A 57,671-nucleotide genomic window follows, 5' to 3' on the forward strand; every position below is an offset into this window, starting at 1 on the left:
ATATCAACCAACCCGATGGAACCAAATACTCGCCTATTTTAAACTGGCATCAGTCTCAAATTATCTGACGACGGACAGTTTCAGACGTTACTGCGCCGCCACAGTTTGATCGTGGATTTCGTGCAATTTTTCCTTGTTGTATTCTGCGGTCTTTTTTTAACATTCCAAGCATCGCTTTGTCGCCACGTTAGAAAGGCTCGTTGTAACGCGGCAACCGCACAAACGGCAAATATGCCCACAAATCCCCCCGCAATCATATCGCTCAGATAATGCGTGCCCTCAATCGGCGTTGAAAGGAGCATCGCTCCATTCATTAGTATCAACGGCCAGCGTAAATATTTGGACTGCCAAGCAATGGCAATAAAAATAACAGCCGCAGCGGTATGGAAACTGGGCGCGCAAACCAGACCCTGCAAAGTGCCTAGATCTACCTGACTCATGATCCTTCCTTGCAAGAGCGGCAGCAATTCTGCCTGATAAAGTGCGCTGGTAGGCATGTATGTGACCGGGCCTTTCCAAAGATAGGCCAGCGGACCGACGGCTGGAAAGGCAAGAAACAGTGCCAGCGTACATCAATAAGGCTCAGTCGTTGGGTAGGCTGGTGCGCTCGCTAGCAGTAGCGCACTTGTTATTGCTGAGAAACTCATATTTTCGCGCTCTTTTCCGTTGGACTATTTTACTTGAAAAGGCTGACTATTCAGCAGTGTCGCTGACCGCATCTCCGGCTGACTCGATGTCCTCACCGACACCGCGCACGGTGTTGCAGGCGGAAAGCACAAGGACGGAAATTGCCATCACGGCTAGGAGGGATTTCCTAAACATGTCAGGTACCTTTGATTGGATTGTTAGAAGGAGGTGTTTTTTGTTGTGGGCCGGAAAAAACCTTCCAGTTCATCAACAAGATCAAGTTCGGTCACGGCAGCTTTTGCCGCCATTTCCTCGTTTTTGACGGAAAGATACTCGTCGAGCGAAGTTAGTGAATCGGCAAAGCGTTTATTTAATCCCGGGTCCGTCACCCTGCCCTTGATCTCATCCCATTGCTGATGGGCGAATTTCGTTGCTTCTTGGGCATCAGACCAGCGCTTTGGATCAGATTTAAGATCAGCCTGAATACGAAATCCGGCGTAATCCAGTAAACTGACCGCAACCGGTATCTTGGCATCAGGGGGAAATGCGCTGACAATCAACTTATAGCCTTCAACAGCAGCCAATGCGATATCGGATGGTTTTCCGGCGTCGATTGCTGTTTTAACATCCTTTAAACGGCCATCGAGGGATTTGATGGCTTCGGGATCAAGTTGACCGGCGATACCGGTTGCGGATTCTTGAGCTTTGGTGAAAAGCAAAGCCAGTTCGTCTGGCTTGGCGATAAATGCTTTTTCGGTCAGGGCTTCGAAATTTTCAGCTGCTGCTGCTAATCCAATGGGCGAGATCGCCGTTTCATTTTGCGGGACGACAACCGTTTGGTCGCCGCCATCCGTTCCTGCTTTGGGTGATTGAGATGAACCGCATCCCGACAAAACAGCGACCGCCAAAAGCGGCAATCCAATTTGGCTAATTCGGAGGGTTTTGAAACGCCAATTGCTCATGATTTGGTTCCCATAATCACCGACTCCATATTGGGGCGGCTGCTATCGAAACTGTTTAGGTGAACCAACATTGCACTGCTATTTCGGCAAGTATACAAAACCCCAATATGTGTGGGTGTTAAAAGACTTCTGCCCATCCAATCCAAAACCGAGTGGCATAAGCAATTGCGCTAGGTGCAGTAAATCAGGTTATTTCTAATTTCAATCCAGAACCGTATCTTCGACCACGGGCAGTTTGACCAGCAAAGCCCACAGGCAAGCCCAAGAAATTCCGAACATCCAACCCGCCAGAACATCGCTCGGCCAATGGACCCCCAGCGCAACACGGGAGACGCCGACTGCCAGCGTCAACATCACAGCTACACAAAGCACAAAAATCCGAGTCTTCAGATTGGGTTCGACACGCATGAAAAGAACGGCAATCGTGAGATATACGATAGCCGAATTGGCTGTATGGCCGCTGGGAAAGCTCGCGCTATGTTCGATCACCATATGGTCAACCAGCGTCGGTCGGCGCCGCTGAAAGAATCCCTTGAGCAGTGTTACCATTAGGCTACCGCTGAGCGTGGCCCCCAGAATCACAAGCGCCATTCGGTGCGCGCCTTTCATATATACAAATGTTACGGACCCGGCGATCATAAGGATAATAACCGTGGTCCCCCCGAGCGTTGTAAAATCGAGCATTGTTTGGCGTAGCCATGTTGGTCCGGCCATTGTTCGCAAATCAGCGGATTGCCTGAATGCCAATAGGATGGTTTGATCAATATTGGCTAACTCGCCTTCAGCGATTTCTGACCAAAGCCATAGAAATAAAAGCGCGGTAAGCGATACACTCCCAAACAGGAGGATCAGCCGGAGCGGTAACTTCCGTTCCGAACGAAACTGGCTGGACAAACGATCAATGAAAGAATTCATGTGACTGCACTTTCCGACATGAGGCTCACTTCTGCATGGCCCGCAGCAAATCGAGCATTTCTTTGTGTTGGCTCAGAAGTTCTAGATGCTGTTCAGTTCGCATGACATCCAGCTTTTCCTGTAATCCCAAAATCTCGATTTCAGAACGCAGATTCACTTCATAATCATGGGTTGCAGCGATCCGGTCTTTTTGTGCCTGCCTGTTCTGGCTCATCATGATGATGGGCGCTTGGATCGCTGCTAGCATCGACAGCACAAGGTTCAGGAAAATAAATGGATAGGGATCAAATGCGGAGTTTGATCTGGCAAGAACAACAGAGTTCATTCCAACCCATGCCAAAAGGAAAATAAAAAAACCGAATATGAACGGCCATGAACCGCCGATACTGGCTACTTTATCCGCCGCACCATCCCAAAAACCTTCTTGTTTTTCAGCAAGTTCACCTGCGTCAACACTAATCGGTTTTCGCTCTGAAATTCCATCAATAACACGCCGCTCTTCTTTCTCTAACGTACGGGAATCGGCGCCCAATATTCGATGCGCTAATGCTAACGTAATCCTTGCTGGTGACATTCCAAATCCTCCGATTTCAAAAAACAAATTTCATCTCATGGGGTAGCGCGGGCTTTCCCTTCGCGGTGAGCCGCTTGCCATATTTCGAGTGCCGCCCCGGCATTTATCAACGCGATAGCAAGTCCAACGATCAGATCCGGCCACGGCGACAACCAAAAAAGCGTAGTGATTCCAGCAGCGATGATTGCGGCATTGGCGAACACATCATTTCGTGCTGATAGAAAAGCTGCCTTGCTCAAACTGCCACGACCATGATGGTGAGCGGACAAACGAACGGCGCAAACCAGATTGACCAGCAAAGCGCCTGCGCCAGTGATCGTGAGCGGAATAGCCGAAGGCGGGACGAAACTGTTGAACTTTAGCCAAGCAGTCCAAAGCGCCGCCAGAGAAGGTACGAGAATGATTGCACCGAGCAGAAATCCCAATCGCGAACGCGCCTTGAGCGACCAGCCGATGGCTAGCAATATAAGCAGGTTAACTGATGCATCTTCCAGAAAGTCGATACTATCCGCAAACAGTGATACCGATCCGATATTGACGGCGACGATGAATTCAACGACGAAGTAAGCGAGATTGGCTATCGCCACGAATTTGACCACCGATCGAAAAGCATCTGAGTCGACATTGGGCGCGTTGGCATTATCAGTTTCGCTCATGCTTTACTCTGCTTACCTGCGCTCCTGTTTCGTTTTTCAAACACAATCAAACAGGCTGGCAGGAAGAGCAGCACCAAAGGTACAGCGGCGATCAGCCCGAATATAATGGCCGTCGCGAGTGGCTGCTGTAAACCAGCCCCCCGGCTTAGACCCAGCGCCAGCGGGCTCAGCGTCAGGATGGCGATCAGGGCGGACATAAGGATCGGCCGCAAGCGTTTCTTACCTGCTTCATGGAGCAATTTCGCTGACACAGTCTGACTCTTGTCGATTTCCGCGAGGAAGAAGATGATCAGTTCGGCAACCATACCGACCACCATTGTTAGTCCAAGGAGGGCCGAAATATTGAGTTCTATACCGGTTATCCATAAGCCCATGATGACCGCCGATGCTGTGAGCAAGATAGTTGCCATCGCCGAAGCGGTCCAACCGGCGCGTTCGAATAAAACCGTTAAAAGCAATGTGCTAAGTAGCATTGCTGCTGCGAACACCATTGCAAGGTCAGCGAAACTTTTTTGTTGCTCGGCATACAATCCACCATAGTCGGTGCGGATTGACGCAGGAAGTTTGAGGCCTGCAACTGTGGTTTTGATTTCGGTCATGGCTGATCCAAGATCACGGCCATCCAGTCGCCCCGTCACGGCAATAAACGGTGCCAAGTCTTCTCGGGTCAACTGGCTCTGCCCTGCATCTATCGAGACTGCCGCGACATTTGCTAAGCGAATTGCGCTTCCATCTGGCGCAACTAGCGGCAGGTTTTCGATTTGATCTATCGTGGTGCGAATATCTTCCGGCGTGCGAACGCGGACGTCAATGAGTTGCGCCCCGATGCGCACCTGCGTTGCCGCTGTGCCGCCTATTGCAGCTTCGAGCTGACTTGCGATATTGTCCGGATCAAGCCCGAATTGGGCCGCTGCACCCGGATCAACTACGATACCAATGGCGTCACCTGCGACGCGTAATCCATCAACAACTTCAACCACGCCCTGCACTTTCCCGATGGCATCGGCGACAGTTTTTGCGGCTTTGCGCAAAGCTTGCGGGTCATCGCTGAACAGCTTTACCTCAATGGGTTGCGGAACCGCAGTTAAATCGCCGATCAAATCTCCCATCAGCTGGATAAACTCTATTTCTAATCCAGGAACCTCGGCTTTAATCTTGTCCCGTATTTCACCCATTACAGCGTCTATGTTTCGACGCGAACCACCTTTTAACCGGACAAAATAGTCGCCCTGATCGGCCTCTGTAAGGCCGCCGCCCAATTGCAATCCCGTGCGCCGAGAATAGCTTTCGACTTCCGGAGTTGAAGTGATGATGTTTTCCACGCGTTTGAGCAGTGCATCAGTATCTTCGAGCGCCGCACCAGACTGCGCCTTATAATCGAGAACAAAGCCACCTTCATCCATTTTTGGCATGAAACCGGAAGGGACATTAAGCCATGCCAGATAGCCGAGGGCGGCCATGATCAAGCCTGTGAGCACAACAAAGCTTCGGGCTCGGGCAAATAGTTTCTGACCAGCACGGTCATAGCCGGTCAACAATTTATCAAGAAGTTTGCCTGCTTTTTCCGCTGATTCCGCATCTTTCTCGCGCAGCCAATAAGCGGAAATCAAGGGAATGACGAAACGGGCGAAGAGAAGCGAAACTACAAGCGCGGCAACCATCGTAATAGCCAATGCCTTGAAAAATTCTCCGGTTACTCCGCTAATGAATGCTAATGGTAGAAATACGACAATAGTCGCGCTGGTCGATCCAAGGAGAGGAATGCCCATTTCCGCGGCCGCTTCCAGTAAGGCCTGCGGAGTTCGCGCGGCATTTTCCTGCATCCTACGCATCATATGTTCGAGCATGACCACCGCATCATCGACTACCAGGCCGACTGCCGCGGCCATCCCGCCAAGCGTCATCATGTTGAAACTCATGCCAAGCGCAAATAATATCAGGCAGGTGGCCGCTAGCACCGCTGGCAGCATCAGGCCGGTAATTACCATCAGCCGACCCGAGCGCAGGAACACGAACAGCACGACGCCCGCCAGCAGCGCGCCCAACAAAATCGCATCGCGGACCGCATTGGCCGCGCCAACCACCAGTTCGGATTGATCATAATAGGTCGAAACCTTCACCGAATTCGGCAGTTGCAACTCTTGAAGCCTTTTATCGACTGCTTGGACAATAGCCACCGTATTGCCTTTAAGAGCCTGTTTGACATTGATCAGAACGGCGCTTTTGCCATCGGCAGTGACACGGGTGAATGCCGGTGCGCTGGACGGTTCTATGGTGGCGATCTGCCCTAGTGTCACGACGCCAGCACCGGCACTTGCAGCCTTGACTGGGACTGCCTCAAGATCACTTATATTGGCAACCCTGTTTTCCAGAAGGGCGAGATATAATCTGTGCCGGTCTTCGATCTTGCCGAGCCCGCGTATATTATTGGCTTTGCCAAGTATCGTTACCACATCATTCAAGCTGATTCCGAGAGATGCCAATTTGCTGGGATCTATATTGACCGCGAATTCTTGCGGAGCGCTGCCAAGTATTTCCACGCCTGCAACGCCTTGGACCGATGTCAGGGCAGGCAATATCTTGAGTTCGGCAATATTTCGCAAGGCCACGGGGTCAAGATTGTCCGAAGTAATCGCATATCCGACGACAGGAAACAGTGTCGGATCAGACCTACGCACATTGAATTTGGAACCGGTTGGAAGATTGGGGAGCAATGTCGCCAGAGCTGCTTGTGTTGCCAAAGTGGCGTCGACCATATCGTCGCCCCAAGCGAAATTGAGCGCAACCTCTGCGCTTCCCCTGCTGGTGGTTGAGCGAATGCGCGTGACACCAGGAACGGCACGCAATGCCACTTCGATTTTACGGGTGATTTCGGCTTCCATCTGCGCGGCATCGCGATCTCCCGCATCGACCGACACGACCACGCGCGGGTAATCGATATTCGGAAACAGAGCGACTGGCAGCCATGTTGCTGCCGTGATACCGCCGATAGTCAGCAATATGACTGCCAGCCAGATTGACCGTGCGTGAGCGCTAATGATTTTGGTCACTTGGTGCGGACTTTCATGCCGTCTTCCAGCGCCGTTACACCGTCAACTGCGACCTGTTGTTTAGCGCTCAAACCTTTGGTGACGCTGACCTTATTGCCCATGCGCGGACCGACAGTTATATCGACCCGTTTGGCAGCGCCCTTTTCGATAACATAGACATAAGGCTGGCCGCCATCATCGAGCAACGCGGCGTAAGGAATGGTAAGTCCGCTTGCATTGCTGCTCAGCAGAATTTTGCCCGTCAGACTTTCACCTGCGCCAATTTCATTCTCGTTGGGGATGAGCACATAAATCGACGCCAGTTTTGTTTGCGGATCGACCACAGGATCGACCGATTGCACAGGCACGGCAAGCGGGTCTCCGCCTCCTGCTGCTGTAATTTCGACATAGCTTCCGGCTGGCACGCGGCGCGCCAGTGATGGATCAATACCGAACCTTGCGCGAACATCGCCGTCCTTTACGATGGTCACCACGGGCGTTGCGGCAGCGACTAACTGGCCAGGGACGGCTCCAATCATCTGGACAAAACCAACGTCGGGCGCGCGCAGTGTCAGCGCGCCGCTGCGGTCTGCGAGGCTTGCCCGAAGAGCATCTGCGGATTGTTTCGCGGCGCGGGCGGCTTCAACCTCAGCGTCGCTGACAAGCCCGTCCGCACGCAATCGCTGCATCCGCGCATATGCCAGATTTGTAGTCCGGGTGCCCGCGCTTGCCGTCGCCAGTTCATATTTCGAAGCCGGACTGGGCACCAGTCGGACTAACACCTGCCCTCTTTTAACATTGCTCCCAACCGGCGCATTTATCGATTGCACAATTGCTTCTATCGGCGAAGACAGAGTGTATTGCCCTACCGATCCATTTTCTGCCGCACCGTAGATGGTGATTGTCTCGTCAATAGAACCGGTTGCTACAGCCGCTGTTTTAACCAGTGCCGTCGGGTCTGGCGCAGCCGTATCGGTCGAACCGGAACATGCTCCAAGCGCTAGCATTCCCGCAAACGCAATTGCTATTGCAGGCTTCTTTCCCCAAAATATCATATTTCCACCCGAACCTATTCCCATCTCTAATTCCATGCTTCTTGCGGCCCGCCCACGAGCATCTCCAAGGCGATCATTTGTTCCGCGATCGCCTGTTCGATCTGGACCAGCAGAAAATGCTTGTCCCGCACCGATTGTTCAGCAGCTTCCGCTGTCGCAATTGCCAGATCGCCGCGCTCAGCTGCGCGCCGTGTAGAGAGTGCGAATTTCTCGATTTCCGGAAGCCCGTCCATAATAGCTGCGCGCTGCTGCCGCGCTATATCTATACCGCCAATAGCAGCGGCAATATCAGATCGGGTCTGGAATAGCCGCGAATCATATTCCGCCAGCAGTGCCTCTCGGGTCGCGCGCTCGATGGCAATACCGCCGCGATTGCGGTTCCAAAGCGGCAAAGTCAGCCCGACGGCCGGACCAAATAATGTTGAGCGCCCGGTATCGCGGGTGCCGGTGAGAGTTAAGTCAAAGGTAGGAAACTGGTCGAGCACCGCCTTGTGAACTGCTGCTTCTTGGGCATCATAACCGGCCAGCAAAGCGCGCAAATCTGTTCTGTATTTACTCGCAAACGCAAACAATTTCGCACTATCGACGGCCCTTTGTGGCAAAACCTGCGGTGCCAAAGCTAAATCATAATCCGGTGGCAACCCCAACAGGCGTCGCAACTCATATTCCGCTGCTGTCAGGCTCGTTTCGGTTGTTTGCCGGTTAGTAAACGCATCAATCGACGATAGCCGGGCAGATTGGACCTGATCGGCAGGAATATCGCCGCGACCAGAGGCCCTTAAATATCGAGAAAGGAGTGACCGCGCTGATGTCTCGCTGGCATTGGCAATTGCCAGAGCCTTGCGCAATTCTAAAACTCTGACAGCCTGCAATCGGGCGTTGCCCGAGATTTGCCATTCTGCCCAAGCAAGATCGAGCCGCACCTGCTGGTTTGACGCCTTTGCCTGTTCTCGCAATACGCTTCTTGTGCGCAGTGAGTTGAGGCTGAACCCCAGCGCGGAAAAAATATTCGCGGCAACTGGCGGTCCGCTCACGGGCTCGTCAATGCCCATGCTAAAGGAAGGATCAGGCAGCAAGCCCGCCGCAAAAACCTGTGCATCGCTCACACCCGCCCGCGCGCGCATGGCTTTCAGGTCGGGGTTGGACAACACCGCAATTATAGCGATTTGATTGGGATTGAGCGGAGCTGGAAGGTCAATCGAAACAGGCGTCAGATAGGGCCGGTCAATCTCCGTAGCTTGTTGCGATAAAACCGCTGCAACCGGTGCCTGCAATACCGCTGCCGAACCCGGATCGGAAATCGGCTTGGGCGTATAATGCGCGCAGGATGCCAGTGTCAGGCTGGCACAGGCTAGTATTAATTGACTTCGAAGAGTTGTTCTTACCATATGCTATGCCATCGCTTTTGAGATGATTTCGACATGGCTTTTGATACCATTTTCGACCGAATACGCTTGCGCTATCCTCGCGAGGTTATTGGGCCGCTGTTGATTCAGGCAGTCGTCGATCATTTCAGCGATTGCTCCAGGGCTAGACTTGTCGGCGACACGACAACATTTTGCCTGCCCGAGAATTTCTTTGGCTGCAAGAAAACAATCGGTCGTAATAACCGGGCAGTTCGCACCCAACGCTTCAAAGACCACAGCTGGCAACCCTTCGTAAATAGAAGTTAGAACAAACACATCTGCCTTATTATACCATGATGCGACATTATCAACGAAACCCATCAGATCCACGCGGTGTTCAACACCAAGTTCCCGGCAAAGTCTTTCGCATTGGTCTCGCTGTGGTCCGTCACCGAGTATCACCAACCGCGCGTCTTTGTCTTTGATCAGAGCAAAGGATTGTATGAGCAGGTCCAGCCGCTTTTGAGGCTCGAACCGGCCCACTCCCAATATAATCTTTGAGGTAGAATCCCTGATTTGTTCTGCCGGTTTCGCAATCATATCATTGGTCACATAGGGATTGATAACGGGCTGAAATTTCAATGCTGCGTCAGGAAAATGCTGAGATAACAAAACTGCTTCTGCATGACTTAATGGCAGAACCGCATCGGCAAATACAAAGGCGCGTCGGTAAAAATATTTGCGAATTGCGGCAAGCGTTCTGCCGTCAGCGCTGCGAATGATCGGATTGGTCGTTTTCAAAACCAATTTGGTATCAACACCGGATATTTTAACAGCTAGCGCGGTAATCCAATTCATATTGTTGCATGTGGAAACCACGCAATCTGGTTGTGCGCGCCTTATTGCTCGAACGAAACCCATCAGGTTCCGCGCAAGGTCGGCCGACCTGTTTGTCTGTCCGTCAGATAGAAATGTTAATTTTACCTCATCGTCAATGATCGGTTTTAACGCTTCAGAGCCTGGCCCCCCGTCACATGCAATGACATAGTGGACCGTGTAGCCAGCCTGAACGAAACCATTGACCAAAAAGCAAGCTACGCGGTCGATGCCGCCGAACCCCAGCGTATGTTGAGTAAAAAGGACAGTTTTCATTACAGGTTCGTTTTCAAACCAAAGCTTATTGTAACTTTCAAACCGGGCTGATTGTCCGATAAAGCTAGTTGCGCGCCATGGACATCTGAAATAGCCTTCACCAAACTGAGTCCTAGCCCATTACCTGATGTTGTGCGGCTCTCTTCCATTCTAGCAAAGCGGCGCAGCATTTCTTGTTGGCGCTCTTCTGGAATCCCGGGACCATTGTCAGAGACCACAAGGTCGATCTCTTCGAGGTTTTCGGTAATTTGCACAAGAATTTGCGAGCCTTCCGGTGCATGGCGCAAGCTATTGTCGAGTAGATTGGTTAGCATTTGACCGAGCAAATGCCGGTTGCCGGTAACTATGCAATCCGGTTCGATTTCGCATTGCATATCAAATCCAGCATCATGCGCAGCTGGCTGGTAGGCTTCGCAAATCTCCGCGACGATCCGGTCAAGACGCTGAGGCTTGAAGGTCGATTTTATGTGACCGCCCTCGATCTCTGAGATGCCGAGAAGCGCAGAAAACATGTCCAGCATTTCGTCCGCCTGCACGATGGCACCTTCAACGGCGCTGCGCTGTTCGGCAGGCTCCAGTTTTTCCGACAGGCTCGTTTCTAAATTTTGCCGCAAGCGGTTGAGCGGACTGCGCAGATCATGGGCAATATCTCCCGACACCTGACGCAGGTTTTCCATCAGGTCGCTGATACGATCAAGCATGGCATTAAGCGTCTGTGACAAACGATCAAACTCGCCGCGCGATCCATCGAGCGATATTCTCTGGTTCAGATCACCGCCGATAATCGCTGATGCCGTCTCGTTTATCCCACTAAGCCTTCGACGCAGCAACCGTGTCAAAACGACGCTTCCGCCGACACCTATTAAAAATATTGCTGCAAAGGCCATCAGAAATTGCTGCGTCAAGACTTCACCAATTTCTTCTATTGCTTCTTGATCGGCAATCACTACCAAACGGCCGCCATTACTAAGAGCGATTGTATAGGCACGCGCCTGATCAGTTCCTTCATCTTCATCGACAAAATTTATAATCGACCACCCGGTCTTGGGTGTTTTGGCTTGCATCTTGCCTGCAACGCGCGTCCCTTCGTTGTCGGTCAGAATATATCCCATCTGTGTAATTCCGCCTTGTTCCTCGTGTCGCACGATCTCATCGGACAAAGCTGTCATTCCGTCGGATTTATACACACTCAAAAGATCATTGGTTTCAGCCATGATACGGCTATCAAGCTGCTGCTGGAGCGCATCCCGGGCAGAGGAATAAACTGCAAAACCGAGAATGGCGGTCGCGATCATAAAGCAAACGGAATACAGCAAAGCCAGTTCGCGCATCGAACGCGGCTTGAAGATGCGCGGAAAATTACTCATCAGCGGCAATCATGTAACCGGCACCGCGAACCGTAATGATCGCGTCTTCTGCATGTCCCTCGTTCAGTTTGGAGCGAAGGCGACTGATATGGGTTTCGACGATGTTGGTTTTGGGGTCAAAGTGAAAGTTCCACACCCGCTCCAATAACATTGTGCGCGTTACCACCTTTCCGGAATTCCGAAGCAATTCTTCGAGCAGTGAAAATTCACGCGGTTGCAATTCAACCGGATTGCCACCTCGCAAAACCAACCGCTTTAGCCTGTCCAACTCTATTCCATTCGCTGACAAAGTGGATTCCGCCGCTTCGGGTTGGTGCCGGCGCACCAAAGCATTAAGTCGTGCGTGCAGTTCGGAGAACGCAAAGGGTTTTACCAGATAATCATCAGCGCCCGAATCAAGTCCGTCCACTCTGTCTTCGAGCCCTGCTCTTGCAGTCAGCATCAATATCGGAACCGTCTCGCCAGCGCCTCTTATTGCGCCAATTATTGCAATGCCGTCCATTCCCGGAAGCATCCGATCCAGAATGATAACGTCAAAATTTCCGTCGGTCGCATGAAAAAGCCCATCAGGGCCATTGTCTGACGCTGTGACAAGATGACCAGCCTGTTCCAGACCTTGAGCGATGTAATCACTCGTATTTTTGTCATCTTCAACTAACAGAATTTTCATGCGTTATTTCCCAATAGACGAGGTTGAACAGACAAAGTGCGCCATTGCAAGGGGGGAGAATTTGCAACAGCGCACAAAGTCAGGACCAGAAACTGATCCACAATGGAAAGACGCCTAGTTCTGGTTGGTTTCGGCTTCTTCCAAATCTTCGTCGTCTGTTTCTTCGCCTTCGTCCTCATCACCATCGTCGATTTTATTTTCGAGGACGGCACCAGTATTGGCGTCTACTTCGACTTCCCGAATGGCATCACCTTGCTGTATCTCAAACTCGTAGACCATTAGGCCATCTTCATTCTCGAGCTCCGACTCGAGCACTTCTCCCGGTGCGGCTACCAAAGCAATGCTGGCGGCCTCTTGTTCGCTAAGGGCAACGCTAGCGGCCTCCGTTTGTCCCGCGATAGCAGGAACAACAAAAGCGGTACCGACTCCTACGCCTGCAATTCCAATAACGGCCGTGGCGGCGATGATTTTTGATTTACGCGTCATACTATTATACTCCTCTAGTGGTGGCCCGGCTGGTGCGACCCGAAGGGTTTCCAACCGGACCTTGAGCTTGCCATTAGCTACAGTCAGATTACCTCCAAATTACCGTAAATATACAGTTTCCCAATGTTTGCTGTTCTTGATTGCGGGATGCAATTTCGCGCCATATCGAATGTGAAATCTTCCCAAACAGAAGGGCAATTTCGTGCAGGCGATCCAATGAATATACCGCTGTTCCTTCAAGCTTTTCTGCTATCGATCGTAGCAGTTCTGGCGACTAGTTTCTTGCATTATGAATCGGTTCACAGGCTTGATTTGCTTGCGCGTAGGCCGGGTAGCCGTCGTCATTATGTAATGCTGACGATCATTTGCGGAATCATTGCAATCCATCTCGCCGACATCTTTTTTTATTCACTTGTTTACCGTTTTGCCATTGGTACATTGGGCCTCGGCACTATTAGCAGCGCCACGATTTCCAGTCCGATGGAAATGTTTTACTTCGCCGCCGAAACCTATTCTTCCTTGGGGCAAGGGGATCTGCTTCCAACCGGTGCAATCCGGATCATATCAAGTATCAGTTCACTCAATGGCCTTTTGCTGCTCGCATGGTCCGGTTCGTTTCTTTACGCGCTAGCTCACCGTCCGCTGCCATCGGACGATTTCATATGACAGCCAACCATCCTATGCTGCTCACATCCATTCACGATGTCAGCCCGCGTTTTGAACGCGAGATAGACGCGCTGTTTGATCGACTTGCTCCCATTACCGGCACCAATCATCTGGCGATGCTGGTTGTTCCGGATTATTGGGGCGTTGCTCCCCTCCAGAAATCTCGATCATTTCAACGGAAGCTACGTGACTGGTCTGGACAGGGTGTGGAGATGTTTCTGCACGGGTGGCATCATCGGGCCGATTGTCTCCCGCACAGGCGTCTCGACTGGGTGCGTGGTAATTTCATGACAGCTGGCGAAGGCGAATTTCTGGCAATGGACCGGCTGAATGCGGTGCAAAAAATGCGCGATGGCCGCAAATTGATAGAGGATATAATAAGCAGTCCGGTTAGCGGTTTCATTGCCCCTGCATGGCTATATGGCGAGGGCGCGCTGGAGGCCATGCGCGACCTTCAATTTTCGATGGCGGAAGATCACTTGCGCGTCTGGAACCCCATTTCAGGCGAAACACTAGCTTCTGGCCCGGTTGTTACATGGGCAAGCCGCAGCGCCGTGCGCACGGCATCTTCGCTGGCTTTCGCGCGAATGGCTCCCGCGATCTTGTCCCACTTTCCGGTCGCCCGTGTCGCGGTCCATCCCGGGGACGTTTCCAAAAGCTCAATATTGACGAGCATCGATCATTGCATGGCCCGCCTGCTTGCGCAGGGCCGGACTCCAAGCCGCTATTCTGACCTTCTTACCGCAACCGAAAGGTTGGCGGCATGAAGATACTGGCATTTCTGCACAGCTTTGAGCCTGGTGGCGTCGAACGGGTAGCATTGCGGCTTGCTGAACATTGGCAGAAGAACGGCCTTGATGCTCCGGTTTTCATGGGCCGCCCTGATGGTGCTGGCCGAATTAAAGAAGCGAAGCGACTGCGTCTGATTTATCCCGTCAAGCCTCCCCTAAGCCCAGCCATGCTCGAGACTTTGTGGATGATTGCCACATTGCCGGGCGTGATCCGGCGCGAGCGACCTGACGTGCTGTTTTGCGCAGGCAATAGCTATTCGGTTGTTGCGGTGGCGATGAAATTGCTGCTCGGCTCCGATTGCCCGCCTATCGTCGCAAAGATCAGCAATGATCTTGAACGGCGCGATTTACCTCGTCCGGCGCGCTGGCTTTATCATCTCTGGCTTCGCATCCAGGCCCCATTCCTGGACCATATTGTGGCCATGGAAGAATCCATGAAGCCGGAAATCGCGAAGCGGTTAGGTGTATCTGATGACCAGATAGCCGTTATCCCGGACCCGGCCATCAGTAAAACCGACATTGAACAGCTTGCAGAATTTCGTAAGAACTTAGCCCATGAGAGGAATGGCCGCGCCTTTGTCGCGATTGGACGGCTGACCATCTGTGGACGCCCCAAAAAACGCAAGCGGTATTTGAGAGGTTTGACACGTAGTCGGATGCTGCCATCTGTCCGGCCTCTTGATGCAGTGATGATGACTGCGGGCCCGTATGGGAGTTCGCGGACCGGAACCACATCACCCTAAGCGTGCTGATGAAGCACGGTGGTTAGCTCTGGTTCTTCCGATCCCGTCTCGCCGACTGTTTTGCCATACCCTCCTTCGACCGCCTACGTCTTCTGACGACCTCTGGTTCGCAAACGGCTATGCCGCTGCGACCGGAGCCTTATAAACCTCTTCTCCTGTCAACAGCGCCCAGACAATGCGGGCGGTTTTGTTGGCGAGTGCGACTGTGACCAGCATACGCGGTTTGCGCGCCAGCATCTGTTCCAGCCACGATCCTTTGGGCGCACCGCGCTTGCTGGCTTGGAGCACAACGGCGCTGCTACCGATGATCAAAAGCCTTCGCAGCGTGCGTTCGCCCATCTTTGATATCGCGCCGAGCTTCTGCTTGCCCCCGGTTGAATGCTGCCTCGGCGTAAGCCCGACCCAGGCGGCAAAGTCGCGGCCCTTGGCAAAGGTTCCCGGCGGCGGTGCAAGCGCGGTAATCGCGGTCGCCGTTATCGGCCCTATTCCAGGGATGGTCATCAATCGGCGCGCAGTCTCATCTTCGCGGGCGCGCCGAGCGATCTCTTTATCGAGTATTGCGATCTGACGGTCCAGCGCCGCTATCTGGTCCAATAATATCATCAATATCGATCTTGCACCCTGAGGAATAGTTTGCGGGTCATCAAGCAGCGCGGATAGCTTCGATAAATGGGCCAGGCCTTTGGGTGCTATCCAGCCATATTCTGTCATATGACCGCGGATCGAGTTACTGATCTGGGTGCGTTGCCGGACCAGCAAATCCCGGCCACGAAATATCACCGCCGCTGCTTGCTGTTCTTCCGTCTTCACAGGCACAAAACGCATGCTAGGCCTCTGGGCTGCCTCACAGATCGCTTCAGCATCTGCAGCATCATTCTTCTGGCGCTTCACAAACGGCTTTACATAGGCAGGTGCGATCAATTGAACGTTATGGCCCAACTTCACCAACTCGCGTGCCCAGTGATGAGCCCCGCCGCACGCCTCCAATACAACGCGGCAGCTTGGTAACTCTGCAAAAAACGGCAGGAGTTTGGTCCTGCTGACCTTCTTACGCAGCAGAGCACGACCCGACGCATCAGCGCCGTGCACCTGAAAAACTGACTTTGCGATATCTAACCCAATTATGCTAATTTGCGACATGAACGCCTCCTTCTAATGGTGTTTGACACCTCCACTATGGCACATCAATGCCGTCAGGGGGCGTCCACCCCATCACCCAAAAAAACCTACCACTTATGCTGCGTGCCTTTGCCCAAGGCTCGATTAGCAGCGATACGCTAACCCTAGTTGGTGACGGCCCGCTACGGAAGTCGCTGGAAGCGCAAGCGCGTGCGCTCGGGCTTTCGGACCGTGTTCACTTTACCGGTCATGTTACGGAGATAGGCCCGTGGCTTGCGAAAGCCGATTTTTACCTCATGTCTTCGCACTATGAAGGCGTTCCGGCGGTCATCGTGGAAGCACTGGCTGCCGGCCTGCCGATCATTACCACAGATTGTAGCAATGCGATTTCGGCCATGCTCGATGGCGGCAGGCTTGGCCGTATCATTACAAACGGCGACGAGCAGGAAATGGCGGGTGCAATCAAATTTGCCGCTCCTGATTTTCATTTGAAGGCGGAACGCATTGTTATGGCCCGGAAATTCACCCTCGAAAATTCTACTCGCCTCTACACCAACCTTTTTTCTGAGCTTGTGGACCGGTCATGTAGCGAACCGGACTTTCAGCAAATTAGGAGCTTGAAACCATGAGTAACGGCGAATCCGCTTACGGGCCATATATTCCTGTCATCCGCAGTGGCCACAGTTCGGGCGAAACTATTCCGCAAAATCTGGTTCAATTAAATACAAAAGGAGCCATCTGGACACAGTGGATTGGCCCTCTCGTTGCGCTCGGATTTCTGGCTGTCGTTTTTTACGAAGTCCGGCATCTCGATTTTGCCCAACTGGTGGCTAAAATACCGACTCTGCCCTCATTCTGGCTGCTTTTCTTTGCTTATTACTTCTCAGGGCCGATCTCTGAATGGTTTATATACCGCCGGCTCTGGAATATTCCGCCGTCAGGTTTTGTTGCATTGGTCCGCAAATTTATAAGCAACGAGATTTTGCTCGGCTATCTCGGAGAGGTCTATTTTTACGCTTGGGCAAGGCGCAGTACACAAATCGACGCATCGCCCTATGGCGCGATCAAGGATGTAACGATCCTTTCTGCGCTTGTCGGCAATGGCTTTACGCTGCTCATCTTGGCGGGGCTTTATCCGCTATTCAACACGCTGGAATTTGGCGGATTTGCCGATACAGCCTTCTATTCGGTTGGATTTGTGTTGCTGACCTCGTTCGTCATCATGTTGCTACGGAACCGGTTGTTTAGTCTGGTAGGCCCAGATTTGCTGTATATTTCATGGGTCCACAGCGCCCGCATAGTCTTTACGACAACGGCCAGCGCACTGATGTGGCATTTATTACTGCCCGAGGTTGATTTCCGATGGTGGCTTCTTTTGGCGGCGGGGCGGTTGCTCATTTCACGGCTCCCTCTTCTACCGAACAAGGACGTCATGTTCGCCGCGTTTGCCATCGCGATTATCGGACATGATAGTGCAATTGGCGGGCTCATCGCGCTCATCACCTCACTTCTGCTCATCACCCATCTGGTGATGGCTACAATTCTCGCAATTCCGGAAATCGCGCGCAACTCGCGCAAGGGGAAAATCATATGAAATATCTATACCTGATGGTGGCTGCTGCCACGCCGTTGCTGCTGGCCGCGCAAAATGTTCCATCTTCGCCAGATTTAGGAAAAGCGGAAGGTCGTTGCCGCGGCGGTGAGAGCGGTCCTGCGATCAAGGTGTCGGTCACGGGATTGAAAGACCGGAAAGGAAAACTGAAACTCGAAGTCTATCCATCAAATGACAATGATTTTCTGGAAGATGATAACAAGCTCATCAATGCCGGAAAGACATTTCGGCGTGTCGAAGTTTCAGTCCCGAACTCCGGGACGCCGCAATTATGTATCCGAGTGCCCTCCGCTGGCAGCTACTCGCTATCCTTACTCCATGACCGCGATTCCAATCGCAAATTTGGACTTTCGGTAGACGGGATTGGTTTCTCATCCAATCCGAAGCTGGGATGGTCTAAACCAAAAGCCGCCGCCACCCGAATAACAGCCGGGTCGGGCGTTACCAGAACCACAATCGTGATGAACTATCGCCGGGGCCTCACAAGTTTCCGTCCCTTGAAAAACTGAGCGAAGGATAAAGCAGATGAAGATTGTCGATGTTTGTGCATTTTATTCACCCCAAGGCGGCGGCGTCAAAACATATATCCGGCAGAAGCTCGCTATTGGACCTAGTCTAGGCCATGAAATCGTCATTATCGTTCCGGGCAGCGCGCATAGCGTGGAAGAATTTGGTCCATCAGCAAAGATCGTTACCATACCGGGCAAAAAATTTCCGCTCGATGGTCGCTATCATTATTTTGATGATGCCGATGAAGTGCATTCCGCTTTAACGCGGGAACGCCCCGATTACATCGAAGCCTCCTCACCCTGGAGTAGCGCTTCCATCGTTGCCGATTGGCCAGGGGCAGCGCCGCGCTCCCTCATCATGCACGCTGACCCGTTATCGGCTTATGCGTATCGCTGGTTCGGAAAAATTTTCGCGCGATCGACGATTGACCGGCAGTTTGATTGGTTCTGGCGGCATCTGCGGCGTTTGGATAGTCAGTACGATCATGTCATTTGCGCTGGCGACAGTCTTGGTGAAAGGTTACGAGCAGGCGGATTAAAACGTATAAGCACCGTGCCGATGGGAATCGAGCATAATGTTTTTTCTGCATCCCTGCGCCAAGACGAATTGCGCAAGGCAATGCTCGCGAGGTGCTCGCTTGGCCCTGATGCCACACTTCTGATTGCAGTGGGCCGCCATGCGGCCGAGAAAAGATGGCCGCTGGTGATAGGTGCAGTGACCGCAGCTGGTGCGCAGCGGGCCATCGGATTGATACAAATTGGCAGCGGCGGGGAGACATCCCGCCTTAAACGCGAAGCCCGCGCTAATCCGCACATCCAGTTCCTGAAAACAACCGATGACCGCAAGATGCTCGCGGCGATGCTGGCAAGTGCTGATGCGCTGATCCACGGTTGCGAAGCGGAAACATTTTGTATGGTTGCGGCCGAAGCACGAGCATGCGGTCTGCCGATCATCGCACCGAACCAAGGCGGCGCAGCGGATCAGGTAAAGGCCGGTGCTGGATTGACCTATGTATCCGGAGATTCCCTTTCAGCAACAAAAGCTATTATCTGCTTTGCTGATAATAGTGCGGAACTTGCAAGGCAGGCACGGGCGAAATCAGGCAACGTCCAGAGTATGGAAAACCACTTCCGCAATCTGTTTGGGCTCTACGAGGCCCGGTTGGAGAAATCCCGTGCTGCATGACAAGATTGAAAGTGCTGCACTCATATCGGTAGATCCAAGGGACCTGAAAATACCAGCCTTTCGCAGAGAAATTCCAACAAACGGATTGATCCACATACCGCGCGAAAATGATGAAACAGGCTGCAACTGTCTTGCCGGGTTTGTTCGAATGCTGATTTGGGCGTCGCGCAACAATGGCTATTGAAAATCGATTCAATGCTCAGTTGAGTGCAACGACGCGACATTGGGGGCCCAGTTCATTCGCTCTAGCAATGATGGCAATGTCTTCCTTGCTCCTTATGGGCATGTCGGAAAACAAAGTTGAGGGAGGCAATATTCAACAATCGAGCGAAGCGCAGCTCGAAGAATTCGGCTTTACCAAACAGCGGGAATTGATGGCCTCGAAAATAGATAAACAGGTCCGAAAATCAGGTTTTAGGAAAAAGCGTCGGCTGCGACCGATCATCGAAGCCATTGGCACTACTCGGCGACATCTTTTCGTTCCAGAAGATGTCAAGGCCAAGGCTTATGCAAATCACCCCTTGCCTATTGGCTATAATCAGACAATTTCCGACCCTTATATCGTTGCAATAATGACCTATGTGCTGGACCTAAAGTCAAGCGACAGGGTTCTCGAAATAGGCACCGGTTCAGGCTATCAGGCAGCTATTCTCAGTCCACTTGTCGACAAGGTATTCACGATTGAAATTGTCGCGCCATTGGCTGAACGGGCCAGCAATTTGCTCAACGCGCTAAAGCACCAAAATGTCGAGGTCCGTTCCGGAGACGGCTATCGAGGCTGGCCGGAGCAAGCTCCATTTGATGCTATAATCGTAACAGCGGGCGCATCGCATATTCCACCTGACTTGTTGGAACAGCTAAAGCCCGGCGGTAAAATGGTCATCCCTGTGGGAGAAAATTTTTGGGAGGAGGAATTGATTTTGCTCACCAAAAAAAAGAACGGAAAGATTGTGAAGAAATCACTTGGTCCCGTTTTTTTTGTCGATTTTACGGGGGAAATTAGGGAGCACTAAAGTGGAGAGTGAAACCGACCGTTAAGGTGCCAGTTCGCCAGAAATAATAGCATCCACATTACCGTTGAAATTGCTCTGGATAGAGTTTTGCTGTTCCCGATAATTGAAGGGCTGACGCCAGATCAGAAGAACGAGCGACAAGAGGCCTATGATCGCGACATGGCTACGATTGATTCTACAAATTGGGGGAAGCAACCCGCCAAATTACTGGAACAAGCACAAAGAATGGCGGATTCAGAGATTGATCGCAGAAAAACCGCGGAAACCAAGGCCTCTATCTATCTCGCCGTTCTAGCAACACTGGTACCACTGATAGTCACGATCCAAACTGGAATTTGGGAAAATAAAATCGGGCCCGCGCCAGCGGTCCTGCGCTTCTCTCTAATCTCAATTGCCATTATCTATTCAGCTGCAGCAGGTTGGTACGCTTTTTCCGTTCTTCGAGTATCCGGATTCCATACCATTGGTATCGGCGAGCTAGCGACATCTTGGTCCAAATCCGAGCCGCCGGGAGAATTGGCCAAAAGAACCCTGCACCGCATGCGGAAATCACAAGATGCCGTGAACAACAAAGTAACACGAATAAAAATGACCCATGAACACCTTCTCAGGGCATTTGGATTTTTTATAGCGCTGATGCTTATAGATCCCGCGACATACACCATCTTCGCAATTCAAGGTCAAGCGGTAGCAACCGCTCCCAAGACGCAAAACCTGCGCTGCGATTCAAAACATAACGTCATTGTTAATTTTGAAACGGACAGTCGGAATAAACGCCCCAAAAACTCAGAAGGTCGATCAAAAAAAGAATAGCACTTGTCTCATCTGGATAAAGTCTCGGGTGATTTTTCTGCAGCTATAATCCTTACCAACCAGTTCAACTGGGCTTTGATCATTGCTCTCAATATTGACCGTCAAGCCGATTGAATTTGGTCAGGATTCTGGTTAATCACAAAACATCAACGTCAAAACCGTGGCTATGAAATTTAGCCACTAATCTTTTAAATGATCAGGTTCATTCAATTATTTTTTGCGATTCTTTCGGGGAAATACGGAACCGAAAGCCGCTGAGGCGCTAGAAAATGACACAGCATTCCCCAGTAAGGAATTTCGATGAACCGAAGCGCATTGCCCGCTTTTCTCCCGGGATCGCTCTTTCCGCTATTGTCCTCGGCGTCGCCATTCCAGCGCATCACTTTTTACCAGAAGATCTCAGCCGGCTGACCATAGCAATGATCATTGGGATCATTTCAGGTGCCTACATTGGCTTCGGTGCCAAAGATGGGCGGCCTCATATCTTCGTCTTGGAACTCTGTGTGGCTGCCCTATTTGGTATCATGGCCGTGGCCGGTGTGCTGGGTTCACCTTATTGGTTTGCTGTTGCCCTGTTTGCCCATGGCCTTTGGGATATTGCCCATCACAATGGCCTGTTTGGTGCCGAAATCCCGCGTTGGTATATCCCGTTTTGCGCCGTTATAGACTGGATTGCAGCGCTCATTCTGGCAATTTTGTTCACTATCTAGTTGCAAGCATCGAGGCGATCAGGTCGTAGAGCCACGCTAGGCCAGGCAGCAGCAGGGCCAAAAGCAACACACCAAATTCTATCTTACGCCGCATTATCCATTGCACGCGCAGTCTTTCCCTTTGTGGCAGACCTTGTCGCGCGCGATACAACTGTCGCCGCAAGCTTTCCCCTTTCGGCAAGTCTTGCAACAACCCGCCACACCGATCTGTGCCAAAGCAGCGCCTGACCCGCAGGAATTAAATTCCGTGGGTCCGACGGCGCCAATCAACAATACTAGCGACATTGCGATAGATTTCATTCTGCTCCCCCAAACTCAGAGTGTCTCACAATCATGATACTCTGTCCAATTTGGGGAACGATGAACTTTGATAGTTCCGGCCATCTCCAACGTCACCTTGCTCATCAAGCGTTGGCTGCTAAAAAGGAGAAGAAAGAAAATTAACGTCTAATATTCCGGCGAAAACCCGCTTTAATAACATTGTTACGGCCTTACTATTGAGCGGTTGTCAAAATACGTCACCTGGATAGCCCTAACCAGTTAGGGGCATTTTTTGGTTATGGCGGCGGCTTCATTGATTGGAAGTCTTCTGGTTAGACGGCCAACTAAACCCACAGCAAAATGTAATTCATTAGGTGACATTGAGAATGTCGGGCAATATGGTCATCTAAGGACGATGAAAATGCGGGTTATCAAGGGACTTTCATGACGAACGCCAAGCAAATAGAAAAAATGCTGCGCAGCCATGCTGAGGGTGATGACGAACAATTTTTCTCGATTGCGTTACAAGTGGCGGCAGCGGAAGCTCGACAAGGCAGACGTGATACTGCCAATAGCCTTCGTGCGGCTGTTGACGCAGCAAGAGCAAAAGACGGCGTTAGACCCTCTATTCCGATCGCCTTTGCAAGTCCGCGCGGCGATTTGGAAGGTCTTTTGGATCTCAAACAACCATCTATCACGTTGGCAGACGTGATTTTGCCATCTGCATCATTGGACCGGTTGAACCATTTGATGTTGCAGCAGCGCAAGCGCGATCAACTTCGAGAACATGGAAAACTGCCAAGCAATAGATATTTATTTGTAGGACCACCCGGCTCGGGGAAAACTATGACCGCCGAGGCAGTGGCTGGTGAGCTGAAATTACCTCTCTTTGTGATCCGATTAGACACACTAATCACTCGGTTTATGGGCGAAACAGCTGCCAAGCTTAGGCTTGTATTTGACGAAATTTTACGTCGACGAGCGGTTTATCTATTCGATGAATTTGACGCTGTTGGAGGACATCGCGCAGCTTCAAATGACGTGGCCGAAATGCGCCGAGTTCTGAATAGCTTTCTTCAATTCATGGAAGAAAAAACGGCGACAGATAGCGCAATCATTGCGGCCACAAATCACCCAGAACTTCTCGACAAAGCGCTGCTTCGCCGTTTTGATGAAGTATTGGAGTTTTCTCTTCCAACTCCGGATCAAATTCGGGCGGTAATAAAATATAATCTTCGGCCGATAAAATACCCTCGGATCAAATGGAAGGCTGTAGAAAAAGCGGCTGAAGGCCTGAGCCAAGCGGAAATTGTGAGGGCGGCAAGTGAAGCCGTAAAGACCGCAATACTGGCGCAACGCTCTTCGATCACAACTCAAGATCTGACCGAAAAATTGGAAGATCGGCAATCAATGCGATCCGCGTTTACGACGGCTTCATAATTCGTGGCTGACCATGACCTGCCTCACATTGATATCTCCGCATTGGTTTGGCGAGGTGATTATAAATCACTGGGTAATAATGGCCGTGTAAACCCTCTCCAGCGGATCCGTGCCGATCATGGAAGGCGGATGGCGGAAGAGCTGCGAACAGCCTTCAACCAAGCTGATCAGACACAATCTGCATTGGTTGAAGAAATCCCTGACCTGGAGGGTTCCGGGGGTATATATCTTGAGGTCGAATTGAACCGGTTAACGGGCGCAGAGATAATTGAACGAAAAACGGAAAATACAAGACAAAGTGCTGAAAAGGTTTTGGACGACGGCACACGGACCATTGCTCTTTTCGTTCCCGATGATGCGCGCGATGTACTTGAGAATATTATATCCGATTATACCGAAGGCGAGATTACCTCGAGAAGAGGCACCCCGCCTTTAGCCGGTCGTGTTGAACCCATTGAGCATATTCGCGAGGCACGGCTGAGGACTTTTTGGCGCGATGATCAAGACGCACTACCCACCGAACCGCAGGAACAAATTTGGTGGGCGCTTTGGTGTTTTCCTGACAGTTTGGAAAAGGTTGTCGCCACTGCAGGCACGCTCGGTCTCCAGCTAGGTACAAACGACACGTTTTTGCACTTTCCCGAAATAATTGTCGTCCCCGCTTATGGCCGAGTGAGCTCGATTGAACTTCTGCTATTTGCGACTGGCGGTATTGCTGAACTGCGCAGAGCAACCGACAATCCTTTGGTGTTCACACAAGACCTAAAGGACGATATCCCGGCGTTTATAGATGACTTAGCTGAAAGAGTTACATGGCCCCAAGCCGATGCTCCTGCTGTTTGTCTGCTTGATACCGGTGTGAACAGGGCCCATCCTTTGATTGAACCGGCCCTTTCAATCGATGATTTAATGTCGGTAAACGAGGCATGGGGCGGCGACGATCATGATGGCGGTCCCGGGCATGGAACCGGAATGGCTGGACTATCCCTACACGGCGACTTGGTTGCGCCGCTCGCTGATCAATCTAATCATATTCTCGCCCACAGAGTGGAATCGGTAAAAATATTACCGCCAAATGGGTTTCCTCCAAATGAGCCTCATTCTTACGGGCCAATTACATTGAGCGCTATTGCCAAAGCCGAGATACAAAACCCATTGAGAGACCGTGTTTTCTGTATGGCGGTGACTAATGAAAACCGTTCCGGTGCTGAAAATAGCGCGTGGAGTGCATCAATTGATCAAGCTGCAGCGGGAGCGGAGCTGCAAGATCCCGATAACCTGTCACCCAAACGGTTGATTGTCGTTGCTGCTGGCAACATTCCCGACAATAGCAACGCGGCGGCCATATCTGATCATGACGCGTTCCCGATGCAAGATCCTTCGCAGGCTTGGAACGCTCTTGCGATTGGCGGTTTTACACAAAAAACCGCTATTGCTGAGCAGGGTTACGAAGATTGGACTCCGTCTGCTGCCGTAGGAGAGGCAAGTCCATATAGCCGCAACTCGATATTGTGGAATTCCAGTAAGTCAGCTTTCAAACCCGATCTGGTGTTTGAAACTGGCAATCGCGCAATTAGCCCATCGGGCCAGGAAGCGGTTGCGGGATTGGATTCAATATCACTTCTTACAACGTCTAAAGAGGTGGATACTAACCCACTGACGGGTTTTTGGGCGACAAGCGCGGCGACCGCACAAGCAGCGAGAATGGCGGCGCAAATTAGTGCCGATCATCCAGATTATTGGCCAGAGACCGTTCGCGCGTTGATGGTTCACAGCGCCCGCTGGACCCCGCCGATGCTTGAAGCCATTGATTTAGGTGCAAGCAGGCGGGACAAGGCAGATAGCATACGGAGATTTGGATACGGCGTGCCCAATATAGTTCGCGCATCCGCATCAGCTGCAGATGATCTTGCCTTGGTAGCGCAAAATACGATCCAGCCATTTAGAAAAGATAAGGGTATCAGATTTAACGAGGCGCACATTTACGAGCTCCCATGGCCGCGAGAAGTTTTGGAAGAGCTGGGTAATACGGCGGTTAAGCTCAAAGTTACTTTGTCCTATTTCATCGAACCAAATCCCAGTTTTGCTAGTGTGATTGACCCTGCCCGTTATCAATCATTCGGCCTCCGGTTTGACCTAAAGCGATCGCGTGAATCTTCGGCGGACTTCCATCGCAGAAACAATGCAGCGACGCAGGTTCCTGTCGGTGCAGCCGCGAGCACACCCGATAGCGGATGGCTTTTTGGAAAACAGCAAATATCCGCCGGATCGCTTCATTCCGATATATGGGAAGGGGTTGCCGTGGAATTGGCTGCGCGAAACCAAATATACATACGTCCAATTAATGGATGGTGGCGAGAGAGAAAAGGATTGAAGCGGTTTGACGATAAGGCCCGCTATGCCTTGATTGTGAGCCTTGAAACACCGGACGTGGAGATTGACCTCTACACACCGATTGAAGCAATGGTTTCAACATTAATTCCGGTCGGCGTGGAGATCGGATAGCTCAACAATCAGAGCTATTTATGATTTTTCATTTTAGCTTCTTTCCATTTTTGTACCTTATCAAGCCGCCCTGTTACATACTCAACCAATACCTCAATTGCTTCGAACAGGTTCTCTCGTGAAATTTCCACAACAGGTTCACCGATTATAGATTTGCCATTCTTTAGATATTCAAGTTCCTGCTTGTTTGCGAAAAATGGTAGCGGATGTTTTTTGGTTGTACTCGTGTCATGTTGGAGCAAGAAAGACGAGAGGTTTCCGCCATGCTTATATCAAACGCGGTACGCCTCAACTCAATGGCAAAGTTGAACGATCACATCGATCTGACCAACAAGAGTTTTACCAGCTGCCAAGCTACAAAGGTGACGTCGATCTGGTGGCAAAACTCGATGAATGGGAGCGCTTCTACAACTTCCACAGACCGCATGGCGCCTTCAAAGGAAATACACCTTACGAAGCGCTCAGAGATAAGCTATAATCACTGCCAGCGAATGTCTCGCCAGTCACCCTATGTTACATTGCGGGGTGCCGAGCTTGATTTAGGCATAGCGGATTGCGAGATTTTCGACATAGCCATTCCCTTGGTCTGAAACTCGTGACCGTTATCCGTTCTGATTTCATGAATGCGGATCTTTGGAATGCTCATAACTCGATCCAATCTCCGGTTTTCGGAGAACAGGAAACAACTCGCATTGTCATCTTATGCTCCGAAGCAAATGCCTCTGCTTCATCTCGATCTTGCCCCATGAAACGGACATTATCTTTCTCATCGATCGCGGCAAAAGCCCGATAACGACGCGAAGCAAATGGATCGATTGATCGGAAGGTTCGCTCACTCACATTCCAACCAGCAAAATGTGTGGCAGTAGAATCGGCCTCACCCAACCATCCTCGCGAGATTACGCCAATCACATTGCCAGCGGCGTTCAAAACGGGACCGCCGCTCATTCCGCTAGGCCATTCTGCGGCTACGCGAAAACGGGGCCAAGGCATTGTGGACGCCGGATCAGCCGGAATAACTTCCACTACTTCTCCGGCGCATTCATACAGATACTGCGAAAACGGTCTGTCGTCGCCAGCACCGTCCTTCGCAACGTCTAACCCCGGAAACCCGAATCCTGTGACGATATCGCCTGTCACGGGTGGTTCATCGCGAAGCGCCATTGGCAAACAGGGCATCGGTGAGCGCTCGTGAGATCTGGATATAGTGAGGCAAGCTAGCTCTGTCAGGTTTCTTATTATCGAAGCCTCATGGATTAGCGCCGGTGTTTGATGGCCGCATTCAGCATAGAATCCCGATAATGGACGCCAAGCCTCCTTTGGAAGTGGAGCTCGACCAAGAGCTATTCCCTCAAGCTCTAAAGCCGCCATCCGAACATTATCTTTTAATTGCAGTTGACCATTTTTTGATAAGCTGAGCATATCTTCAATGACATGAAACGCGGTTGCGCAATTGCCCCAGGGGTCAATCCTAAATGTAGTGCCCAAGCCGAACGGGCGACCATCGGGCGCCTCAGGATCAAACTTGAAAATAGGTAAAATCATGGCCCTTTGGCGGGGATCTTGGTTGAGGATCATTCTCTTTTCAATTCGTCGTTTCGCGCCGGCCTCCGAATGAGATCAAAATATCGCTCTCAAAAAGACTTCCAAGCGGAAAGCGATACTACAAACGATCCTTTACATGGTGGAGCATATCCATTGATCCGTGCAATATAGCTAAAATGATGGAGCGATCATCGGGCATAAAGAAGATATAATGCTCTTGGCAGCGCATAACCTCCACTCCCAAGGGCAACTCTTCTATTGTTTTTGAACGGGCTCCGCCGACCCCAATTTTCTCGCAACACTCTACTAAGTTGTCAAAATAGGAATCGGCTTTTTTGATTCCCCAGCGATCAAAACTGTATCGCCACATTTCGGCTAAATCCTCTTCGACCGCTAATGTAAGATCGACATTTTGGCCCTTGAAACTCAAAGGCCGGCACGCTTCTTTGCTTTGTCTCGGATCTCATCAAATGAAAGAGTCGAGAAATCCCCAGAGGCGGCCTGGTCCATCCTCGTTTCCAAAAACGCACAAAGTTTCGCGAACGTTTCTTGTGTGTCAGCTTTAGAGGAAATTTCTGGAAGAGTGCGATCAAGTACATAATCCTTGATGCTAAGACCGCTCAGAGCTGCAACAGCCTTCAGTTTTCGATGTTCGTCGTCGGTTATTTCGATGGAAAGTCTTGCCATTTTTCTCGGGTATCACAAGAATTGTAACAAAACAACATTTATACAAAAACATCAAGATTGTTATTTTAGAACGTAACATTGCCCGTCGTCAAGCAATCCAACCTTGTAGCCTGTTTGCGTCTTTTGGTCATCTGGATTCAGTTCACAAAGTGTGTCCGCTTTCACATTATGTTTCGGCTTTAACGGTTGAAACGGTAGGCCACGCCTATCCTCTTCTTTGCAGTCGAGCGGCGGCGTAGCAAAGCGTTTACAAATTTGCTCGCTGCCTTATTGTCGCCAAAAGATCGTCTTCTCCCCTGCCCCTTGGTGCCTCTGCGGCCCCAATGATAATCAACCACTACCGCGCCGAAAAGGTCAATCGCTGCATATATCTCATATTCGCGCTCTATGTTCCGACTGATATCTATTGCAGCGAGACACATATGTCTGTCAATTGATGCACTATGATGTTGGCTCATTGTGAAGGATTACACCGATGGATACCGGCTGTTCCAACGAATATTTCGAATCAATAATCTGGTGGTGATTCAGTCAATCGATAATTGGGCCTGCGCTGAAAAGATAACCACTAGCATCAAAACGGCGCTGTTTAGCGTTTCCTCTTGGGAGTAAACCGACCAGATTACAGCTGGTTGGTTATTTGATTTTCTGGGTCATCCCCCATCTGCCTAGTTAAAGATTGCGGAGGTATCGATCATTTTCTGATAAGTACCCAAAAGCAAATACCAATGATAAAATTAGTTACTGTATCGCTAACTCGCTGTGTCGGTCCGACCAGTCGTGGACAGATCAACCCGCATGAGAGGTACAGTTGCTAGATAACTGGATTGAGGATAAAGAGTCACATCACTCCAGAATCGGCAAAATAAGCGCAGCAATTACTACCGCCGCGATCATGATCGCCTCCATCTTTAAAAGGTGCTTTTTCAATTTTCCGGTATCATGCGAGCACGGACTGTTCCAGCTTTCCCTCATGATTTATATCGAATTCGGCGCTGCTGCAATCGGCTCGCCCAATGACCGTGCTTCTTTCCCCATGAACGCTATGGTCAGAATATTTTTCTGAGTGCTGCGCAAAATCAAACGTCGCTGCAGGATTATAAGACGGTTTTTTCAGCAACAGTTCGAAGATGCATATCGCCTCGAACTTTCCTATGTGCTTCGCTATATGCTCGATCATATATGGCAAGGGCATCGCGCCAGAAATCTGCCATCTCTGTAGCACCAAAGGAATCCAAAGCATGAATATGAGCTGTAATGAAGTCCGGTGTACCTAGCCCATGCCGCTCAATAAAGCCCAGCATGTTGCGGACAAAGGCGGCTTCCTCCTCCGGGTCCATTGTAGGTTTCTCAAATGAATTGTCACCCGTCTTGTTAGTCACGCTTCTTCCAGTCTCTCCTGACCAACCGGAATGATAAGCGGCGCTTAGTTCCGTGGTTTTGTGTTCATTCTCATTATTTTATTAAAACGCGATGAATCTTTCCATCGGAGTTGCTGACCTCTCTATTGAATCGGCCAGAAATCTTCATTCCCATAACCGGCAAGAATTTGCTACTGATTTGGGTAACAAGATGTAAAAAAATGTCTCGCCGTCAGGATGCTGCCGCAATCTTGCTCAGTTTGAACTACCCTCGTAGGCCATGAAGATCATTTGCGCTTGCCGAAAAGACATCGGCTTCTCGGCTTTGCCTAGCGAAATCGGCGCACCTGACCAGCTTCTTAGAATCTTACGCACATAGTCCTGCGTTTCGGCAATGCGGGGAACCTTCCAGCGGCGCTCGACCCGGCCTGGGCCTGCGTTGTAAGCAGCCAAAGCCAGATCATAACGGCCAAAGCGATCAACCTGCTGTTTCAAATAGCGCGCGCCGCCCCGTAAATTATCAATAGGAGAATGGGGATTAACCCCCAAATCTTTTGCAGTACCAGGCATGAGCTGCGCGAGACCTATGGCCCCAGCGTGCGACCGAGCCCCTGCGTGATATCTGCTCTCTTGCATAATCACAGCATCGAACAGCCCCACCGGCAGACCAGCCTCACAGGCAATCTTGTGAACAAGAGGGTAAAGCTCGCGTCGCCGCTTTTCAGCTACTTTACTAAATCCTACACTGGGTTGATAAACAGGCACCGCGCAATCTGCAGAGCTGGGACGGGCCACGGCAGGCACATAAGGGTTGGAAGAAACTGCATGAATTACAAATGGATTACCCATTGATGCTGCTTTGCTCGAATTGACTTGCGAGAACGATTGCGTCAGAGGAACAGAGGCCGTGTCTGCCGAAGCACCGGTGAACTGTCGGGCCATCATGCGCGTTAGTGCATCAACGTCAATCGACCCCTCAGAATAGTCAGAAGAGATTGATTCAGCTGGCGATGGGTAGCTTGGCGCAGAAACGAAATCAAGTAATACCACGGTCCTTTTCGGCTTTGCCAACGCGCTACTGGACGCCAACAGCGATACGGCAGCTAGTCCTATAAGAATTTTGTTCTGTGCCATCTGGCGTTCCTTCCGTTTTGAAAAATTATCATATGCCGAGAACCGGCTTGAGAGCAGCTGCAACCGATGCTCGGGTTGGGCGCATCTTGGCGGTCAGGCGTATTGTAGGATAACCACCAGCAGCAGTTATTTTATCCCGCTCCCGATCCTTTGCTTCGTTGTGTGTACGATCGTCCAACTCGACGAGAACGATAATCTTCCCGCTAGCCCTGTCCTGAAGAACAAAATCGACAACCTTCTGACCGTACCGACGGTGTGTCCAGAGTCTCTCTTTTGAGGAAAGCCCTTTGGCCGGAGCTATCAATGCGCTCATTGCAACTTGGCAATGCACACGAACCTTTGGAAAAAGCTCTTCGATATAAAGGAGCGTCTGCGCCTCAACGCGAGTAACGAAATTCTTACGGCGCACCAGAAGCCGCCTTTCGAACAAACCTGCGGCATTTGTGCCGCCATCGATTCCTGTCATAACCAAGTTGAACAAAACAATCCCGCCACCAAGGATCAAAATCAATGGCAACATACCAGCAATGCTCGAAAGCGCGCTCATGCCACTATCATCCGCAATGGCCTTGCAGGCTCTTGTGGACCGCCGTGCAAGGCTCATTTGCGTTTCCGTCTAATTTGGTGTAATTTACAGACGGAGAAAAGAAATGAGCCTTCCTATTCAGCAAGATCCAGGCAATCCCGGCAGCGCAAACAGCGTTCACTGGCAGCAAACCCAGAAGGCGGTTGTAAAACGGAGCCCCGCAACGGGCAGTGATTGGACTATCACATGGTTCATTTTGGGTATTTTTGGCGCAGGTATTATTGCGACCATTCTTCAGTAAACATACCGCCATTTTCATTTCCTACGGCCCCTCTTCGGGTCATATTCAGCATGGAGATGATTATTGTCTGGATCATTACGGAACGTCTCAAAAGCAACATCATACTCTGGTCCAAGGCGAGCGCTCACACCGCGTGCCAAGGCACGGCCTTGTGTGATAGTGATATTGTTACCCCTAAAGTCTAGCGCCTTACCGTCAGGATGAAGTGATCCTGGGGTATGAGTACGATCCTGAGCGGAAGTGACGGTTCTCGGCGACAAACCTAACCGTTGTGATTCTTCGGACACTGCTGAAATAGCAGGCGCCATACTAGAGTCTAAAGTGGTGACGTTGGTTCCCGGCTTGATCGACATTCCTTTACTTTGGATATAATTTGTCGCGTTGAAACTAGACGCATTGCCGGGGCCGTCCGACGAATTATCTCGCTCGAATAACGGTCCGAATATTGGCATAGTCTCGCCAAGTGACAAATTTTGAGCATTAGCCGAACCGGTAAACATCGCTTCGCCGCGGCGATGGAGATCCCCGTTGCTAAAGTTTGTGTCGAATTGATGAGCATCCATCCGTTCGTTCGCTCCCTCGATCCTGTCGCCAACAAGACTTGTAAGAGCGGCGTCGCGGGAGTCTGATCTGACGTTAACTGCCGGACCAGAATTCGTCACCACGCCAACTTGACCGCTACCCCACCCTTTAACGTCTCCTGCAGGCTGCGCGATACCAGACGAAGGCATCGGTCCGATCGGACCCAAATCATTACGCATATCCTCGACGAATGAGCTGCGAAAACGCTCCTCCAAAACATTCCTCGTTTGCCGCTGGCGATCGTTCAGATCGACATCGCGCATCCAGGTTTCATAGCCACTGTCGCGCAGACCTTCATTGCGGGCAAGCTCTCCAGCTGCAAAATTTTGCCAATTCTGGCTATAGTCTCGAGAAGTTTGGAACCCGCCCGATTCAATTTCGCTGACCTGCCGCTCGTAACGCTTGCCAACCTCTTCGAGCCTTCCTGCTTCCAGAGAATGCGAACGAGCCTCGGTAAGGCTAGCGTCGCGGCGTTGAGACAGACCCTCCAACTCCGAGCTACCGCTAGTTGAAACAGCGCGAGTGAAATTTTCTCGTGAATGCGTGGCATTGTCACTCGTGGACTCAGCATTGAGAAACGAGAGGCCTTTAGCAATACGTTCGTTAACGCTTCCACCGGACGTTCGATTTCTGCTTTCTTGCGACAATACGCTAGCATTTATGCCAGCATCTAATCCGGGAACAGGAGAACTCACTCCCAAATTACCCGAACCTTGCATGTAGCTAAAGCGTGCTAGATCGTCTGCTGCCTTGCGGTCAAACCCATAATCATTGACCAGAGTATCTGACCAACTGCGCGTAAGATTTTGCGCTTGCGAAATAGCATCCTGAGTTTGCTGACCCAATATCGTTTCGCTACCGCGAGAATTCTGCGCGGTCGTGAACAACTGCGCGCCAATTGTATTGGCGGCAGAAAGAGATTGGGAAGCCATTTCTCGTTGCTGGGTCGCCTGATTTTGGAATTCCCCGACCGTGCTACGCATTTCACCAACATTGGCCTGGGTAAGCGTCGGCTTCCATTCAAAACTCGATATCGCCGGGTTTTGATTAGTAACTGTAGAACCATCAGCGTGTGTCGTTGACATAACGCCATTGGCTTGGCGATGAGCAAATGCAGGAGATCCACTAGCAAAATTAGGTTGGTTATTCCACTGGTTACTCGCCTGCGTATTTATATTCTGGTTCGCAAGGCTGGCATTGCCATAAGCGTAGTTGCCTGTGGTACCTTCGCTTCCAGCAGCTTCGGCCGCATTCTGACTTGGTGCCAGAAAGCTGGTAGCATGTCCCGCGATGGCCATCGCCCCGCGCGCCATACCGGCTGCAAGAAATGGAATACTGGCTATCATGTAACCAGCAAGAGAAGCCGTTTCGTCGTTTACAGCGCCAATACCGGCAAAATTTCCCAGCGTCATCCCTCCGTCTGCAACTGCGTTGCCGGCAGAAAGCCCCCTGCCCATCATGATCATGTGCAAAACAACATATAGCGGTCCCCATGCCGCCAGATAGAAAAACCCGGTCACATAGCCGCGCAAGGTTGAAACGCCTGTCTTAGGCATCAAAAAGAGCGGAAAGAGTACCGGGAACATTGCATAGAAAACAACGGTCAAAACGATATTCAGGATTGGAACCCACTTCATCGCGCCCTGAGCGAGCGCCGAATAAGTGTTGCGGGTCTGGATGTCCGCTCTTGTTGCAGCGAAGCTATCAATAGCAGCCGCGCCGGTCCCGCCAGCCATATCATCACGCGCTTGCATGAAAGCGTTTACCGCGAGACTCTGGCGCATAATATCAAGCGCGTTAGAAGCATTCGACGTGAAGGCCTGATAGGTGACAGGAAGATCCGCAGACAACTTTGCTTGCGCGACCGCGTTAGCCATTCCAGGATAAAGTTGTTTAGCCCAGATAGGAGAGAAGGCATTGAGAAATTGCGTCCATTGCGGCGTCAGAGCCGTGTACGCATCGCGGCAAGTAATCACAGCAGTTGAAGTCGTCCCGTCGCCGTTGCGCGTAACAAAGGTTTGAGCGCGAGCTGGACTACCCGGACCGATATCGGCCCAGAGATTAGCAGATTTTGCAAGGCCATCCATAGACTTGAACCCGAGCATCACGTCGTAGAAAACGCAGCGTTTCATGTGTTCGTTGATGTTCGCTGCAAATTCAGGGTCAGTGATCCGAATCTGGCGGGTCGCCTCCATCAGTTTAGAACCATAGATAATTCCATTGGTGGAATATTGCAGTTCGCTAGGCATTACGAAGACGGTTTCGGCCTCGGTTGTTAAATAATCTCCCACCTGGCTTGTGAAACTGGTGACTGCGCCAAGGCCTAACGGAACATTAGAAACTGTATTGGGGGCCAACCCGGGGTTTACCCTGTCCGTAACCTGAATCGTAACAGTGGGAACCATCAGGCACAGATAAATGAGAGTAGCTTGCAAAAACCAGTTGAACCACGCCCTCCAATCAAGACTGAAGGCAACAATAAGCAGAGTGTAAATGAGCCCCATGACCATGACCACGCGGATCATCGACTTATATCCGCCGCCGCCTGTCCATGCTGAAACAGCGTTTAGTACGTTGACGATATATTCGCCGCCGCCAATGGTGAAAAGCTCCAACATGCCGCTTGCCCTTTCTTAGCGAAGACCCTGAGAATTCAAGCCGCGTGAGAAATTAAGTGCAGCTGACATGCCGGGTGACATCGAGTTCTGAAGTGTTGATTCAAGCGCGATCGTTCGATCAATGACGCGCATAGTAACCTCTACCCGCGCCGAATTTCTCACTTCGCGCTGCGCGAATTTAGTACGCACTCCTTGAACCTGAGCGGCCCATGCCGCCGCACTATCTTGATCGGCCTTCACCAGACCAACTTTTGCCATGTCAAACTTCCCTAAAACATCGTTCAAAATTGCTTGGAGCAGATCGATCGATGTTATTTCCGACACCGCATCGATCTCTCCAGTGCCAACAATATCGGTCCGGGCAGCAGTCTGTACCGCGAGGATTTTATAAAGGGGTAATGATGCCACATTGAGCAACGTCTTTTCAGCATCACCAATCGCTGTATCATTCTTGATTGCTGTCGCCATCGAGAGAATGAGGGCTTTAACCTTAGGACGGATTGCTTGGGAGGCCGGGATATTCATATTTTGCGTAGTAACTTCCAGACATTTATCTGAGTCCACGCATTTCAGGATTTTGACCGTATTGCCGCCTTGCGTTCCATCCAGAAGCGCTTCGACTATGGAATCATCGCCCGGACCGTGCTTATCAATGATAGAACCTTTGGTTGGATCGTCCGATACTTGGGTGACAACCGTACCAACGATCGTCATAACCATTTCCTTAAACTCCTGATCGTAACCAGCAAATTGAGGAGCCTTATTCAGAATATCCCAAGTGAAATTGTGATCCTGCCCCACTAGCTGCATTTCCATTTCAGGATTGGTATTAGCGGCCAAAGTCTCTTTACGTTTGCCGCCATTATTGCAGCCCTGACGGCTTGCGGCCCAATCTGAAAAAATACCGTCATTGCCGACAGCTTCGCAAATTGTACTTTGCGTCGTATCCATGACTGGCCAGAGACCACCAACCAGCCCTTGGGCCGTCTCACAGCTCGAAATATTCATCTGGTTGAGCTGTTGAACCTTCTGGCTCATATCCTTGATAACACCGCTGATCTGAGGCGATATGGCATCGATGGCCAACTGGAAGGCAAAACCAATTGCGTTATTAGCAGTGGCCTTGAGCATGGCCACCAACTCCGCCGTGTTTATGAAACTGAAACTACCAGCAAATAAATCGATGCCACCACAACCAGCACGCGCTCCTGGCAACTGCAGATTAAACGGTTGGACTGACTTTTGAGGAAAACGGGTCCAAACATTACCGCCTGAATAATAGCCAGCAGATTGACCTTGAAAGGCAGATGGGCCGGTAATATTAGCTCGAGCGCCTGCATCATCAAAATAGCTCTGCATTTCGTCGCCAACAGACGCAGACGCCGGCGTTATCACGCTAAGATTCACAACAGCTGTGATCGCGAGAAACCAACGAGACTTATGTAAAATCCGCCGCGATATTGCACATATTTTGGTAGTCATTAGAAATCACTCCCTGGCTTGGTTTTGGTCAAAACAAAGATACGGTCCATAATTTCGTCTGCAGCCATGAGGCCTGTTCCAATCGGAATAGGACGCTTGGTAAGAGTGTCGAAAAGGACAAGAGCAGGAGTTGCGTTGCCGGGAAGGCCCATCCGGGCGCGCTGGCCGCTATCCACAACGTAATTCGGGAATACACGATTAGGACCACCGTCCATTGAAACAGCCACTACAGAGAGACGATTACTATCGCTTACCGACTTGAGAATAGGCGCTTGGATCTCGCACGCAGAACAGGACTGAGCATAAAAATAGTAAACACCATAGCGCTGCGAGAGGCGCGCCATGGCGGCATTTCTGTCAGCCTTCCGGTTATCAATCCATGCCCGTTTACCTATGGTAGAAACAGGGCGTTGAAGCGTATAATCGTCTTGGGGATTTTGCCACAATGCTCGCTGCCACACATCGGCAAATGTAGATGATCGATCAAGCTGCTCGCGCTGAAAACGGATATAAGCAAGAACATTGGCTTCAGTTGGCTCCAAGATCGCCTGAGCCTTCAATTCGTCGAGCTGTTTACCGATCTCTTTGAGCTGCGCGTCAGCTGAAATTTGCGGCGGGGGAGCGGAAGCGGGGCTAGCAGGCTTTGCTTTTGGTTTATCACAGTAAAACCAGCTTCCAAGTTTACGGCGGCAGTAAAGATCACCCTCTCCGCCTTCTTGATCATAAATGCCTTTATCGCGCCCGGTGCTAGTAGATACCGGTGCTGAATCGTCCATAGATGGGCGTTCTTGATATGATGTGTTTTGCGCGATCGCCGGGACCGGCGCAAATGAAACCAAAAGGCTTGCAATTACGCTCAAATATTTAATCTTCATCGGACTGATCCTCCTTCACAATACTGACATCGAGGAGCTTCCCGACATCAAAAAAATAACGATCACGGAACAACAATTGGACAATGCCATGAGCAGCGAATTCAGCCTTTTCTCTAGCTTCCTCACCTACATGAAGACCCCGACCTTCATTCTTGAGCCAATCACGGTGCGACAAACGCCTGAGGGGAGATTTAAGATCATGTTCCGCTAATTTAACGCCAAACCAACGACCAATAGTCTTGGCTAATCGAGCCTGATCAAGACCAGGACGACGTACACAGCAGATGACGACTGCCAGCTCCAAAACCGAAATGTCTGGAACCGGTGTAAAACTATCAAATGTCATCACCGAATTTTGGCTCATTATGGTCCCCCTCTTGAATAATACGCCTCAATTTTTGCCTGAATATCAGTCATTGTTTCTGCCTCGTTTGGCAGTTTCGCAGCATCCATGAATTCCTGATAAACTTCGGTAAAATCCATCACCGACAGATCGAGCGCAGCAAATTCATCGATAGTGAAACCAGAACATTCCGGCTCTTTGGGTGTTCCCCAACTCTTCGATAGCTGCTCCCTGCCCTGCTCTTGCAGCACGCGCGTCAGTTTCGATAAAAAGCAGCAGGACGTTCTTCGCTTGGTTGTGCAAATACCAAGAAATTTTTTCGAGCAGTAAGTGCCGAGCGTATGACAAAGCCCCATGCGTTCACGAACATCGAGTTCCTTCTCCGAAGCATCACACAGGAACAGCGTCAAAAATGGTGTCGCCAAACCGGCAATTGCTGTTGGGCCGCCCGCCAAAGCGGCAAAACCCGCAGCTGTCGGAATCAACCCAGAAACTTTGCCAGCACAACAGTTTACGAGACCAAAAATAGGTTTATGACAGCTCATGGGATTGCCCTCAAACAGCTTGTAATCTACTTCATCAAATTCACGGTTTGCCTGTGCTAAGGCTTCCAGACCGACTACGGCATCCTTGAATTCATCCGAAGCTTCGCGCGTTACCGCCTTACACTCACCACCAATGCAATAGAGATCCCCGCCGCAAATGAATTGCTTCTCTGCAGCCACGGAACCGGGAATAGGGCAGATATAAATCCGTTCTTCGACCTTGCAGGCACCCTGTTGAGGATCATCAAGACATTCTGTTCGCTGATATTGGCACGCAGGATTATTGTCGAGGTCCGTACAGTCATTGCCTTGAGTAATAGCAGTACACTGATAATCCCTCTTCCATTCCCAACATGGCCTAGTCACTGCCGTATTTCCAATCATGCGAGTAACAGGATCGGAATCGACGCAAATTTCACCGCCAATCAATGAACAATCTGAATCAGTTTCAAGCGGTGTACAAAGAGACTCGTTTCGCTCGGTCACTACGGTTTCGACGGTGGCCGTCGAGGTCGCGTAATACCAATGTCCAGTAATAGGCATGATAAAGGTACCGGGTGTTTCAGGTCCTATCGCTACGGTGCATTGATAATGGCGAAGGGTATAATCCCCGCAAAATTTATTTGGATTAAGACCCACGGCCCGGCTGCCTGCACAGCCTCCAATTGTCTCGGGCATTACCTTGCAAGTGCCGTTATTTACGCCAGCGGTAAACTGCCCATATCTCACGAAAGGCGCGCCATACGTATTATCCGGCGCAACCCAATAGTCATAGACAGTCGTAGTTTCAGTCTTAACACTGCCAACCAACGGAATACTGCAACTTCTTACCTCGTCGGTAATTTGCGATCCTGAATTACAAGTCGCTTCAAAATTACCGGGGGATGTCGTGGTAGGAGGAAGCTCGACGCACTGGCCGGTTGATCCGCTCGGATCAACGCCTTGGACGTAGATAGACGGATCCTCATTGATGATTTCTCCGCGTTCGATCGTTTCATCGATCAACGCGTCGGGAACCCGAGGCCGAATAGCATCTCCATCAATTATCAAAACCGATGCTTCATTTGTTCGGGCGGCCGTTATTCTCGCAGCTTCAAGAGCTGAAGGATTATCAAGATACTGCGTTTCCGGAGAATTGGCCCCATTATACCCGGTCAGATTATCAACCGCGGCAGCATCTGTATCTGCCAGATTTGTTGAAGCATCAGCCAAACCCTGAGCAAAGGCTTTGGCATCATCCCTAACGTCTTTCTGCGCACTTGCAGGCGCAGAAACTAAAGCGAGGCATAAAACCGCCGAAAATGAGCGCATCATCCACCTGCCCCAAGCTGCTTGAGCGCCGTTCCGGCAATGCGCGCACCGGGGCCGCCTCCAGTTGCGAAACTTTCAAGAACATAACGCACGGTTACATTACCAGACATTCTATCATGCGGCGGAGGTGTGGTCCGGCAATCCAAACCGTCGCAAAGATCGAAATCTGACGAGACGACCACAAAAGCGGGGACAGTTTTTACATCAAAAGCCCTAAAGAGACGGGGATCAATACCTATAGATCCAGTTTCCTGACCAGGTTCGATAACTTTTGAGATGCCTTGCTGGAAAGCCTTCATGGAATTACCGGGGAAGCCCTGAAACACTACCGCGCCGCCAGCCTTGCTAGTATCTCGGATCAGTGGCTTCAAACTTTCGGGCGGCATCGACAAGGATGCAAAAACAATAAATTGCGGCGCTTCACCTGCGGGCATCTTGCCGGTTACATCGGCCATCATCTTATCTAGTTCAGTGGCTCCTTCAGCGTTGCCTTGCGCCTCCACATATTGCTGATGATTAGACTCTCCGGACGCGACTGTTTGACGCGCCTCTTCAGCCACTGCATCACTCCGGCGCATGACATCATTAACAAACGCCTTGGCGTCGGCCGCGTTTTCGTCTGCCTTTTTCTGGATTGCTCCAAGATCAAGTCCTTCAACGGTCTGAGCAAAAACAACAGCGGCTCCGGACGTGCCAAGTATTCCGCCAGCGATAAAGAGAGCTTTCCAGTTCATAATGCGCAACAATTCCTTTTACGCCAGACGAGATATCCAAAGTCCTCACCAACGACGGGCCACACCCGGCCTACGCCGGGTTTCAAATCAGAAGCACCGATAGGAGCGCAAGCGTACCTGCCTTTAACCATCGGGGAAGGATTGACCATCTGGAGGCGATATTGCTGCTTTTTCATGATGGGCATGGGGTATTTTTTGCATAATCCTTCTTTCCCCATGGTCCCCCACGCAAGAAATTGACGGTGCATTTTATACGCCATGCGCGAAGCAGCGAGCCGCGAAGACTGTATCGGATTGAGATGACTAGCGACGTTGCCGTTAAGTGGATACATTGATCCCTGACAACCAGCACACCAGAACAGAGGGTCAATGGGACGGCTAACGGTTGACGCCACACAATCTGCGGCACAGGCTAAAGTAGTAACGGGGTTTGCGAAAACAGCAGCTTCCGGATTGATCAACATCGTAAGCGTATCATCCTGCCAAAGCGGATCAATTTCCGTTACATACGCAATATCAAAGCTGGACTGCTCCAAACAAAGAAAGTCGGTCACAATTTCCATCCAATAGAGCAACGGATAAATGTACCAGTGGGCGTGCCATTTTGCGGTGTTCTGGCCTGCCCCACCAAGCTGATTGGTAGTTCCATAAGTGCCGCGGCCAATGTTGAAGCCAGGGCTTATTTTAACACCACCAAGATTTGGAAAACACCACGGCTTGGTAGTCACATCGACAAGCCGGACAGGCTCCCAGAAACCAACAGCAATCCCAATACGCGGAAGAGGCGATCCGCAAGCACAAATAGGAAGCGTGGGATTATTATCCGTATCAGGCCGACCGCTTGGCCATATCTTCAACCCGCCAACTGAAAGCGGGAACAAACAACTCCAACACACATCGGTAATAGGGTTGACGAATTTTCCGGTACAAGACCCCGGAACATCATCGGCCCGTGCCGGTGCGGATCCCATTACGAAGGCCGTAATTACTATTACAACCAACATTTGCCAAATGCGCTTAAACGAAGACGTTTTCATGGTTCATTCCCTTCCCGCTCTGCGTCGCGGTCAGCCAACCAGGCATCATCAATCCGGATTTTTCTGAAAAAAAACCAAAATCCCGAAGACGCAGCGATTAACAAGAGAACGAGAAGGCAGGCACCAGCACCGGCGCGGCCAAGAACAGCAACAACAACTTCTATCGCCAAAATCCCAATAAGGGTTGCTCCAGCGGAACCAATAAAGACAAACCGTAGGCGTCTCATAAAAACCGTTTCAGGAGCGGCAAGCGGCGTACCGAATATTTGCTCTGCCCAATTCATTGATCGCGCGCTTTCAATTCAATCAACGCCATCCTTGACCAATAAAAAAACTGCCCCAAAACAAGCGCATCAAAGGCAAAACTACCCGCAACGAGAAGATAAATCACATTTCTTGGCTGCGGCGGCGAGGCGATAACTCCAACAAAGACCGCAAAGAAAATGCCGAGAGCTGCCACGTTCAAGCAGGCAAATAAAACCAATGCTGGGCCATGCAAACGGGGGTGTGTTTGTGCATCCCCCAGCTTATGCTCGAGAGAGTGAACAATCCCAGATACAGGTGCGCTAGGCATTATCGCCATCCCATTTAGGTGTGACGAGAAAAAACTTATTAACAAAGAATGCAAAGACAAATATGGCATCTATCTGCGCGAAAGCGTTAAACAGAAAGCGCCAGACACGCCATTCCCCTGAATAAGCGAGAAGAACCAGCATTAAAGCCTGCACAACAAGATTAAGAGCTATCCCTCCAATAATGCTATGGCGAACTTTTTTCTCACTTATCATGACTGTTGTTTCCTCACGGGAGTTTCAGATATCCGCATCGACTTACCCGCTTGAACAACAACAGCGGGAACGCGCGTAATGCCAAATTTGGTTGTTAAAGTGCCCGCCTGATCAAAATAGAAGCGGCGCTGGCGCTTCGTCATCAACTCTAAAGGCGCGCCCTTCACCAGGATAATTTTCGCCTTGTCGTCAAAGCGTTTCAAAGCCCAAGCAACCTGCGCTTCATCATCACCGTCGATGAACACGAGCGGTGTATTAACATCAATGAAATCAAGCGGATTAACCCGGCTACCAGCTGCGGATATCAAGGTTCCTTTGTGGTCGCGGATATCGTGATCTATTATGATCGACGGATCATAGAGCCAGCTACGCGGTTTTATTGCTAATTCAATTCCAGCCACTGGATCCGGACGGCGAACTTTAGCTTCGGTGCGCTTACGCAAAAGCTGGTTCATGGCATCAATTTTGCCAGTGGCTTTCATATTTCTGAGTTTAGTTGCAATAACCAAGAGCAAATCGGGCTCAATTACCGGAAACACTTTACCTACTTGGCCGTAATCCTTCGCCGCAGCAGGCAGGGAAAATGCTGCGGCGAAGGTAAAAAGGAATATCGAGATGATGGACTTTTTGATCACAACACCGGTACTCCCGTTCCGAATATCTGACTGCCGCAAACCCATCCTATGTCAGCATAACGGCTATCAAATCCGTCCTTGCTTGCTGTCGCGACGAAATAACAACCATCCGGAACGCGTCCGACCGGCCCTGCGGTGAGAGGCTCTCCCCGCTTCGATAAGGATTTAAGAGCAGCAATTTCTACTCCGTTCACAGAAACAATTTTCCCGTCACGCGAAACCATGTCGCCAGCTACGCCATAAACTTGCTTGCCGAACGGCTTGGGATCGTCTCCAAAATGAGCGCGAATAAGAGGGGTTTTTGGAGCAATAAAAAAAACATATTGTCCGCGCTCGGGAAGCACGTTCTTTTCAACAAAGAAGGCCCAATTAGGAAGAGATTCACTAGAATTGATCATGAAGGCATGACGATCCGACCAATCATCCAACGCCGACCAGCCAACGAAAACAGCCAAAATCAAACCTAGTAGCTTCCAGCTCGGCCAGCGAGAGGATCGTCCAGGATTTGCTTTTTCAGCGTCTATGGTCGGTTCCCCCGCCATCACTGTGACCCACCATCAACAGGATAAGGCAACTGCCCAAAAGGTGACTGGCTACTATCGGGAGAAACCTGAGCTTCCGGCTGTATAGGCATGTTCGCACCTTGGCCCGAAGCTGAAGGCGCCATAGCCGGAGGCATGGCTGCAGGCGAAGGCATTTTTACCAACTTCGATAAATCGGCCAGAACATCATCAGTCACATCGGGAACGGAAGAAGCAATAACAGCTTCACCGACAAGTATGACCTGTCCCTCTTGCGCGCGCTGTTCCAGCACAGTGTCAAGCGCGCCCATAAAAGCGCGTGTATTGTTCTCAAGCTGCTCAGGGGGCGTCCCCGACCGCGCCTCTGCTGTCACAAAATCATTTACGATTGACGCAAGGCGAACAGAAACTACGCGCCGATCCTCTAAGGCAAAAATCTTCGATGTCGCCCACATGCCCCAAATAGCTGCAAACAAACCCAATGCAATTAATCCCAATTGCAAATAGGTCATACCTGCAAACCGCCGCACACCAGTAGAAGTGGCGCTATGACTGCCAACGCGAGGGTTCTTAGCCTGATCTGGAAATGATACCTCAGAGGTCTTGCCCAAGCCCTCCAACGGCAATTGGCTAGCAGCACTGTTACTGGTCATCGGAATCTCCTGATTCAAAAATGGATAAAAGCCCACTCATTCGAAAGGCGCCGGTCAGCAGAAAGACAAAGCCAGCGATAAAATACAGCTTGCTGTCGAAGGCCGCACGCGCTTCCGGAGGCGCAACTACATAATGACCACCCAAAAGATTCAGCTGTTCGAAAAATCCGAATAAAGACCCATTTGCTACCATGAAGAACAGAACAACGAACAGACCTGCACCAATCAAAAGCGTGGTCGCAAACCAGCCAATAAGCCGGAACGCAACATAGACTAAGTTACCAAAGGATAGCTTCTGATATCTTTGAATCTTAGCATGACGTAGCTGCCTATCTAGCGTTCGTTGATAGTCATGATGCGGGATTACCCGCTGAACGCTGGACCGCTGAGGTATCATTCGGAGGCCACCAACAAAGGCGCCTCCTGTTCATTACTCCAGCGCTTCGGGTCATCAGGATATGCAACGCGCTCAATCGCAGCTTCCATCGTCAAACCTTCGTGTACCAATTCTTCGATCTGAGCGAACACTGTCGGACTGGACGAATAGATTGTTGCTGAATATGGATCGAGAACAAGACGTCCCGACGCCAATGTTTCCGGGCCCTTAATCATAATATCAGAATATTCTGTGCCGTTGCGCTTGAGACTACGCATCAATGTTTCGTCGCCGGCAGACATCTCAAAACGATCCAGCTTCATGAAATCCGATATAGATTCCGGTTTTTGCTGCAAAATAAGGAACCAATCGCTGTTCTCCAGCGCAGCAATCGAACCTTCAGACTTGTAATAATCGTTGAGGGACTGAGTTGCTGTAATCAGCGATGCACCATATTTTCGGCATGTACGCGCATAGGTCTCGACGAACTCGGCCATCGCGCCACCTTTGAGCATTTGCCATGCCTCATCCATGATCAATGCTTTGCGGCGCGAACGATCAAGTTTACGCATCGACTGTGAAGACATGAACATAATTGCGGTCATCACAACAGAGCGCAACTCTTGGCGGCTAGCAAGATCAGACAACTCAAATACGGTTAGATTCGCATCGAGTTTGAAGGTTGCTTCTCCGTCAAAAAACTTGCCGTATGTACCATCGGTGCCAAAAGGTAGCATCGATACAGCGAGGCTCATTGACATTCCGTCACCATTGCCCTGCAAACCAGCGATGATGTCATCAATTGAACCGTCTCTGCCCTTTTCGCTCCAAACGGCATTGACAACGCCATCAATGAGACCACGTTCGGTATCGTTAAGAATATCGATATGGCGCGCCATCTGACTGATCATCGCCTTGAGCATCGCTAGACAATCAAGTTTATAATCTTCATCATCATCCGCAGCTTCAGCATCAATCATGGAAAACGGATTGATGCAAAACCCACTCGCAAGCGTGAATTCTATGAAAGTGCCGCCCTGAAGTTTTGCAGAATGCTCGAAGCTACGACCATCATCAATAACAATGACGTTATCTCCAGCACCGCAAAATGCGGCGCAAAGCTCCTGAAGGCAAACCGATTTACCCGAACCGGATTTACCAAACACAGCTACATTGTGGTTGCCAGCCTCATTCTCAAAAGGGGACCAGAAAAAAGGCTCCCCTCGCCTTCCAACCAACAATAGGTGCGGGATGTTGCTACCTTTATATTCACCTTGGAAAGGAGCAAGATTAGCAGCTGTCGTTGTAAGCATAGTTCGCATACGCTTCATCCGGCCCAAATCGTTGATAAGTCCCGATCCGAGCGTCATAGGAAGACACGCGAGAAACCCTACCATCTGCATATACCGCTCAGAGTGAAGATCCCATCCACAAGCCTTATACATCGATTTCAGAGTGCGCTCGTGAACGTCCCCCTTACCTTTCTGGCTGAACGCAGTGACACCATAGAAAGCCTTCACCAATTTGTTGCCTTGGCGAAGCTGTTCCTGGACGTCTTCCCATTCACGGCTCTGATCCTTCAACTGAGGCAAGAACCGAGATGATTTGCTATCGGACAGGCTCGATGTCCGCATATATTTATAAGCTGCCTTATTGGCCGAAGCAGTCGCGTCAGGATAAGTTAAACACAAGGTCGTTGCTACAGGACAAGGCAAACGTAGCTTGTCGGTAAACAGATCCCCGATCAAACGCGCGCAATCCCACGGAGCCCAGCGCGGCGGCAGATTGCGAACAGCATACGATCGTACTTCAAAAGTATCCGGGTACATTACCCCAATCTCGGGCACACCATCCTTGTCGACACCGGTCGGCCGAAGACGTTCAGTCCGAAATTCGAGGCGATCAGGAAAATGGCGCACTTCCATGTCCCGCCGAACGGCCTGATCTGCAATGGAATCGAAGGAGTTATAATCGATAGGATCATCACCAGCTGCAGTCGTCGGTGATGTAATGTCATCGATCAACGCCAGCAAATTTACAGGGTCAATCAAGCGTGAAGACACATCGATAGAACGAAACGCTGACATCATCGATTCAGCAACGGAAACAAGCTCCTCGTCAGTCGAGCTTCCACCATCAGGGATACCAATAGAGATCAGAAGCCGAAACTGGCGAAGATGAAAAGGCGCATCCTTCGAAAGCGAATTCCAAACCCCATCCGAAAGATAATCGGTGCGATGTTTTGCCATCCGCTCATACACGCCCTCAGCCGAATAGCGCGGTACGAACCAATCGGACAATTTACCGCCTACCCGAGAGGAAGCGAAATTGACGATCTGTACCGTCGCACCAGCAGGAACGCCTTCAGAAAGACATTGAGAAATAATATCAGCAGAGCGTTCATCCGCCCCAACCATGGGCGCTACCTCAAGAGCAATTTCACGCGCACTGGCATTATGAAAAATACCGGTCTTCGCGTTAAAACTGCGATACGGCAACCAATGAGCCAGCATAGGTATTCCGGCGTCAGGCCGACCCTTGTCAGCCTTCATACCATCTCCCAGCATGGCGTCGAAAAGACCGGTAAAAAACCCACTCATGGTTTTACTTCCGATACCGGAAACAGCGAAGGCCGATTAACCGGTGAGAGTTGCGCTGCAATTGATGCGCCGGATTGCGGATCTTCTGAAACACCATTGCCCGGTGGAAGAGAATATTCGGCAACCTCGCTCGAAGAAGAAAGCGCCACACCTTTTGAAACGGGCCTTTTTGATAACCGAGAAGGCTTTCTTTTCGGCTGCAAACGCCCAGCAACTTGCGCCTTAATGGCAGCCATCGGATCTATTGCAGCAGTTTCGCGTTTATCGGCACGAACTTCCATCTTTGAAACCGGAGCACCTGCAGAACCTATATCGCCAGGCTGCGGACCCGTTAGCAGCGGTGTATCAGCCTTTTTAGCAAGAGCCACTGGATTGACCGTCGTGGCAGCATTAGCCGCGTCAATCGCCGCCTGTTCAGCGTTTTGCGCGTCAATGGCAGCAACGGGATCATGAAACTGCATCTCCGGCGCTGAAGACGCTATATCAGCTAATGTAGGCATACCGGACGAAGATGAGGCCGCAAGCTGCGCCGCCGCCTTTCTGCGATCACCACCAGACGCAGCGACGCGCGGAGCAACCAAAGTGTTTGACGCTTCAAGCCACGATCCACGCTCGACAACAGCATGAATGGCTGTCACTTCACGGAACCGCCCAGAACCATCAATATGCGCGGGGAAAACAATACGAAGAACTTTTTCGCCAGAACGAACTGGTTCGCGCGCCGCAGTCACCGTACCGCGAGATGGAGAATCATATAAATATGGCCCAGCAGGCGTCATGCCGCTTTCGCCGCTAATCATCGCTAGCGCTTCGTCGTCGATCTTTGAAGTTGGCGCGCAAATGCCATCTGGGGCCCGGCAGGCAAAATCGCCACTTACGTTCGTGCCGAATGTTGCACAACCAGCAAGGGAAGCTACAGCCGCTATCCCGGCTCCTCTACCAAGAAGACGGCGAAAACCAGCACCGTCTCCTGCTGAAAACAATTGAAGCGCTTCACCGGATTGACCGGATCGATTGACCATGGGAACACAAGATAATTCAGCCTCAAAACTCTCGGTAGCATTCCAAAGATCAATGCCCTGAAAAACAGTGATTGGCTTAGAGCCAACACTAATACGGCCACCTGTTCGCTTGGCTAAAGCACGATTTAATGAACGCATTTCCTTACGCGAAAGCATATTACTCATGACTTTGCTCCTTTCAGCCACGCAAGAAGTTTATCTTTAGGCAGATAGCCATGATGGACTGCGCCATCGGAGCGAACGATCACCGGAGTTCCGGTAAATCCATTTTCGCGAGCAAAGCGCTCATTGGCATCGAGTCCGCTGGTATCGCATTTAGCCGATTCAGGAATATTCCCTGCATAAGCGGCATGAAGGGCACGAGGGCGGTCTTTAGCGCAATAGACACGATTACTGATATCGCGCGTACCTAGAACAGATATTGGACGTTCCACGACACGCACGTCCATGGTTTCCAGTTGCTCTGTCAAAGCGCGGCAATATCCGCAGCGTAAATCAGTAAAGACAGTGACTTTGGTTTTGCCACTACCCCACTCTATCGCTCCCGAAGCTGGCAAAGAAGCAAGCGAAACACGTTCTGTTCGCCCTGCCCCAGCCTTAAACCTCGCTTTAGGCATTGGATAATCACGAGCAACCGGCGTACCAGCTTGAGAGGAGCCCAGATCCTCGCCGCCATCGTTGGAAATTTGTGATGCGCCCCCAAGAAGAGCTTCAGGGTTAATCTCGAGAAGACGAGCAGATGTTAAATCCTGCCGGGTTTCCATATCAAAAACATGGCCAACAATGAGATAACGCGCGTTTTTATCCACGTAGAAAATGGATTTACCCGCAGTGACCTCGCAAATGCTGCCAATAATTTCGCAATCGACTTTTGCAAACTCGGTTTTTGGAAGCCGGGTCTTTAACACCGCTTCAACTGTAGCATTAGCAGATTGTGTTGCCGCAAAAGCAGTCCCGGCAACCAAAACGCTAATAAGACTTGCACCAATGACCCAATTATACTTCGCCATGTGAAGAAACTCCTTTTTTAATTGCGGACGTATGCGCCGTCCAAAAACACGATTTCGACGTCAATGCCGGTCGGCATCTCGATTACAGGCTGATATTGTTCCGCCCGTTCGATGAGATATTTGCTGACAGTATCGGCAGCTGTGCTGACGCCTTCGCCCAAGCCGCCTTGAGCAATTTCGCCCAATCCGAGCTTATCCCGCTTGCCGTTGACCGTGACATTGGAGCCCTGCAAAACACTGTCTGTATTTGCGGAAAAACCGCGTCCAAAACCGCCAGCAAGGCCTGCTAAAAATGCCTGAGTAACCAAACCGCCCTCACGGCTGACTACGCGACCGCGAACACCAGATTTACCGGCATAAGCAATGAAGCCTTTGACATCACTGACCGCATAGCGCCCGCCTGGCTGCGCGCAGGTCATACGCTGCAATTTCACATAAACTTTCTCTGCAGAGAGATCGCCGCGAGCTGCGCCATTTACGAGACAGCCTTGCAGCTTAGTTGTCAGAACACGACCCTTGTCAGCCACTGATCGCGCAGGGCCAGTGATACGCAAAACAACGGGCAAGGGATCCGTTTGAGAAGAAACGCCAGCACTAGCATCGACGCCAACAATGACCCGTGCAGTCGCAAAGCTGTTGGCAGGCAGATAGTCAGGTGAATCGGAGAATACCGTCGTACCGCGCTCTGCCCGCACAGCATTGCCCCCTGGCCCACTTGAAAATGATACAGTCTTCACTTCGCGCGGCGATGGTGCAGGAAGCGCAGCAACGCCCGGTCCAGATGGCTGTTGATACAGAGCAGCACTGCTTGGACCATAAAGGCCATTTGGGCCGCCCACTGGTGAAGGGGCAGACTGCGCCGAAGCAAGCTGCGATTTCAGACTCTCATTTTCTGATTGGTAAGCTGATAAAACACGCTGCCCGTCGGAGGACATTGCACTATTCTGCCCTCGCAGCGCATTCATTTCCTCTTGCATAGCGGCAAGCTGAGCTTGCTGACCATCGACAGTCCGGAGACGATTATCGGTTGAATCAAACCGGTTTTCAGAGCGAGCAATCCATTCCTGTTCGCTCATATTCTTATTCACCATATCATTGGTGCTAACCTGCACTTCCTTGATGCCGCTATTCGCAAGCTCTTCCTCGCTGACAGAGCTATCCAATACCCACCAAGCACCCCCAACAAGGGCGATCAAAGCGACGCCGCCCAAAAGCAAACGCTGCTTTCGCTGAACGTCATCATTTTCGCTCATAGCGTGCCCTACCGGCGAAACTTCGTCGCCTTCGGTTTCAGGCGTATCATCGGATATTTTTTGCTTCCGAAACCTATCCATAAATTTCATCAATTTTCTCCAGCAGGTTGGACAATGTAAGCAGTGGTGGAAGCCCCCGGTGCCAAGTTGGGCTCTGCAATACTGACAGCAGTGGCATTAGACGGAGCGACGACATCATCAGCGATAACCAGTGGCTCACTGCCCTGATTTTCAATCCGAATTACTTTTCCAGTAAATTCATTCCCTCTATATTCAGCGATCATCCGCACTTTAAGATCACCAACACGAACCGACGCACGAACTGGCTGCCGCATACGGTAACCTTCAGGAATACTGCTTGTGTACATTGCCTGGACTAGCTTGACGGCTTGCTCTTGGGGATCGACGGCAGCTACAATTCTGGTATCGCCGGTCTGTTCACCTGCGATCGCAGGATTGGCCACAAACACCTGCTGCGCTTCCTCTCCGGAAAGACGGCAAGCGAACTTGTAAACATACCCCTTTTTTGAAGTCGCAAAGAACGACAAAACCTTGGGTGAAAAGCCTTCCGGCACAGAAACATAAATGTCTCCGCGCACAGGCTCGTTAACAACCGAAAAATCTTCGTTTGGATTGCCTGTCTGCAACTTGGACACGCTGGCGATTTCATCACCAACCAAACTGATCCGCGTGAGATCGCGTGAAGACGCGATACAATCCACCCGCGCATTGTCAGACGCCATTAAGGTCTGATCCGCCAATGCCGGACTGGACAGCGCGATAGAAGACGCCGCAATAAGCCCAAGTCCTAAAGACCTGGCTGATATACTATAGACGCGTGATGCGAGGATTGAACCGCAGGCAATCCCGCAGCTCCAAAATACCGTATTCATGATGACACCGCCTTTTTAGGTTCGACCTTCTCGACCATGCCAAACTGGACGAGCTTGAGGCTGAGACCGTTGTAAACCCAGCCATAATGGAATGTTTTTTGGACGGCCGAGACTTCTTGGCGGCCAACCATGGTGTGAAGCGTACCGCTCACTTCTGACGAAAGACCTTCGGTATCGACCTTCAACGATTCCATCGTGAAAAACTGCGCAATGGACGAACCGCGCTGATCCTCGGCAATCTTGAGCAGATCGGCCTTCACCTCGCCGTAGGCGCTAGGGTGAACCATCTCGAGAACGGAATTCATCCAATAATCAAGACTTTGCGGCGTCCGGTTAAGTGTCAACACCGCGGCATCGCGCGTGACCGCTTCCAGATATTCTTTGCTGACACCTGAACTTGAAAGTGTGAGCGGCGTGCGCAACACCGGTTGCAACACAACTTCGCGATCACGGGAACCAGCCAGCATTCCTAAAATTGCGGCCAAACCGGCAAGTATAAGGCAAGCGACCAAAAGCATGTTGCGCTGCCTGAGAACGCGCTGCGATTGTATGTGTGAGTGTGCAAGATCCATCTGAACTACCCCGCCATGAGTCTGAGAAAAGAAGGTGGCGTTGCGCGCAGGCCAACAAAACCTCCCGGCAAGTACCAATAGGCCAAATGGAGCAGCCATGACGCTGCGCGGCCTGCTTTTGCTTTGCGTAGGCTCCACCAACATCCGAAGCCGAGAATGATCCCGATAAGAATGTGCTGCGTCAGGACGCCCCATATGAACGGCAAGACCATCGCGATGAATTCATCGAGCGTCCAAAACCCGATCAGTTCCGGATCGTCGAGCCGTGCTGGAATAGCGTATTTATCAGCCATATCGCCCCGCCACCTTCGAGGAAGCGAACACCCGAAAGCGAGCGTCCGCAGATCGGTCAGATGGTCGCTGTGACCGCTGCCGTAACGATGGGAACGCCGGTTCCTGCGCCAACCCCGACACCGACCGGAATGGCGACCTGCCCCAAGCTGAAGCGCCCCGAGGCCAAGCCGACAATACCGCCTGCTAGGCTGAGCACCGTGATGATTTTACCGCCGGACCCCTCGAGGAAACCAGTAAACGAGGTCAGAGCAGTGTTAAAAGTCGCATCAGCCCCTGCAATAGCCACTCCTGATCCGGCGACTGCAACCACCGTTGCCACTGCTGCTGCCTTGACAATAGAGGCCAAGGGAATTGGTCCATTCTGGAAAGCTATATTCATTTTCATAGGATCATCCTTCTTAACGACGTCGTGATTAACGCCTATCAAGGGATGACGATTGATCGACTGGTTCACCATACCATTTAAGTAAACCGACCAGATTAAGGGCCCAAAAATTCATTTTTCAAGGTGCGAATCAATAATCGTTGTCAAATTGGCAACTATATTCCCCACTTTGACATCAGGTTTTGCCACCGCAGCAACTATGATCGCCATTTTGGGAACAAAAGTTGGCATAGAGGGAATGTTTTTTGTCAGAAAGGCAACTTATGGCTGCGAATCAGTCCAAGGTTTTGACAAATTGACCCAATCGAATATGGAAAAACTTCGGGCAAATCATCCCGTATGACGCACATCACGATCGGATTTGCAGAAGCTGAGCGTCTGGCGCTGAGGTGCTGGATCGATCCGATCCTAATAATTCCCAATTAGATAAAGCTTGATCATTTGAGTACAGTAAATTTACCTTGTAATAAATCTGTAAGGGGGTCGCATAGATGGACTACCGTGAAGACCAGCAAGATCACGAAGAACTGTTACGCGCACAGTCCAAAGCCCGTATTACACCACAAAAATTTCTCCCGCTGATTATTGAGGTCATGGCTCGCGGCAACATAAAGAGCGCCGATCTCGTTAAACGAACAGGTATCAGTAAATCAAAAATCAGCCGGTTGCTCAGTGAACAGAGACAGATCGACAACGCAGCACTTTACCTGATTTTTGACGCGCTTGGCATTGACCCGATGCGGGCACTGCTTGCCGTGGGCCGTTTCGGTCAATGGGAGCAATATTTTGATCTCGATGTGGAAATTATCGCTGACCTTATTGATGTTCTACCGGATTTTTTGAGCAAAGCACGTTCGGAAAGCATCCGTACGAGCATCAGCCGACCAGGAGCGATCGTTCTGGCCGAGCGACTTAGCGAGATGATAGCCAAAAACGACCGTGAAACAGAAAGACGCCAGCTTGAACGGCCCATTGCTGGGATGTGATGCTTTTTGCTCAATGAAGGTTTTGCAATCGCAAAGGAGAAAGGCCTTCGTCCCAAACATCAAATCACTATCATCATTGCCTGGAATTTTGGTCGAGACGCGATTTCTGGCCAATATCTTCGATTTATTCTGGCCGTATTTTTGTTTGACACTCACCGAGAAACCACTCGACTGAAGCTTAAATCTATATTATGCGCACAAAGTCATTCAATTGAGCAGGCGTCACACCAAATGAATTCAGAAGTGAACCGAATTGCAGAAATGGCTGAAGCGGGCGAAAGAATGATCGAACGCCTGCGCAAGAAAGCATTTCTGCCTGAAGCGCGCAAGGGTTTGGCAGTTCGCTACGGCATCGCAGAAGCCGCCCAACTGCTCGGCTGTTCAACAAACCGTATCCGCATGGCGGAGAATGACGGGCGTCTGCCCCCTCCCCCGGCCACCAAAAACGGGCGCAGGCCCGGATATAGTATCGAAGATCTTCTCAATATGCGGCAAGTGCTGGATGCCTCGCCCGCCCGCGCACCACTCGATCAACCGGCGATTATCGCGGTTCAAAATTTCAAAGGCGGCGTTGGCAAATCGACTGTTACAACTCATCTGGCGCATTATTTCGGCGTTTTGGGTTACCGCGTATTGGTGGTGGATTGCGATAGTCAGGCAACCACCACGACTTTATTCGGCTTCAATCCTCATTTTAATATCACCCGCGAACAAACGCTTTATCCATATCTCTCAATAGAGCCTACACAAACCGACTTGCTCTATGCTGTCCAGCGCACACCCTGGCCAAATGTCGACCTCATCCCTTCCAATCTGGAACTTTTTGACGTGGAATACGAGCTAGCTGCATCGGGCGCAGATGGCGGATCAGTGTTAGCAGCGCGTTTCCGCAAACTGAAGAGCGGTTTGCTCGACCTAGCCCAGCAATATGACATTGTGTTGCTCGATCCCCCCCCTGCCCTTGGTACGATTAGCCTCGCGGTCATGCAGGCTGCCAATGCGTTATTGATTCCCCTAGCCGCAACCACACCCGATTTTTGTTCAACCGTACAGTTTCTCTCGATGATGGAACAGGTCACCGAGCAGATACGGCAAGCAGGAATTGATGTTTCTTATGATTTCGTGCGCCTGATCTGCTCAAAATTTGATTCCAATGATCCAAGTCACGCAATGGTGCAGCAGATTATGGAGCAGAGCTTCGGCCCTGCTCTGTTACCCGTACCGATACTGGAAAGCGCAGAAATAAGCCATGCGGCGCTCAGAATGATGACCGTGTACGAACTGGAGCGCCCTATCGGGACGCCGCGCACACACAAGCGCTGCCGTGCCAATCTTGACCAGGCCCTGGGGCAAGTGGAACAACTGGTCCGGCGCAATTGGGGTGTAACAAGTCCCGCGAGTGCGGCGGAGGTGGTAAATGCAACCTAAAACAGGTCATTCAAGTATTTATGTTCGCTTTATGTTCTCATTTTCCTTGGGAGAGATGTGATGTCGGGAGGTAAACAAAAGGACTATTTAGCCGATTTGCTCGCCGACGACCAACCGGTAAGCATGGATGAAGCGGCCACCACAGAGCCTTCTCCGCCCCCTTCAGGAACCAGCGGACGGCCAGCGAGAGGCGGCGGTATGGCGCTTTTGGGCCGCGAGTCTGCTTTGGCCCGTGTTGCCTCCGGCGATGTCCGTCAGGTTACGCAGCTCCGTCTTGATCCCGCTCGCGTGCGCATATGGAAGGGCAATGCCAGAATACAGGCGCGCCTGAATGAAGAGAATGTGCGCGACCTGATTGATACGATCATCGCAGAGGGCGGTCAAAAAGTTCCGGCCATTGTCCGGCGCGTAAACGATGATGCGGCCTATGACTATGAAGTGATTGCCGGAACCAGACGCCATTTTGCGATCAGCTGGTTACGAACAAACAGCTATCCTGACATGACCTTTCTGGCGCAGGTGGCCGATCTTGATGACGAGGCCGCCTTTCGGCTTGCCGATATTGAGAACCGCGCCCGCAAGGATGTAAGCGAGATTGAGCGCGCACGAAATTATGCTTCTGCGCTCGGGCAGCATTATGGCGGTAAACAGCGGCGCATGGCCGAGCGGCTAAAACTATCCGAAGGCTGGCTGTCAAAGATGCTCAAAGTGGCAACATTACCCGATATAGTTCTTGCCGCTTTCGCTGACTTAGGCGAGCTAACACTTAATCCGGCCTATAAGCTGTCACAGGCACTAGCCGATGAAAGGCGTCATAAATCCATAGTTGGAGCCGCTGAACGTGTCACCGAGGAAAACGGTCAGCGCGCCCAGGACGGCCAGCCCCCACTTGGCGGAACGGTTGTTCTCGCACGGCTTATGGCTGCGGGCGAAGCTGACAAGCAACGCCCGAAACTTTATGAGGGCGTTTCACGGCACAATCGCCCTGCCCTCTCCGTCACCACAGCTAGCCGCCAAGGACTGACCATCAAGGTTCATGCCGCATCGGGCGCAGACGAAGACGAGATGGTCGCGCTTTTTCGCGAGGCGCTCGCAAGCCATGAGTATAAAACAGAGGTAGAATGAAACTCGCTCTGCCCTTCCCTTTTCTCGCAGATGGTGAAAACTTTCTTCGAGGAAAGTTTTTTTCGCCACTGGATTCGCGGTCCAGAAAAACTTTCCTCGAAGAAAGTTTCTGATGGCTCGCTCGAAAGGCGTCAGAGGCCGGAGAGCGGTGGGAGAACAGTTCGACCTGTTTCTCCCTTATATCGCCGATCTCAATTTTCGCGATCAGCGCGAGATGATGGAACGCCCGTTTTTCTCGCTTGCCAAAACCAGACGCATGAAGCCGATCGACTATAAATCGCCCGACGGGAAACTATGGGTCCATGTATCTGCCAATCCAGATTACGGCATGGCGACGATCTGGGATGCCGATATCCTCATCTATTGCGCGAGCGTTCTTGCCGATATGGCGCGGCGCGGACAAAATGATATTCCTCGGACCTTGCATATCATGCCATATGATCTGCTGCGTGCGATTGGCAGGCCAACCACGGGCAGAGCTTATGAATTACTGGGGCAGGGGCTGGACCGCCTCGTCTCCACAACAGTTAAGACAAATATCCGCGCGGAGAACCGCCGTGAGGCAACATTCAGCTGGCTCGATGGCTGGACACAGCTCGTCGATGAAAAAACCGAACGCTCGCGCGGTATGACCTTGGAGCTCTCAAACTGGTTCTGGGAAGGCGTTTTGATGAAGGGCGGCGTATTATCGATCGACCGGGCCTATTTCGATATATCCGGCGGGCGCGAGCGCTGGCTTTACAAAGTTGCACGCAAACATGCGGGCGGGGCGGGGGATGTTGGATTTGCAATATCGATGCCCACGCTGTTCGAAAAATCCGGTGCCGAAGGCCAGTATCGCCGGTTCAAATTTGAAATATTGAAACTTGCCGAGAAAAATGGCTTGCCCGGATATGATCTCATAATCGAGGATCTCGATCACGGCGAACCAAAACTGCGGATGCGCAAACAAGGTGACCACGAACCGGTCAAACTGGCGTCAGCAGGGCAGGGGAGCGAAACACCCAAAGCCGCTTCTCCAGAAAACCCAGTTCGCACCAAGCCAGCGGCTCCTGCTCCAAAATCAGGCAATCATGTGACGAAAACGGGCGCTACGGACGAACCAGTTATTGACGCGCGCAAAATGATCAAACGGACTTTGACCGGACTGAGTACAGCTGCAACACGCGGCTATATGACCGATGAAACCATCGAACTTCTACGCAGTGAATGTCCTGGCTGGGATCTTTATCGGCTACATGCAGATTTCGAAACCTGGGTCAATGGCAGCGAAGATCGGACGCCCGTAGACTGGCAAAGGGCTTTTATCGGCTTTGTCCGCCGACACAACAAGAAGCATGGTCACGAAATCAGGCGCTAAAATAGCAGTCAAAACTAGCCAAATTCCAGACCAATATCGGGTTCCGTTCCCGTTGTGTCGAGTTCAGCTTACTCAGATTTTTCATAGCAACCGATAGAAGTCCGATTTGAAGCACTTTCCTGTATGCAAGCCTCAAAGTGATTCAATGCGGTCGATTAATTTCAGCTTCCAGTCAATGTTTCGACACAATAGGAACGACATTCGATCTTTCAGGAACGATCCATCGACCTTCCGGGAACAACCCTTCGACACAACGAGAACGAATAGCCGACACTCTGGGAACGGTAAAATTCTGCGACTCGCCCGTTTCCGCACAAGACAGCGGTTGAATCTGCCTTTAACCTCATAACCTTATTATAACCCTCTAACATGCAATGATATTTATATAGGTTAATGATTCACAGGAGAAGGCCATAAACGCACCTTTGCGAACCTTCGGATGGGTTTGTGCCAGCCTTAATATTGAGGCCATTCAGGTGGTC

General features: G+C 51.0%; 60 protein-coding genes and 1 pseudogene. 18 read left to right on the forward strand and 43 right to left on the reverse strand.

Annotated features, from left to right (window positions below):
• Positions 1-80: 80 nt before the first annotated feature.
• From V7676_RS14985 to V7676_RS15045, 13 genes are all read right to left on the reverse strand, one after another.
• Positions 81-566 carry a phosphatase PAP2 family protein gene (locus V7676_RS14985; RefSeq protein ID WP_335660525.1) on the reverse strand — a complete coding sequence of 162 codons (486 nt, stop codon included), beginning with the start codon at positions 564-566 and terminating at the stop codon, positions 81-83.
• A gap of 127 nt (positions 567-693) precedes the next feature.
• Positions 694-822, reverse strand: a complete 129-nt coding sequence (locus V7676_RS14990; protein ID WP_335660424.1) for an entericidin A/B family lipoprotein — start codon at positions 820-822, stop codon at positions 694-696.
• A 23-nt stretch (positions 823-845) separates the two neighbouring features.
• On the reverse strand, positions 846-1,589 hold the full coding sequence (locus V7676_RS14995; RefSeq protein WP_335660425.1) for a hypothetical protein: 744 nt from the start codon (positions 1,587-1,589) through the stop codon (positions 846-848).
• A gap of 201 nt (positions 1,590-1,790) precedes the next feature.
• Positions 1,791-2,504: a phosphatase PAP2 family protein gene (locus V7676_RS15000; RefSeq protein WP_335660426.1), complete on the reverse strand. Its 714-nt coding sequence runs from the start codon at positions 2,502-2,504 to the stop codon at positions 1,791-1,793.
• Positions 2,505-2,529: 25 nt separating this feature from the next.
• A complete protein-coding gene (locus tag V7676_RS15005; RefSeq protein WP_335660427.1) occupies positions 2,530-3,105 on the reverse strand; it encodes a DUF1003 domain-containing protein in 576 nt (191 codons plus the stop codon).
• Positions 3,106-3,113: 8 nt separating this feature from the next.
• Complete coding sequence (locus tag V7676_RS15010; protein WP_335660428.1) at positions 3,114-3,734, reverse strand: cation transporter; 621 nt, start codon at positions 3,732-3,734, stop codon at positions 3,114-3,116.
• Positions 3,731-6,784, reverse strand: coding sequence for an efflux RND transporter permease subunit (locus tag V7676_RS15015; RefSeq protein ID WP_335660429.1), 3,054 nt, complete (start codon positions 6,782-6,784; stop codon positions 3,731-3,733). The genes V7676_RS15010 and V7676_RS15015 overlap by 4 nt, the downstream gene beginning before the upstream one ends.
• Positions 6,781-7,818, reverse strand: a complete 1,038-nt coding sequence (locus V7676_RS15020; protein ID WP_335660430.1) for an efflux RND transporter periplasmic adaptor subunit — start codon at positions 7,816-7,818, stop codon at positions 6,781-6,783. The genes V7676_RS15015 and V7676_RS15020 overlap by 4 nt, the downstream gene beginning before the upstream one ends.
• A gap of 26 nt (positions 7,819-7,844) precedes the next feature.
• Positions 7,845-9,206: a TolC family protein gene (locus V7676_RS15025; RefSeq protein WP_335660431.1), complete on the reverse strand. Its 1,362-nt coding sequence runs from the start codon at positions 9,204-9,206 to the stop codon at positions 7,845-7,847.
• Between the two features lie 3 nt (positions 9,207-9,209).
• Positions 9,210-10,316 (reverse strand): glycosyltransferase, encoded by a 1,107-nt coding sequence (locus tag V7676_RS15030; RefSeq protein ID WP_335660432.1) that lies wholly within the window; start codon positions 10,314-10,316, stop codon positions 9,210-9,212.
• Positions 10,316-11,683: a sensor histidine kinase gene (locus V7676_RS15035; RefSeq protein WP_335660433.1), complete on the reverse strand. Its 1,368-nt coding sequence runs from the start codon at positions 11,681-11,683 to the stop codon at positions 10,316-10,318. The genes V7676_RS15030 and V7676_RS15035 overlap by 1 nt, the downstream gene beginning before the upstream one ends.
• Complete coding sequence (locus tag V7676_RS15040) at positions 11,676-12,353, reverse strand: response regulator transcription factor (protein ID WP_335660434.1); 678 nt, start codon at positions 12,351-12,353, stop codon at positions 11,676-11,678. The genes V7676_RS15035 and V7676_RS15040 overlap by 8 nt, the downstream gene beginning before the upstream one ends.
• A gap of 114 nt (positions 12,354-12,467) precedes the next feature.
• On the reverse strand, positions 12,468-12,839 hold the full coding sequence (locus tag V7676_RS15045; RefSeq protein WP_335660435.1) for a PepSY domain-containing protein: 372 nt from the start codon (positions 12,837-12,839) through the stop codon (positions 12,468-12,470).
• Positions 12,840-13,055: 216 nt separating this feature from the next.
• Here V7676_RS15045 and V7676_RS15050 point away from each other — a divergent pair, with 216 nt between their 5' ends.
• From V7676_RS15050 to V7676_RS15060, 3 genes are read left to right on the forward strand one after another with little or no spacing between them, the layout of a single operon-like run.
• Positions 13,056-13,505 carry an ion channel gene (locus V7676_RS15050; protein WP_335660436.1) on the forward strand — a complete coding sequence of 150 codons (450 nt, stop codon included), beginning with the start codon at positions 13,056-13,058 and terminating at the stop codon, positions 13,503-13,505.
• Entirely contained in the window at positions 13,502-14,272 is a 771-nt protein-coding gene (locus V7676_RS15055) for a DUF2334 domain-containing protein (protein ID WP_335660437.1), read from the forward strand. The genes V7676_RS15050 and V7676_RS15055 overlap by 4 nt, the downstream gene beginning before the upstream one ends.
• A complete protein-coding gene (locus V7676_RS15060; protein WP_335660438.1) occupies positions 14,269-15,039 on the forward strand; it encodes a glycosyltransferase in 771 nt (256 codons plus the stop codon). The genes V7676_RS15055 and V7676_RS15060 overlap by 4 nt, the downstream gene beginning before the upstream one ends.
• A 117-nt stretch (positions 15,040-15,156) precedes the next feature.
• Here the strand turns inward: V7676_RS15060 and V7676_RS15065 are convergent, their stop codons facing one another.
• Positions 15,157-16,179, reverse strand: coding sequence for an IS110 family transposase (locus tag V7676_RS15065; RefSeq protein ID WP_335660439.1), 1,023 nt, complete (start codon positions 16,177-16,179; stop codon positions 15,157-15,159).
• 47 nt (positions 16,180-16,226) lie between these two features.
• On the opposite strand from V7676_RS15065, the gene V7676_RS15070 reads away from it, so the two are divergent.
• The 10 genes and pseudogenes from V7676_RS15070 to V7676_RS15115 all read left to right on the forward strand — a co-directional run.
• Positions 16,227-16,787 carry a glycosyltransferase gene (locus tag V7676_RS15070; RefSeq protein ID WP_335660440.1) on the forward strand — a complete coding sequence of 187 codons (561 nt, stop codon included), beginning with the start codon at positions 16,227-16,229 and terminating at the stop codon, positions 16,785-16,787.
• A complete protein-coding gene (locus V7676_RS15075) occupies positions 16,784-17,752 on the forward strand; it encodes a hypothetical protein (protein WP_335660441.1) in 969 nt (322 codons plus the stop codon). Before V7676_RS15070 ends, V7676_RS15075 begins: the two co-directional genes overlap by 4 nt.
• A complete protein-coding gene (locus tag V7676_RS15080; RefSeq protein ID WP_335660442.1) occupies positions 17,749-18,279 on the forward strand; it encodes a DUF2141 domain-containing protein in 531 nt (176 codons plus the stop codon). Before V7676_RS15075 ends, V7676_RS15080 begins: the two co-directional genes overlap by 4 nt.
• Positions 18,280-18,295: 16 nt before the next feature.
• The gene (locus V7676_RS15085; RefSeq protein WP_335660443.1) at positions 18,296-19,465 is read left to right on the forward strand and encodes a glycosyltransferase; all 1,170 of its coding nucleotides are present in this window, start codon (positions 18,296-18,298) and stop codon (positions 19,463-19,465) included.
• A 260-nt stretch (positions 19,466-19,725) separates the two neighbouring features.
• A complete protein-coding gene (locus tag V7676_RS15090; RefSeq protein ID WP_335660444.1) occupies positions 19,726-20,478 on the forward strand; it encodes a protein-L-isoaspartate(D-aspartate) O-methyltransferase in 753 nt (250 codons plus the stop codon).
• Between the two features lie 87 nt (positions 20,479-20,565).
• Positions 20,566-21,291, forward strand: a complete 726-nt coding sequence (locus tag V7676_RS15095; protein WP_335660445.1) for a hypothetical protein — start codon at positions 20,566-20,568, stop codon at positions 21,289-21,291.
• Between the two features lie 269 nt (positions 21,292-21,560).
• Positions 21,561-22,001, forward strand: a complete 441-nt coding sequence (locus tag V7676_RS15100) for a DUF6010 family protein (protein ID WP_335660446.1) — start codon at positions 21,561-21,563, stop codon at positions 21,999-22,001.
• Between the two features lie 705 nt (positions 22,002-22,706).
• Entirely contained in the window at positions 22,707-23,702 is a 996-nt protein-coding gene (locus tag V7676_RS15105) for an AAA family ATPase (protein ID WP_335660447.1), read from the forward strand.
• A 3-nt stretch (positions 23,703-23,705) separates the two neighbouring features.
• A complete protein-coding gene (locus V7676_RS15110) occupies positions 23,706-26,207 on the forward strand; it encodes a S8 family peptidase (RefSeq protein ID WP_335660448.1) in 2,502 nt (833 codons plus the stop codon).
• 253 nt (positions 26,208-26,460) lie between these two features.
• Positions 26,461-26,685, forward strand: a pseudogene (locus V7676_RS15115) (integrase core domain-containing protein); the annotation flags it as partial.
• A gap of 164 nt (positions 26,686-26,849) precedes the next feature.
• Here the strand turns inward: V7676_RS15115 and V7676_RS15120 are convergent.
• From V7676_RS15120 to V7676_RS15150, 7 genes are all read right to left on the reverse strand, one after another.
• Entirely contained in the window at positions 26,850-27,752 is a 903-nt protein-coding gene (locus V7676_RS15120; RefSeq protein ID WP_335660449.1) for a trypsin-like peptidase domain-containing protein, read from the reverse strand.
• A 118-nt stretch (positions 27,753-27,870) separates the two neighbouring features.
• A complete protein-coding gene (locus V7676_RS15125; RefSeq protein ID WP_335660450.1) occupies positions 27,871-28,182 on the reverse strand; it encodes a type II toxin-antitoxin system RelE/ParE family toxin in 312 nt (103 codons plus the stop codon).
• The gene (locus tag V7676_RS15130; protein WP_335660451.1) at positions 28,179-28,439 is read right to left on the reverse strand and encodes an antitoxin; all 261 of its coding nucleotides are present in this window, start codon (positions 28,437-28,439) and stop codon (positions 28,179-28,181) included. The genes V7676_RS15125 and V7676_RS15130 overlap by 4 nt, the downstream gene beginning before the upstream one ends.
• A gap of 179 nt (positions 28,440-28,618) precedes the next feature.
• Positions 28,619-28,897: a WGR domain-containing protein gene (locus tag V7676_RS15135; RefSeq protein WP_335660452.1), complete on the reverse strand. Its 279-nt coding sequence runs from the start codon at positions 28,895-28,897 to the stop codon at positions 28,619-28,621.
• Between the two features lie 639 nt (positions 28,898-29,536).
• The gene (locus tag V7676_RS15140; RefSeq protein WP_138104640.1) at positions 29,537-29,821 is read right to left on the reverse strand and encodes a hypothetical protein; all 285 of its coding nucleotides are present in this window, start codon (positions 29,819-29,821) and stop codon (positions 29,537-29,539) included.
• 234 nt (positions 29,822-30,055) lie between these two features.
• Positions 30,056-30,934 (reverse strand): lytic transglycosylase domain-containing protein, encoded by an 879-nt coding sequence (locus V7676_RS15145; protein WP_335660453.1) that lies wholly within the window; start codon positions 30,932-30,934, stop codon positions 30,056-30,058.
• Positions 30,935-30,962: 28 nt separating this feature from the next.
• Positions 30,963-31,538: a DUF2726 domain-containing protein gene (locus tag V7676_RS15150; RefSeq protein ID WP_335660454.1), complete on the reverse strand. Its 576-nt coding sequence runs from the start codon at positions 31,536-31,538 to the stop codon at positions 30,963-30,965.
• A 46-nt stretch (positions 31,539-31,584) separates the two neighbouring features.
• Here V7676_RS15150 and V7676_RS15155 point away from each other — a divergent pair, with 46 nt between their 5' ends.
• Positions 31,585-31,761: a hypothetical protein gene (locus V7676_RS15155; protein WP_335660455.1), complete on the forward strand. Its 177-nt coding sequence runs from the start codon at positions 31,585-31,587 to the stop codon at positions 31,759-31,761.
• 14 nt (positions 31,762-31,775) lie between these two features.
• Here V7676_RS15155 and V7676_RS15160 read toward each other — a convergent pair whose 3' ends face one another.
• The 22 genes from V7676_RS15160 to V7676_RS15265 all read right to left on the reverse strand — a co-directional run bounded on the left by V7676_RS15160 (position 31,776) and on the right by V7676_RS15265 (position 52,290).
• Complete coding sequence (locus tag V7676_RS15160; protein ID WP_335660456.1) at positions 31,776-34,961, reverse strand: conjugal transfer protein TraG N-terminal domain-containing protein; 3,186 nt, start codon at positions 34,959-34,961, stop codon at positions 31,776-31,778.
• Positions 34,962-34,976: 15 nt separating this feature from the next.
• Complete coding sequence (locus V7676_RS15165) at positions 34,977-36,443, reverse strand: conjugal transfer protein TraH (protein ID WP_335660457.1); 1,467 nt, start codon at positions 36,441-36,443, stop codon at positions 34,977-34,979.
• Positions 36,443-37,219 (reverse strand): conjugal transfer protein TraF, encoded by a 777-nt coding sequence (locus tag V7676_RS15170; RefSeq protein WP_335660458.1) that lies wholly within the window; start codon positions 37,217-37,219, stop codon positions 36,443-36,445. Before V7676_RS15170 ends, V7676_RS15165 begins: the two co-directional genes overlap by 1 nt.
• 88 nt (positions 37,220-37,307) lie before the next feature.
• Entirely contained in the window at positions 37,308-37,682 is a 375-nt protein-coding gene (locus tag V7676_RS15175) for a hypothetical protein (RefSeq protein ID WP_066746126.1), read from the reverse strand.
• Positions 37,682-39,418, reverse strand: a complete 1,737-nt coding sequence (locus V7676_RS15180; protein WP_335660459.1) for a conjugal transfer protein TraN — start codon at positions 39,416-39,418, stop codon at positions 37,682-37,684. Before V7676_RS15180 ends, V7676_RS15175 begins: the two co-directional genes overlap by 1 nt.
• Positions 39,419-39,516: 98 nt before the next feature.
• Complete coding sequence (gene trbC / locus V7676_RS15185; RefSeq protein WP_335660460.1) at positions 39,517-40,251, reverse strand: type-F conjugative transfer system pilin assembly protein TrbC; 735 nt, start codon at positions 40,249-40,251, stop codon at positions 39,517-39,519.
• The gene (traU, locus tag V7676_RS15190; protein ID WP_442955453.1) at positions 40,248-41,255 is read right to left on the reverse strand and encodes a conjugal transfer pilus assembly protein TraU; all 1,008 of its coding nucleotides are present in this window, start codon (positions 41,253-41,255) and stop codon (positions 40,248-40,250) included. Before traU ends, trbC begins: the two co-directional genes overlap by 4 nt.
• A 29-nt stretch (positions 41,256-41,284) precedes the next feature.
• On the reverse strand, positions 41,285-41,572 hold the full coding sequence (locus tag V7676_RS15195; protein WP_335660462.1) for a hypothetical protein: 288 nt from the start codon (positions 41,570-41,572) through the stop codon (positions 41,285-41,287).
• Positions 41,569-41,862: a hypothetical protein gene (locus V7676_RS15200; RefSeq protein ID WP_335660463.1), complete on the reverse strand. Its 294-nt coding sequence runs from the start codon at positions 41,860-41,862 to the stop codon at positions 41,569-41,571. Before V7676_RS15200 ends, V7676_RS15195 begins: the two co-directional genes overlap by 4 nt.
• The gene (locus tag V7676_RS15205; protein WP_335660464.1) at positions 41,855-42,076 is read right to left on the reverse strand and encodes a hypothetical protein; all 222 of its coding nucleotides are present in this window, start codon (positions 42,074-42,076) and stop codon (positions 41,855-41,857) included. Before V7676_RS15205 ends, V7676_RS15200 begins: the two co-directional genes overlap by 8 nt.
• Positions 42,073-42,711, reverse strand: a complete 639-nt coding sequence (traW, locus tag V7676_RS15210; RefSeq protein WP_335660465.1) for a type-F conjugative transfer system protein TraW — start codon at positions 42,709-42,711, stop codon at positions 42,073-42,075. Before traW ends, V7676_RS15205 begins: the two co-directional genes overlap by 4 nt.
• Complete coding sequence (locus tag V7676_RS15215; RefSeq protein ID WP_335660466.1) at positions 42,708-43,253, reverse strand: S26 family signal peptidase; 546 nt, start codon at positions 43,251-43,253, stop codon at positions 42,708-42,710. Before V7676_RS15215 ends, traW begins: the two co-directional genes overlap by 4 nt.
• On the reverse strand, positions 43,253-43,885 hold the full coding sequence (locus V7676_RS15220) for a TrbI F-type domain-containing protein (protein WP_335660467.1): 633 nt from the start codon (positions 43,883-43,885) through the stop codon (positions 43,253-43,255). Before V7676_RS15220 ends, V7676_RS15215 begins: the two co-directional genes overlap by 1 nt.
• On the reverse strand, positions 43,875-44,282 hold the full coding sequence (locus V7676_RS15225; RefSeq protein WP_335660468.1) for a hypothetical protein: 408 nt from the start codon (positions 44,280-44,282) through the stop codon (positions 43,875-43,877). The genes V7676_RS15220 and V7676_RS15225 overlap by 11 nt, the downstream gene beginning before the upstream one ends.
• Positions 44,279-46,861: a type IV secretion system protein TraC gene (traC, locus tag V7676_RS15230; protein ID WP_335660469.1), complete on the reverse strand. Its 2,583-nt coding sequence runs from the start codon at positions 46,859-46,861 to the stop codon at positions 44,279-44,281. The genes V7676_RS15225 and traC overlap by 4 nt, the downstream gene beginning before the upstream one ends.
• Positions 46,858-48,048 (reverse strand): hypothetical protein, encoded by a 1,191-nt coding sequence (locus tag V7676_RS15235; protein ID WP_335660470.1) that lies wholly within the window; start codon positions 48,046-48,048, stop codon positions 46,858-46,860. Before V7676_RS15235 ends, traC begins: the two co-directional genes overlap by 4 nt.
• Positions 48,045-48,893: a DsbC family protein gene (locus V7676_RS15240; RefSeq protein WP_335660471.1), complete on the reverse strand. Its 849-nt coding sequence runs from the start codon at positions 48,891-48,893 to the stop codon at positions 48,045-48,047. Before V7676_RS15240 ends, V7676_RS15235 begins: the two co-directional genes overlap by 4 nt.
• A gap of 17 nt (positions 48,894-48,910) precedes the next feature.
• Positions 48,911-50,236, reverse strand: a complete 1,326-nt coding sequence (locus tag V7676_RS15245) for a TraB/VirB10 family protein (RefSeq protein ID WP_335660472.1) — start codon at positions 50,234-50,236, stop codon at positions 48,911-48,913.
• Positions 50,236-51,039, reverse strand: a complete 804-nt coding sequence (locus V7676_RS15250) for a type-F conjugative transfer system secretin TraK (protein ID WP_335660473.1) — start codon at positions 51,037-51,039, stop codon at positions 50,236-50,238. Before V7676_RS15250 ends, V7676_RS15245 begins: the two co-directional genes overlap by 1 nt.
• Positions 51,036-51,611: a type IV conjugative transfer system protein TraE gene (locus V7676_RS15255; protein WP_335660474.1), complete on the reverse strand. Its 576-nt coding sequence runs from the start codon at positions 51,609-51,611 to the stop codon at positions 51,036-51,038. Before V7676_RS15255 ends, V7676_RS15250 begins: the two co-directional genes overlap by 4 nt.
• A 5-nt stretch (positions 51,612-51,616) precedes the next feature.
• Complete coding sequence (gene traL, locus V7676_RS15260) at positions 51,617-51,904, reverse strand: type IV conjugative transfer system protein TraL (RefSeq protein ID WP_066746175.1); 288 nt, start codon at positions 51,902-51,904, stop codon at positions 51,617-51,619.
• Positions 51,905-51,960: 56 nt separating this feature from the next.
• On the reverse strand, positions 51,961-52,290 hold the full coding sequence (locus tag V7676_RS15265; protein ID WP_066746249.1) for a hypothetical protein: 330 nt from the start codon (positions 52,288-52,290) through the stop codon (positions 51,961-51,963).
• Between the two features lie 491 nt (positions 52,291-52,781).
• Between V7676_RS15265 and V7676_RS15270 the strand changes: the two genes are divergently transcribed.
• From V7676_RS15270 to V7676_RS15285, 4 genes are all read left to right on the forward strand, one after another.
• Positions 52,782-53,276 (forward strand): helix-turn-helix domain-containing protein, encoded by a 495-nt coding sequence (locus V7676_RS15270; protein ID WP_066746178.1) that lies wholly within the window; start codon positions 52,782-52,784, stop codon positions 53,274-53,276.
• Positions 53,277-53,507: 231 nt separating this feature from the next.
• Complete coding sequence (locus V7676_RS15275) at positions 53,508-54,704, forward strand: AAA family ATPase (protein ID WP_066746255.1); 1,197 nt, start codon at positions 53,508-53,510, stop codon at positions 54,702-54,704.
• A 60-nt stretch (positions 54,705-54,764) separates the two neighbouring features.
• Entirely contained in the window at positions 54,765-55,829 is a 1,065-nt protein-coding gene (locus V7676_RS15280; protein WP_335660475.1) for a ParB/RepB/Spo0J family partition protein, read from the forward strand.
• A 112-nt stretch (positions 55,830-55,941) separates the two neighbouring features.
• On the forward strand, positions 55,942-57,189 hold the full coding sequence (locus V7676_RS15285; RefSeq protein WP_335660476.1) for a replication initiator protein A: 1,248 nt from the start codon (positions 55,942-55,944) through the stop codon (positions 57,187-57,189).
• Positions 57,190-57,671: the final 482 nt, after the last annotated feature.

The sequence above is a fragment of the Parasphingorhabdus sp. genome (assembly GCF_036963805.1).
Taxonomy (GTDB): domain Bacteria; phylum Pseudomonadota; class Alphaproteobacteria; order Sphingomonadales; family Sphingomonadaceae; genus Parasphingorhabdus.

Bases quoted from the DNA above. Each gene is read 5' to 3' on its own strand.
- V7676_RS15020 (WP_335660430.1), bottom strand. From the start codon at position 7,818: ATGATATTTTGGGGAAAGAAGCCTGCAATAGCAATTGCGTTTGCGGGA.
- V7676_RS15255 (WP_335660474.1), bottom strand. From the start codon at position 51,611: ATGGATCTTGCACACTCACACATACAATCGCAGCGCGTTCTCAGGCAG.
- V7676_RS14990 (WP_335660424.1), bottom strand. From the start codon at position 822: ATGTTTAGGAAATCCCTCCTAGCCGTGATGGCAATTTCCGTCCTTGTG.
- V7676_RS15085 (WP_335660443.1), top strand. From the start codon at position 18,296: ATGAAGATTGTCGATGTTTGTGCATTTTATTCACCCCAAGGCGGCGGC.
- V7676_RS15080 (WP_335660442.1), top strand. From the start codon at position 17,749: ATGAAATATCTATACCTGATGGTGGCTGCTGCCACGCCGTTGCTGCTG.
- V7676_RS15220 (WP_335660467.1), bottom strand. From the start codon at position 43,885: ATGACCAGTAACAGTGCTGCTAGCCAATTGCCGTTGGAGGGCTTGGGC.
- V7676_RS15280 (WP_335660475.1), top strand. From the start codon at position 54,765: ATGTCGGGAGGTAAACAAAAGGACTATTTAGCCGATTTGCTCGCCGAC.
- V7676_RS15045 (WP_335660435.1), bottom strand. From the start codon at position 12,839: ATGACGCGTAAATCAAAAATCATCGCCGCCACGGCCGTTATTGGAATT.
- V7676_RS15090 (WP_335660444.1), top strand. From the start codon at position 19,726: ATGTCTTCCTTGCTCCTTATGGGCATGTCGGAAAACAAAGTTGAGGGA.
- V7676_RS15170 (WP_335660458.1), bottom strand. From the start codon at position 37,219: ATGGACGATTCAGCACCGGTATCTACTAGCACCGGGCGCGATAAAGGC.
- V7676_RS15155 (WP_335660455.1), top strand. From the start codon at position 31,585: ATGAGCCTTCCTATTCAGCAAGATCCAGGCAATCCCGGCAGCGCAAAC.
- trbC (WP_335660460.1), bottom strand. From the start codon at position 40,251: ATGAACTGGAAAGCTCTCTTTATCGCTGGCGGAATACTTGGCACGTCC.
- V7676_RS15050 (WP_335660436.1), top strand. From the start codon at position 13,056: ATGAATATACCGCTGTTCCTTCAAGCTTTTCTGCTATCGATCGTAGCA.
- V7676_RS15135 (WP_335660452.1), bottom strand. From the start codon at position 28,897: ATGAGCCAACATCATAGTGCATCAATTGACAGACATATGTGTCTCGCT.
- V7676_RS15225 (WP_335660468.1), bottom strand. From the start codon at position 44,282: ATGATACCTCAGCGGTCCAGCGTTCAGCGGGTAATCCCGCATCATGAC.
- V7676_RS15165 (WP_335660457.1), bottom strand. From the start codon at position 36,443: ATGACTACCAAAATATGTGCAATATCGCGGCGGATTTTACATAAGTCT.
- V7676_RS14995 (WP_335660425.1), bottom strand. From the start codon at position 1,589: ATGAGCAATTGGCGTTTCAAAACCCTCCGAATTAGCCAAATTGGATTG.
- V7676_RS15285 (WP_335660476.1), top strand. From the start codon at position 55,942: ATGGCTCGCTCGAAAGGCGTCAGAGGCCGGAGAGCGGTGGGAGAACAG.
- V7676_RS15000 (WP_335660426.1), bottom strand. From the start codon at position 2,504: ATGAATTCTTTCATTGATCGTTTGTCCAGCCAGTTTCGTTCGGAACGG.
- V7676_RS15160 (WP_335660456.1), bottom strand. From the start codon at position 34,961: ATGTTGGAGCTTTTCACCATTGGCGGCGGCGAATATATCGTCAACGTA.
- V7676_RS15200 (WP_335660463.1), bottom strand. From the start codon at position 41,862: ATGCCTAGCGCACCTGTATCTGGGATTGTTCACTCTCTCGAGCATAAG.
- V7676_RS15235 (WP_335660470.1), bottom strand. From the start codon at position 48,048: ATGAGTAATATGCTTTCGCGTAAGGAAATGCGTTCATTAAATCGTGCT.
- V7676_RS15065 (WP_335660439.1), bottom strand. From the start codon at position 16,179: ATGTCGCAAATTAGCATAATTGGGTTAGATATCGCAAAGTCAGTTTTT.
- V7676_RS15240 (WP_335660471.1), bottom strand. From the start codon at position 48,893: ATGGCGAAGTATAATTGGGTCATTGGTGCAAGTCTTATTAGCGTTTTG.
- V7676_RS15150 (WP_335660454.1), bottom strand. From the start codon at position 31,538: ATGAGCCTTGCACGGCGGTCCACAAGAGCCTGCAAGGCCATTGCGGAT.
- V7676_RS15035 (WP_335660433.1), bottom strand. From the start codon at position 11,683: ATGAGTAATTTTCCGCGCATCTTCAAGCCGCGTTCGATGCGCGAACTG.
- V7676_RS15175 (WP_066746126.1), bottom strand. From the start codon at position 37,682: ATGAGCCAAAATTCGGTGATGACATTTGATAGTTTTACACCGGTTCCA.
- V7676_RS15250 (WP_335660473.1), bottom strand. From the start codon at position 51,039: ATGAATACGGTATTTTGGAGCTGCGGGATTGCCTGCGGTTCAATCCTC.
- traU (WP_442955453.1), bottom strand. From the start codon at position 41,255: ATGTTGGTTGTAATAGTAATTACGGCCTTCGTAATGGGATCCGCACCG.
- V7676_RS15040 (WP_335660434.1), bottom strand. From the start codon at position 12,353: ATGAAAATTCTGTTAGTTGAAGATGACAAAAATACGAGTGATTACATC.
- V7676_RS15205 (WP_335660464.1), bottom strand. From the start codon at position 42,076: ATGATAAGTGAGAAAAAAGTTCGCCATAGCATTATTGGAGGGATAGCT.
- V7676_RS15145 (WP_335660453.1), bottom strand. From the start codon at position 30,934: ATGGCACAGAACAAAATTCTTATAGGACTAGCTGCCGTATCGCTGTTG.
- V7676_RS15120 (WP_335660449.1), bottom strand. From the start codon at position 27,752: ATGATTTTACCTATTTTCAAGTTTGATCCTGAGGCGCCCGATGGTCGC.
- V7676_RS15100 (WP_335660446.1), top strand. From the start codon at position 21,561: ATGACACAGCATTCCCCAGTAAGGAATTTCGATGAACCGAAGCGCATT.
- V7676_RS15265 (WP_066746249.1), bottom strand. From the start codon at position 52,290: ATGAAAATGAATATAGCTTTCCAGAATGGACCAATTCCCTTGGCCTCT.
- traC (WP_335660469.1), bottom strand. From the start codon at position 46,861: ATGAGTGGGTTTTTTACCGGTCTTTTCGACGCCATGCTGGGAGATGGT.
- V7676_RS15030 (WP_335660432.1), bottom strand. From the start codon at position 10,316: ATGAAAACTGTCCTTTTTACTCAACATACGCTGGGGTTCGGCGGCATC.
- traL (WP_066746175.1), bottom strand. From the start codon at position 51,904: ATGGCTGATAAATACGCTATTCCAGCACGGCTCGACGATCCGGAACTG.
- V7676_RS15060 (WP_335660438.1), top strand. From the start codon at position 14,269: ATGAAGATACTGGCATTTCTGCACAGCTTTGAGCCTGGTGGCGTCGAA.
- V7676_RS15055 (WP_335660437.1), top strand. From the start codon at position 13,502: ATGACAGCCAACCATCCTATGCTGCTCACATCCATTCACGATGTCAGC.
- V7676_RS15270 (WP_066746178.1), top strand. From the start codon at position 52,782: ATGGACTACCGTGAAGACCAGCAAGATCACGAAGAACTGTTACGCGCA.
- V7676_RS15105 (WP_335660447.1), top strand. From the start codon at position 22,707: ATGACGAACGCCAAGCAAATAGAAAAAATGCTGCGCAGCCATGCTGAG.
- V7676_RS15245 (WP_335660472.1), bottom strand. From the start codon at position 50,236: ATGAAATTTATGGATAGGTTTCGGAAGCAAAAAATATCCGATGATACG.
- V7676_RS15075 (WP_335660441.1), top strand. From the start codon at position 16,784: ATGAGTAACGGCGAATCCGCTTACGGGCCATATATTCCTGTCATCCGC.
- V7676_RS15010 (WP_335660428.1), bottom strand. From the start codon at position 3,734: ATGAGCGAAACTGATAATGCCAACGCGCCCAATGTCGACTCAGATGCT.
- V7676_RS15070 (WP_335660440.1), top strand. From the start codon at position 16,227: ATGCCGTCAGGGGGCGTCCACCCCATCACCCAAAAAAACCTACCACTT.
- V7676_RS15215 (WP_335660466.1), bottom strand. From the start codon at position 43,253: ATGGCGGGGGAACCGACCATAGACGCTGAAAAAGCAAATCCTGGACGA.
- V7676_RS15195 (WP_335660462.1), bottom strand. From the start codon at position 41,572: ATGAATTGGGCAGAGCAAATATTCGGTACGCCGCTTGCCGCTCCTGAA.
- V7676_RS15130 (WP_335660451.1), bottom strand. From the start codon at position 28,439: ATGGCAAGACTTTCCATCGAAATAACCGACGACGAACATCGAAAACTG.
- V7676_RS15025 (WP_335660431.1), bottom strand. From the start codon at position 9,206: ATGGTAAGAACAACTCTTCGAAGTCAATTAATACTAGCCTGTGCCAGC.
- V7676_RS15275 (WP_066746255.1), top strand. From the start codon at position 53,508: ATGAATTCAGAAGTGAACCGAATTGCAGAAATGGCTGAAGCGGGCGAA.